Here is a 57,671-nt window from a genome sequence, read left to right on the forward strand (position 1 = left end):
ATTCCCTCTTTATATAGATGGATATAGTTAGCCAATTCTGCTGGTGAATGTTTTCTATTTGAACGCATAAAAACTCCCCCTAAAGTAGTTTACTTTTTTTAGTGTCTACTTTAGGGGGAGCATACCACATTTCGGCTCGTTCTTTTTACTTTTTATTTAAGCTAAAGTTCTCAGAACTTTAAGTCTTGGCCGCATCACGGAAGAGCTTCTTAGTCGCCGCCAAGTGATCTTTAGAGGTCACTATGAGCAGCCTATCCTTGGCCTGGATCGTGGTTGCCCCCTTAGGCACCAATGTCGCATGGCCACGGACGATCGAAGCAATAAGGACTTCTTGAGGCAAATTAAGAGCGGCTAATTGTTTCCCGGCGAGTGAAGAAGTTAGAGGCACATCGAATTCTAAAATCGCCGCTTCTTGGTCACTATGCTCTTGGGGCATGGGCCGCATCCGGTCATAGAGGCTGTCATAAATAGGAGCTACCTTGAGGGCTTCCGCAAGTAGGTAAGCGCTGATCGCGACAATCGCTACCGGCAAGAAATTTTGCAAGCTCCCCACCATTTCGAGGACAAGGACCATAGAGGTTAGGGGCGAACGGACAACTGCGGTCAGAACACCTGCCATCCCTAGGACCACAAAGTTAGCTAATAAGTCTGGGTCGAGATCAATAAAGAGGCTAAAGACTTGAAAAGACACTGCCCCCGTTAGGCAGCCCATAACCAGGGTTGGCAAAAAGATGCCGCCAGGTGTAGAGGTCCCGTAACAAAAGCAAGTGAAGATTAATTTACCGATTAGAACAGCAATTAATGTCTTAAGGGGCCAAGGCATGTCCAAGTATTGGTAGACCAAGTCGTGCCCACTTCCCGCTAAGGCTGGAAAAGCCCAAACAACCAAGCCAGTTATCAGAAAGCCCAGAGCAATCCGAACGACAACATTGGGGAAGTGTTTCTGTAAGAAGTTCTGGCTAGCAAGGAGGAACTGGTTGAAACTTGTTCCCACGATAGCAGTAATCAGGCCCAATATAATAATTAAATAATAGGTGGACTGGGGAAGGAGTTGGTCCATCTGAATCGCAAAAGATGGCGTTAAGCCAAAAACACGCTTAGAAACAAGGTCCGCACTGATACTGGCTAGGAGTGCAGGGATCAGGATAAAGGGGGAAATATTCTTATGCACTTCTTCAACAACAAAGAGGGTAGAGGCAATGGGCGCATTGAAAGCCGCCGACAAACCCGCACTCGCCCCTGAAGTGAGAAGAATCCGCTGGCTCAAATCCCCATGCTTGCGCCAGGGGGTATAGGCCTTACTGATTGCTGCTCCAATTTGGATTGAAGGCCCTTCCCGGCCCAGAGACATCCCCGCTAGCATCGACATAAAGCCACCCAGGTACTTAGAAACAAGGGTTGGAAAAGGTCGCATAGACATTTCCCCCAGGAGTTCCCCTGATACCTGGGGAATCCCTGACCCGCTAGACAAGGGAGCCAGTTGGACTAAGATCCCGGCCAAAGCTCCCATAAAGCCTAAAAATAAAAAAAGCACTAAAAACCAAGGAAAACTTGTCATCTGGTAGAGACTTTCCTGCCAGGTCGTGGCATAGGTCAAGATATAGCGGTAGGCGACTGCTCCTAAGCCGGCCAGAACACCCACTAGGATCCCCTCCGCTGCTAGCGCTAACTTCGAACTTGATTGTTTAAAGGCAGCGCTCAATTGTTTCTGATTGGATTCCAACACAATTCCTCCTTGAAATGAACTACTTCTAGTATAGCACAGGCGGAAAGTTTTGTTCTCATGAAAAAAAGCGGGGTCAAAAGCCCCACTTCTCATGCTATACCGACATCAAATTATTTCTCAGCTGACAAGGATCTCCGACTCAAACGGCGGTTGTAGAGGAAGGTCAACAAGCCCCCGGTAAAGATAATGAGATAGCCTAAGATACTCCAGCCATCTGGCACCTGACCGAGGAAGATAAAACCGAGCAAACCACTAAAGACAATGCTGGAATAGTCAAAAATGGAAATTTCATTGGCTGGGGCAAACTTATAAGCCAGAGTAATCCCAAACTGGCCAAAGCTGGCTGCCAAACCGGCACCTAGGAGGGCAAAGAAAGCACTTTGGTCAAGCGGCACATAATTAAAGATTAAATAAGGCACACAGACTAGGCAGGAGAAGCCAGAGAAGAAGGCTACGGTGAAAGCACTAGGAACTCCCAACTTATTGAGCTGGCGCACCGCCGTATAAGCGCCGCCCGCACTGAGCCCGCCAAGGATAGCGACCATATAAGGGAGGAGGTCAGCTGTTGCCCCAGTCGGTTTGCTGACCAGGAGAACCCCAACGAAGGCAAAGCCCAGAGCAATGAGGTGCTGCTTGTCCATCCGCTCTTTAAGAAAGATCGCTGAAAAAACGAGGGTGGCAAAGGGGGCTAGCTTATTGAGCACCGAAGCATCAGAGAGGAGGAGGTGGTCGAGGGCATAGTAATTACAGAAGACCCCAATCGTTCCTAAAACTGACCGTAAGACCAGGGTCTTCCACGGCAGTTGGGCCATTTGGACTTGGCCTTTCACTTGAGGCCAAGTCCGCAAAAGAAGAACTAGAGCTACCGCAAAGGCAACAATATTTCTAAAAAAACTTTTTTCAATAGTTGGCAGGTCGCCAGCCAGGGGAATGCAGAGGTTCATCACGGCAAAACCAAAAGCAGAGATCAGGATGGCAATAATGCCCTTATTACGATTTGTCACAGCAGCATATCCTTTCTATTTTTCGCATGTAATACCTCTACCCTACATGCTTTCCTGGCTGATTTCAAGCGATTGATCAGCTTCTTTCATTAGTCTTAACCTAACTCAACTAATCACTTCATAGGGTTTGACTATTTTTGAATAAAAATTTTGTATGGTTATCGACTTAACCATAGCCACGATTTATGCTATTATCTCTTCAATAAGTTTTTTCTAATCTTTTTGTAAGGAGTTGTTCATTATGATCATCGAATTCGAAGCTGTCGATAAATTTTACGGCGACTACCATGCCCTTAAGTCCATTAACCTAGGTATCCAAGAAGGCGAAGTTGTCAGCATCATTGGCCCTTCTGGATCTGGCAAGTCGACGCTCATCCGCTGCATCAATGCCTTGGAAAAGATATCCAGTGGCCACCTCTACTGCGATGGCCGGGATGTCTCGGACCCCAAAGAAAATATCCGCCAAGTCAGACGCGACTTTGGCATGGTCTTCCAACACTTTGAACTCTACCCCCATAAGACCGTACTAGAAAATATTACTTTAGCCCCGCTCAAAGTCCTTAAAAAGAGCCCAGAAGAAGCCTACGACCGAGCTGAAAGCTTATTAAAACGGGTCAATCTCTGGGACAAACGCGACCACTACCCTAGCCAACTTTCTGGCGGACAAAAACAACGGGTCGCCATTGCCCGTGGCCTCGCCATGCGGCCCAAGGTCCTCCTCTTCGATGAACCCACCTCGGCCCTTGACCCCGAAATGGTCGGCGAAGTCCTCAGTGTCATGAAGGACATCGCTGAGACCGACCACATGACCATGGTTGTCGTTACGCATGAAATGCGCTTTGCCAAAGAGGTCAGCACCCGGACTCTCTTCATGGAAGATGGCCAAATTATTGAAGACCGGCCGAGCCAAGACTTCTTCGCCCAGCCCCACAGCCAACGAGCCAAAGACTTCCTCCAAGTCGTTAAGGCTTACTAGTGAGGTGACTTCCCATGAAAAAAATAATCGCTCTCTTAAGCCTCGTCACTTGCCTAGCCAGTCTAGCCGCCTGTGGTAAAAGCAATCAGCCCACAAGTATCAAGGCAAGTCTCCAAAGCAGCCAGACCCCGCATATCCGCTGGGGCATCAAGAACGACACCCGGCTCTTCGGCTACTACAATATTGCCAAGCAAGAAGTCGAAGGTTTCGATATTGATATTGCCACGGCCCTGACCAAGGAAATCGCTGGGCCCAAAGCCCAGGCCGACTTCATTGAAGTGACTTCAAAGACACGGATCCCCCTGCTCAAAAACGGTAACATTGATGCCATCATCGCCACCATGACCATATCCGATGAGCGTAAGAAGCAGGTAGATTTTACAGACGTTTATTTTGCAGCCGGTCAATCCTTGCTCGGCCCTGAAGATTCACCCCTGCAATCAGTCAAAGACCTTGGCCCAGAGCATACGGTCCTAGCCGTTAAGGGATCTAGCTCAGCAGAGTCTATCCGTAAATTTGCCCCTCAGGCTAAAGTCCTCGAACTCGAAAACTATGCCGAGGCCTTTACCGCTCTCCAATCTGGCCAAGGCGATGTGATGACGACGGATAATGCTATTTTGTTAGGAATCAGCGACCAGAACCCTGGCTACCGCTTGATTGGCGAACCCTTTACCAAGGAGCCCTACGGTATTGCTATCGATAAGAGTCAAAAAGACTTCCGTGATGAAGTGAACCGAGCCTTGGTAAAGATTAAAGCCGATGGGACTTACGACCAGATCTTCCATAAATGGTTCCCAGATGCTGGTGAAAGTTCCAATGCCAAAAATTTAAAGGAGGCCTAGTATGCTGCAGCTCTTACATAATTATCTCCCCCTTTTATTAGAAGGCTTTGCCCACACCCTCTTGGCATCTGCCATTGCCCTATGCGCGAGCTTCCTTATCGGGAGTTTGCTAGGGATTTGGCAGACCCGGTCTAAGGGCCTAGTGAAGCGCTTAGCTAATATTTATGTGGAGATTTTTCGTAATATTCCGCTCTTGGTTATCGTGATGTTCTTCTATGTCGTCCTCCCCCTCTTCTCAGTTAAACTCTCAGGCTTCAGCTCGGGAGTCATCGCCTTAAGTCTCTATACCTCATCCTTTATCGCAGATATTATCGCTACTGGGATCAAAGCCATCCCTAGTGGCCAATGGGAAGCGGGCCTCTCCCAAGGCTTTACCGCCCGTGAATGTATGCTCTACCTGATCTTCCCCCAAGCTTTCCGCCAGTCTCTGCCTGCTTTAGGCAACCAGGTTATTAACCTAGTCAAGAATTCCTCGATCCTGGCCATGGTCGCTGGACTCGACCTCATGTACTATGGCGACCTAGTAGCCTTAGAAAGCTTCGACACCTTTGCGACCTATAGTCTAGTGGCTGCTTTCTACCTCCTGCTCACCGTTCCTCTAACCCTCATCATGCAACAATTCGAAAAGAAATATAGCTTATAAAAACGAAAGGAGATTCACCATGGATTTCTCTGGCGCTTTCCAATGGATTAATATCAACTTCCTCCTCCAAGGACTCTGGGTTACCATTAAGCTCACCTTACTCACCATCAGCCTCAGCCTATTGTGCGGAAGCCTCCTTGGTATCCTCCGCTATCTCAACTTTCCGATTTTCTCAAAGGTCCTGGCCTTTCTTATCGATACCATCCGCAACCTCCCACTCCTGTTAATCATCTTTTTCACTTATTTTGCCCTCCCCCAGATTGGACTCAAGATGGATATCTTCTGGGCAGCTGTCGCGGCCATGACCCTCTTTGAATCGGCCATGATCTCAGAAATTATCCGGGGCGGTATCCTAGCCCTGCCCAAGGGACAGTTCGAAGCGGGCCTAGCTACCGGACTCAGCCGCAGTCAGACCATGGTCTATATCATCATGCCCCAAGTCTACCGCACCATGGCCCCCTCCATCGTCAGCCAACTGATCGCCCTTATCAAGGACACCAGCCTGGCTACTATCATCTCCCTCCCCGAACTCATGCATAACGCTCGCATCATCTACGGCCAAAACGCCAACTATATCCTCGGCACCTTCACCCTCGTCACCCTCATGTACTGGCTAATCTGCTACAGCCTCTCCCAAACCGCCCAATATCTTAACAAGGGTGTGAGCAAAGGCGCCTAGAAAGGGATGACTGGAGGCAAAGAGGAAAAGAGAGGCTACAAGCCGATCGTTCCACTTTGCTGAAGTCACTCCCTTTCTGCCTTTGCGAACCCGACTAAAGGGTGTGAGGGCTAGCGGGAGAAATAGACCTCTGGAGCAAAAAGCTTGAGAAGACTGGAAGTCTTCAAAAGATTTTTGTGAAGAGGAGCTATTTCTGCTAGCCTGAACCCGACTGAAGGGTGTGAGGGCGCGCGGGTAGAAGTGGACCTCTGGAGCAAAAGATCAGAGAAGGCTAGAAGCCTTCGACGAGCTTTTGGGAAGAGGAGCCACTTCTGCCAGACTGAACCCAACTAAAGGATGTGAACAAAAGCACCTAAGCAACAAGCCAGCCTCCAAGCGTTTCATTCGTTTTTTAGGGTAAAGTTCGTTATAATAAAAATATATCGAAACTGAAATAAGAGAAAAGGAGTGTTGGTATGGGACTACTTGTTAATGGCGAATGGCGCGACCAATGGTATGATACAGAAAGCACAGGAGGACACTTCGAACGGGATGCGGCCAAGTTCCGTAATTGGATCACTAAGGATGGCCAAGCTGGACCTAGTGGCGAAGCCGGCTTCAAAGCTGAAGCCGACCGCTACCATCTCTATGTTTCCCTAGCTTGCCCTTGGGCGAGCCGGGTATTGATGATGCGGAAGTTGAAGGGACTTGAAGATATGATCAGTCTCTCTGTCGTGAACCCCTTGATGGCCGAACACGGTTGGACCTTTGATGAGGCCGATGGTGTGATCAAGGACCCGGTAATCGATGCTGACTACCTCTATCAAATCTACACCCATGTGGCCCCTGACTTCAGTGGCCGGGTAACTGTGCCGGTCCTCTACGATCTCAAGCAAGATACCATCGTCAGCACCGAATCCTCTGAAATCATCCGGATGTTAAATTCTGCTTTCGATGAAATCGGAGCAAAGGAAGGCGACTACTACCCTGAAGACTTGCGCGAAGAAATCGACCAGTGGAATGACAAGGTCTACGATAACCTAAACAATGGGGTCTATAAGGCTGGTTTTGCGACAGACCAAGCTGTCTATGAAGAAGAAGTAGCTAATGTCTTCAAGATGCTCGATGAACTCGAAGCCCACTTAGAAGACCATCCTTACCTAGCCGGAGACCGGTTCACCGAAGCAGATATCCGTGTGTTCACAACCCTCGTCCGCTTCGACAGCGTCTACCACGGACATTTCAAGTGTAACTACCATCAATTAGTGGACTATCCTAATCTTTGGTACTACACCCGCAAAATCTACAACATGCCAGGGATTTCTGATACGGTAAACTTCCAGCATATTAAAGAACACTATTACCGCTCACATGATACCATCAACCCCAATGGCATCGTTCCAGCCGGTCCTATCCTGGATTGGAGCTTGGATGAAGAAGCCTAATCCAAGCCGATAAAGAAAGAAGAACTTCTAGAGTCAGACTGAGTCCGCACTCTAGAAGTTCTTTTTTTTTAGCCTGCCAACCAGTCCTCGATACACTCAATGAAAATATCAGCATACTTGCTTGCCTTGACCTGACCTACCCCACTGATCTCGAGGAAGTCCTCATAGGTCTGGGGTTTCTCTTCAGCCATCTCGAGGAGCGATTGGTTATTAAAGATAATATAAGCAGGGACCCCTTCGTCACCTGCCAGTTCATAGCGGAGCTCACGCAAGACTTCGAAGAGTTCCTCATCCGCCTCGGACAAGTGGCTGGTTACCGCCGTCTTCTGACTTGGGCGTGCTTGGCTGTGGGATTTGTAGGGTCGGGCCTTAATGGTCAATTGCTGATCTCCCTTAAGCAAGGCCTTAGAGTCTGGTGTCAGTTCCAAGCCCTTGTATTGGTTGAGGCTGAGATAACCCTGGGCCAGCATCTGAGAAATAATATCCTTGACTTCCTTCTCCGAATAGGTCGCTAAGAGGCCATAAGTCGATAAGCTATCAAAGCCTTTTTCGCGAACTTTTTGGGACTTACTGCCGCGGAGGACATCGCAGACCATGGTCATACCATAAGCCCAACGCATCCGAACCAAGCAGGAGAGAACCATCTGACCTTCCCGGCTAGCATCACGGACTTCAATATCCTCCAAGCAACCCGAGCAGTTCTGGCAAGGCCCCGGAAAATCTTCCCCGAAATAGCCCAAAAGATAGTGACGCAGACAGCCCGCATAATCGGCATAGTTAATCATGGCCTGTAAGCGTCCCTCTGAAGTCGGGTCTTGGCTTTGCCCAATCAAAAATTTAGCAGCTAGAATATCTTTGGCATGGTAGAGTAGAACCGCCTCAGCCGGCAAACCATCACGCCCCGCCCGACCAGCTTCTTGGTAATAACTCTCGAGGTCCGTTGGCATATTGTAGTGGATCACCTTGCGAACGTCTGGCTTATCGATCCCCATCCCAAAGGCATTCGTCGCTACAATCAAATTAACTTCTTCATAAATAAAATCATTCTGGGCTGTCTCACGTTCATCGGCCGATAAGCCGGCATGGTAGCGGACCACCCTAAACTTAGCCTTCTCTAGGTGGTCATAGAGTTGATCCACTTGCTTACGCGTATTGGCATAAATAATCATGGCTTCCTCCCCATTCAGCTCTTGGCGGAGGGCCTCCAACTTGCTTTGGGGTTCCAAGACCCGGAGCTTCAAATTCGGCCGGTCAAAGGAATTCACCACCACTTGAGGATCGCGAAGACCGAGCTGCTGGATAATATCCTGACGCACATAGGCTGTGGCAGTTGCCGTGAAGGCCGAAACTACTGGACGTTCAGGTAAAGTCTCAATAAAACTGCCAATTTCCCGGTAAGAAGCCCGGAAGTCATGCCCCCACTGCGACACACAGTGGGCCTCATCGACTGCCAGCTGGCTGAGCTTGACCTCTTGCATCCAGTCAAGGAAAGCAGGCTGCTTTAAGCGTTCGGGGGCCACATAGAGCAAGTCCAGTTCTCCCTCGGCCAGGGCGCGCCGCAGCGACTGGACCTCTTCCCAGGAAGAGGCTGAATTGAGATAGGCCGCACGAATACCGTGCTCGCGTAGGCTATCGACCTGGTCTTTCATCAGGGAAATCAAAGGAGAGATCACCAGGGTCAAGCCATCCATGGCTAGGGCTGGTAGCTGGTAGCACAGAGACTTGCCCCCACCCGTTGGTAGGACACCGAGCACATCCTTGCCTGCTAGGATGCCCTCAACAATTTCTTCCTGTCCCGGCCGGAACTGGCTATAACCATAGTGGTAGGCTAAGAGATCTTGAATGGCCATGTCATCGCTCCTTTTCCATAATCTGTCCTTATTCTACTAGAATCTTCTCAGAGAATAAAGAAGAAGCTGCTTACCTCCTTCCCTCCTTAGTAGCCCCCTTCAAATAGCACATATAAGCCAAACAAAGACCATTAATTCATATTTTCTATGTTTGAAGGCCCTTTTTCTTGTCCATTCAATGCTATAATAATACTATTAGCTTTTTTTCTGAGGAAAAATATTTCATCTTTCTTCTAACCATTAATCCAGGCTAATTGAGAAAGTAGGTTTTATTATGTATTCTGTGTTATCATCTGCTGAACAGCGCCAACTGCGCTTACTTCACATCCTCTATCGTTCAAGCGACTGGATTACGATGATTGAATTAGCTGAAGCGATTAATTGCTCAGACCGCATCCTGAGCAAGGACTTGTCTTATATTGAGAATAACTTCTCCTCATATTTGACCATTGAACGTTCTAAGTTCGGTATCCGCGGTATCTACGCCCCCTCCGTAGACTACTATACTTTTGTTCGCCTTTATATGAGGGATTCCGTTGCCTTCAATATCCTGGAACAGATCTTCTTCCATCCCGATATCTCGACCCAAGAAATTTCTGATAAAATTTTTGTCAGCCCATCAACTGTTTACCGAAATATTAACCTCTTAAACCAAGCCTTACGAGAAGAATTTAATTTTGAGATTTCGAATAGCCCCTACCGCTTTATCGGTCCAGAGGCTAACATCCGTCTCTTCTTCCTCTTCTTCTTCCGCGAAAAATATAGTCCCTTAGAATGGCCATTTGAAGAAGTGAACCTCCAGTATTGTGAGCTCTTCCTTAGCTCAGCTTGGAAGGTGACCTGCCACCAATACACCAATGCCTGGTTCCAATCGGGCAAGCTCCTGCTGGCTGTTGGCATCATCCGCACCCAGAAAGGCCACCTCATCCAATCCAAGGATATTCCACTCTTTAAGGGGATCTACCAAGATTTAATTGACCTGCTTGAGAAAAATAAGGACCTCTCAAACATGGAGCAGAGCTTTAACTTCAAGCTGAATTTGACCAATGCTGTCCAGCTCTTCATGCCCATTCTTAATCAAAATATCTATGTCGACTTACGCAATTTCCAAGCCGAAATTAACGAACGTCCGCTTATCCAACGCTCGGTAGAATATTTGAACCAATTTCTTGACACCATCTGCCAAGAAGCCCATGTCCATATTGAGCACCGCGACCGCTTGATCCTTAGCCTCCATAACTACGCCTTCTTGACCACGGTGACCAATATCCAACAAGATAGCCTCTTAATTAACCGGAAGGCGGACTATATTGAAACCATGTCCCACTTCTATCCCGATCTCTACCAGCTCATCGTTAAAGAAAGCCAACATTATTTCCGTTCGATCGGTCTTAAAGCCATCCCTTATGGCTTGACCAACTTCATCTATGCCCTCTACACTGGCTGGGAGAAGCTCCATACCCAGATGCATTTGGCCCATCAGAAACTACAAGCTTATATCGTCAGCAATTATTCGATCGACCACGCCCACCGCATCCAGGATGCCTTGAATAATCGCTTTGGCTTGGTCATCGATTTCCATATCTATAAGCAGTTCCCTCTTAAGCGCAAACTGATTGAAAATCTCAAGTGTGACTTAATTATTTCCACCTTTGATATGCCCTACGATTTCAAGCTCCCCAGTCTCTATGTCCAAACCCTACCCACAGAACAGGATTACAACTGGTTAGCTTCCTTCCTCAAACAAAAGCGCCAGCAAGATAAGTGATAGTTAAAAAGAGAGTGTGACAAAAGTCGGTTAGCCCTGAATCACTGGAGCGAACTATGAAAGAACCTTGTCAAAGGTTCTTCCATAGTTCGTGAAGTGGATGTCAGGGCTGACTTTTGGAGCACGTTTTTAAAGAATAGTTCGTATTTTATATAGAGGCCGGGAGTTTTGTCCCGGCCTCTTTTTTAGTTTTTATTCTCTAGGTACTTATCCAAAACTTGCCGGACTTCTCTAATATCTTGGGCCGTCGTTCCACAACAGCCACCAATAAAGCGGGCGCCCTTATCATACCAATCCGTCACCCAATCCCCAATACAAATGGCTTCCTGGCCTTCAAATTGCTTGCTCTCCGGATTATAGGTCCCGCCTAGATTCGGATAAACAATGAAGGGCTTAAGGGCAGAAGGCTTCATCAGATCAAGTGCTGGGCTGACCCATTCGACCCGACAACAATTCACCCCATAGGCAATAATTTGCGGGTGCCAATCAGCTAGGGTTTGCAGGTCTTCCAAGGGGGTACCATCGCTCATATGTCCTGGATCCTTTAGACTCACACTTAGGCAAGCTTTCTGATCAGGGAATTGCTCTAATAATTTAAGCAACGTTTTGACTTCTAGAATATTAGGCATGGTTTCAAAGAAAACTAAATCTACCCCAGCTTCCACTAAGAGGGCTAGACGCTCAGCATGGAAGGCGTAAAGTTCCAAGTCCGATAAGTCATAGTCCCCGCGATATTCCGATCCATCAGCCAAGAAAGCCCCGTAAGGCCCAATGGAGGCTGCTAGCCACTTGGCCTGGTCCCCAGCACTCGCATCACGTGCTTGTTTTGCCAGGCGTACGGCTTGACGCATCAAGGTTCGCGCTTCAATATTCTTATGTCCTGCCTTAACAAAGCCTTCCACACTGGCCTGGTAAGTCGCTGTTGTCGCAATGTTTGCTCCGGCTTCAAAGAAAGCCTGGTGGGCTTGCTTAATCGCTTCAGGTGCTCGTTCAACCAGCCGCGCTGTCCAAAGGGGATGGTTGAGCTCTTCTTGATAAGCTTGAAGTTCGCTAGACAAGCCCCCATCGACCACAACCACTGCTTCCTTCTCTAAGGCATTGACAATATCCGTCATCCGCTCTCATTCCCTTCTTCTATCAGTCTCTTAAGCTTAGCATAGCTCATTAACGAACAAAAGAAAAAAGAAGTGCTCAGAAAGAACACTTCTTCTTCGCCCTAAACATGAAGGCCGGCACCTGGACCAAGGGGCAGGTTTAGGAAATACCATGCCACTAGCATGAGCGTCCAGAAAACCAAGAAGGCAATTGAATAGGGAAGCATAACGGAAATGAGTGTTCCCAGTCCAGCCTTCTTGTCATAACGCTGCATGAAAACTAGGATCATAGCAAAGTAAGACATTAAGGGTGAAATGATATTGGTCGATGAATCAGCCACCCGGTAAGCCATCTGAGTCAGTTCGGGGGAGAGGCCGAGTTGGAAGAACATGGGCACAAAGATCGGCGCCATAATCGCCCATTTAGCTGAAGCTGAGCCAATGAAGAGGTTAACGAAGGCGGTTAAAAGAATGAAAGCTAGGATCAATGGAATCCCAGTCAAGCCCACCGTCTTGAGAAACTCTGCTCCTGAATTAGCGAGTAAGAGTCCTAAATTGGTATAGGAGAAATAGGCAATCAATTGGGCAGCAAAGAAAGCTAAGACGATATAAGAAGCCATAGACTTCATCGATGCCGTCATTGCAGCAACGAAATCATCCGACGATTGAATTTTTTGCGTTTGCCAGCCGTAAGCCAAGCCTGGTATCGCAAAGAGCAAGAAAATATAAAAAATTAAGCCATTATTCAAGAATTCCTGCAAGTCATATTGACCTGTTGCTTCATTTAGAGACCGAAGTGGCGCCCATTCAGGGACCATGGCAAAGAAAGATAAAACAAGAAAAGCAGCTAAAGCCAACCCCGCATGTTTCAGGCCCCGATTTTCTTCTGCTGTCAAGTCTTGGTCATCATGGATTGCTTGGCCTTCATAATGACCGAGATGGGGCTCTACAATCCGAGTCGATATCCAGGTCCCAACTAGGGTCAACACAAGGGTTGAAGCCATGATGAAATACCAGTTGCCCGTAATCGAAACGGTATGTTCGATGCCCACACTATCTAGGGCGGCATTGGTAATCCCGGTTAGAAGCGCATCAGTCGGTCCAAACATCAGGTTGGCGGAGAAACCTCCGGATACCCCCGCAAAAGCAGCTGCCAAACCTGCTATCGGGTGACGCCCTGCCCCAGCAAAGACAATCGCACCGAGCGGAATAACCACCACATAGCCCGCATCCGAGGCAATATTTGAAATCACACCAGCAAAGACGACAACGGCTGTGAGCAAGCTATCCGGCACCTGGGTCACTAATTTCTTAAGCGCTGACCCAATCAGGCCTGTCCATTCCGCGACGCCAACACCGAGCATAGTAACAAGCACTGTTCCCAATGGCGCAAAGCCTGTAAAATTGCTTGTGGCATGGTTGAAAATATAACGAAGCCCTTCTGCACTCAAGAGCGAGACAGCTTCCACCGTGACCTGCTCATTCGCCTTGGCGTCGAAATACTCTGCAGTAGTGCCCAAGCCTGCAAAAACGGCAGATAAGACCATGATAATTAGGGATAAAATAATAAAGATAATCACGGGATGCGGCAAACGGTTGCCGACCCGCTCCACCCAATCTAAAAAAGATTGGAGAGGCGTCTTCTTCTCTACTTCCATCATTCTTCCTCCTCAATTAAGATAATTTTGTCCTATTGTAGCATTTCGACGTCAAAATAGCGACTATTGTCTAAGCTTTTCTTAATATTTTTTTAAGGGAATTGATATCTTTTCAGAATCTGCTGAATTTGATTAGAAAACAGTGGCCTAGTCCTAAATTCTTTAACACTTATCAAAATCATAGGGGGAATTGACTGACAACGCTTTCAGTTTGTATTATAATAAGTCTGAGTTTGTATTATTATTTCACCGAAGGAGGCTCATTAATGTCTTTTACTAATTTAAAAGAATTAATTGAAACAGCAACAGAAGAAAATAAAAAAATCTACCAACTGATGCTTGAAACTGAATCTGAATACCAAAAGAAAAGCATTGAAGACCTGCGTCAAGCCATGGCCGACCAGTTTGATGTCATGGTAGAATCGGTGCGCAAGGGGACTAAAGAAGCCGCTATGTCTCAAACCGGCATCACTGGCGGTGACGGTCACCGTCTCTATGAATATGTCCACGATGCTGGCATGGATTCCTTAGTTAATCCAGATACCCTTGAAGTCGCTGCCAATGCCATGGCCGTTAACGAAGTCAATGCAGCCATGGGACGCATTGTTGCTACCCCAACAGCTGGTTCTGCCGGTATCCTACCTGCTGTAATTACTCACATGTACGACACAGGTAAGTATGATAAAGAAGAACTAGTGAGCGCCATGTTCACTTCCTCTGCCCTAGGCCTAACGATTGCTAACCAAGCATGTATCGCTGGGGCTGAAGGGGGCTGCCAGGCAGAAATTGGTTCTGCCACTGCTATGGCCGCTGGTGCCCTCGTCGAGCTCAAAGGTGGGACACCTGACCAAGTGGGCCATGCCCTAGGTTTAGCTCTAAAGAACTCTTTAGGTTTGGTTTGCGACCCAGTAGCTGGGCTAGTGGAAGTCCCTTGCATCATCCGTAACGGCCTCCATGCTATCACTGCCTTGGCTGCTGCCGATATGGCCCTAGCAGGGGTGAAGAGTGTTATCCCAGCCGACGAAGTAATTGGTGCCATGTACGACATTGGTAAGGAAATGCCAGCTTCCCTCCGTGAAACAGGGATTGGTGGCTTAGCAGGAACACCAACTGGTAAGTCCATCAAGGAAGAAGTCTTTGGCTCTCGCGGTGAACTTGAAATGAACACCAAGACCGCTAATTACAAGTCAGCCTATGACATCATTGGTCCAGTGATGGTTGGTCCATCGTCCTCCCACACAGCCGGTGCCGCCCGGATTGGGAACCTGGCCCGTCAACTTCTGGGAGAAGAACCAGAAGAAGTTGTCTTCAGCCTAATGGACTCCTTCGCCAAAACCTACCAAGGTCATGGTACAGACCGGGCCTTAATCGGTGGTGTACTCGGTTACGAGACCTTTGATCCAAATATTGCGGATGCTGAAGAAATGGCCGAAAAAGCTGGCCTCAAATACCATTTCCTTGAAGCTGATTTCGGTAACTACCACCCCAACACTGTCCTCGTTGACCTCTGGGGAGCTAATAACTATATCAGCGTGATTGCCAGCTCCATCGGCGGGGGTAAGATTGAAGCCCAAAAAATTGGCGAATACGACATTAAATTCTCCGGCGAACGGCCTACTCTCTTTGTTTACCACAAAGATAAAGTGGGAGTCATTGCCCAATTAACCGATTACCTGGCAGACCATGGTTTCAACATTTCCTTTATGATGAACCAACGTCAAAAGATTAACGGACCAGCGATTTCTGTCTTTGAAGTCGACACTGAAGTTTCCGATGAAGTTCTTGCTGACCTACGTGAAGAATTCTCTTATATTGAAAAACTTCAATACGTTAACGTTAATTAGATAAGAGACTAAGCTGAGTCGAAAGGCTCAGCTTTTTTTATGTCTAAATTAAATTTATCAAAAGAAAAAGCCACGGCAGAACCGTAGCTTCATATCTATTAGGAGGAGGGGTTAATACAATCCCTCCTCAACTCTTGCGGGGGCTTTATCCCTCAAGCTTTATAGTGGAGGAAGTGTTTTGAGGATTTATTTACTATATCCAGCCCAACAATAATAAAAGAGCCTCAACTGAGGCTCTCCTATCTCTTATTTGGGAGCTAAGCGTTCTAAGCGCTCTTGCTCTCACCCTATAGTCGGGTTCACAAGAGCAGGCTTGAAGTGATTTCAGCTCATCGAAACACCTGACTGCCGTCAGCCTTATTCGATGAGCCTCCAATCATTCAAGCCTAACCGCTCTTGCTCTCACCCTGTTTAGTCGGGTTCGGTCTGGCAGCTTTCCTGTCACTTCACAAGTCTCCGCCGCAGTCCTGTAGACTGCTCTGGTGGCTTGCTCCAGTGAAGGAAAGCTAAGCGCCAACCCTCTTACCCTATTTTATGCAGAAGATGGGAGTCGAACCCACACGTCGTTAGACACTGCCGCCTGAAGACAGCGCGTCTGCCATTCCGCCACTTCTGCTGAATATGCGCTAGCTGGCCTTGCCATCTAGCAACTCTTTTATTGTACGCCTTTTTTGCCAAGCCTGCAAGGGGTTGGCGTAATTTTCTTAGAAAAAAAGAGGCTGGAACAAAAGTCCCGGCCTCTATATAGAATACGAACTTTTCTTTAAAAACGTGCTCCAAAAGTCAGCACTGACATCCACTTCGTACAGGGTGTGAGCAAAGGCGTCCAAAAAGGGATGACTGGAGGCAAAGAGGATAAGAGCGGCTTTAGCCGATCGTTCCACTTTGCTGAAGTCATTCCCTTTTTGCCTTTGTGAACCCAACTACGAATTATGGAAGATCCTTTGACAAGGTTCTTCCATAATTCGCGGACAGTTGCTATAGCTGTTCGAAGCGTAGCGAGTTACAGATATAGTATGCGCTAGCTGATTCAGGGCTAACCGACTTTTGTCACACTCTCATTCTTTCCTTGAATTCTATTTTTCAAAATCGAGATAGGTATTGAAGGTGTCCCCATGGTCGAGGTCCCCATATTTGTAGCCACGCTCAAACCAGGCTTGGCGCTGTTGGGCTGACCCGTGGGTGAAACTATCTGGAACCACTTGTCCGTAGGCCGCTTCCTGGAGGGTATCGTCCCCAACGGCATTGGCTGCTTGGAGAGCTTCTTGGATATCCCCTGCTTCTAGTAGGCCTTGGTTCTCAGCATAATGGGCCCAAACCCCCGCTAAGTAATCGGCCTGGAGTTCCAAGCGGACAGAAAGCTGCTTGCTTTCTTTTTCCCCGGCGGACTGGACAGCTCTTTGGTATTGGTCCATAATCCCTAGTTCATTCTGGATATGGTGGCCCACCTCATGGGCGAGGACATAGGCCATAGCGAAGTCGCCAGGTGCCTGGTAGCGGTCCTTCAATTCGCGGTAGAAGGAGAGGTCAATATAAACCGACTGGTCGCCGGGGCAGTAGAAGGGCCCAGCCTGTGCTGAACCGAAGCCACAGCCGCCCGTTTGGACCTGGTCGGTATAGAGGACGAGGGTAGCTGGATCGTAAGACTGGCCTTGCTCTTCGAAGAGACCAGACCAGAAGTCTTCTGTCGATCCCAAGACAGCGGATAGGAAGTCCTTCTCTTCACTCGAAGCCTTCGTTTGGCTTGTCTCTACCTGCTGGCTAGTCTGGGCTTCTTGGCTAGCCCCCTCTTGGCCTCCTAACCCGCCACCTAAGAAGCTTCCGCCGCCGAATAACATCATCAAAATGATAATAATCAGCAGCCACTTGCCCCCACCTCGTCTGGAGAGGAGGAGCATGCCTAGTAAACCGCCTAAGCCACTACCACCCGACCTCGATGGCCGGCCCATCCTCTGCCCTCTTCGGTCGTCCACATTCTTACTGCGTCGTAAATCATCCCATTTCATCAGCAATCCCCCATCTCTTTTAGCTTAAGTTATCAGCCTGTATTTTACCCTTATTATAGCACGAATGAAGTCTAAAAAAGACTCTGAACTATGCTTGGTCGCGGCTATACTTCCTGGCAGCCTCCATATAGGCGTAGATATTCTCTTCAGGTGTATGGTAAGGGACACTGCAGCCTGGGCCTAGGAGATAACCCCCTGGATGGTCCCCAGCTTGACGATAGGCCTGGGCGACCTGGTCTTCCATGTCCTCGGGTTGGCCTTGCAAGAAATAAGTGACGGGATCAATATTACCAATTAAGCCACAATCTGGGCCTAGACCTTGCTTAGCTGCTGAGAGGTCAACCGTTTGGTCAGCGCTGAAATAGTCAATTCCCGTTGCTGCAATATAAGGCAAGCTCTTCGTACAATCCCCACAGATATGGAGGGTCACTGTCTTTCCGTAGTGATGAATCCGGTCTACCAATTCCTGAGTATAAGGTTGGCAAAATTTTTGGTATTGCTTGGGGCTGAGGAGAGAGCCTGATGCTACTGGGTCTGTTAAAGAAAAGCCAGTGAGAGGATTCGCCGCAAAGTCGTCAATGATCTGCAAGAGCGCATCGGTCGCAAAGCGTAACAGTTGGTGGACCTGGTCAGCTTGCTTGCGGGTGGCACGCAGGAGCTGTTCGGGGGGGTAGAGGCTAGCCGCACTGGTGATGGGGCCTGTGAGTTCATAGTCAATCCGATAGCCTGGGCCTAATTGCTTCTGGATCATTTCGATGGCCTGGTAGTGTTTTTGTTGGTTGGGATCATTGTGAAGGCGGAGGCGCTGGGCGTCTAACTGGTCAATTCTAGCCAGATCTTCCAAAGCATAGGACACGATGGCATCTGAACTATCTTCAGAGGCCTTAAACTGACTCCCCAAAGCGCGACCCATGCCATAGAGGCCGAAGTTCACCGAATAATTGTCTGGCGCAAATTTCTCTGCTACCGTAATTTCTTTGTGGGCAATATTCTCTGCTGTCAATTCGGATTCCCGGTAGGTCATCCCAGCTAGCTTGGCCCCTACCGTCCCGTGGAAGAGCATAATGGGGCGGCGGTCTACTGCCTGCCCCGCATGGTAGGCTTGTAAGCGGTCAGCAGATGTCATACTTTCTATCATTCAAATCACCTTTCTTTCAGTCCTGTTGATGTGTACGGGATAAATACCTTGCTGGCGATTCCCAGTTAACAGACGCAGATCAGATCCCCCCTGGGTAAAAAGCAGCTGGGGAAAGTCATGCCCCGGAGCTAGCGGCTTGCCAATGGCCAACCAGCCCAAAGTTTGCAGAGCTCGGGCTAAGGCTAGCGATATATAGAGGCTGGCCCCCTCAGCTTCAAGTAAAGGGTAGAGGCCCTGGATCAAGTCTAGCTGGAAACAAGCTGCCACTTGGTCATAATGGCGGGGGCCCAGGAGTTGGCGGTCCCCGGTCGGATCAGCTAAGGCTAAGACCCTTGCCCCTTGGCTTAGCGCGGCCTGCCCTAAATTCACTAAGTTGCTGACGATCGTCTGCATCAAGTCCTGGTAGGCCGCCTGCTGCCGCCGCGACAAGGTCAAGAGCGCCCTAAAATCATAGAGTAAATCAGCTAGAGTAAAAGGTCCCGTTAGGTTAAAACAAACCGCTTCCCCTTCCTGGCTGAGTCGCTTGCAGGCTGCTAAACTAGCCGCTAGAGCATTGTCGGTTAGAGGCATTTGTCCCAGGGGAATTTGCTTTAAATCACGCTTGCTGGTCGCATCAATGCGGTCCCCCAGATAACGGTCATGGTAGACGCGCAGGCCGTAAGCTTCGGCTTCCAAGGAATGGTTGAGCGGGAGCAGGCAGTAATTTTGGTGGTAATGTTGGCGGTAGGCTCGGACCAAAGCCGCTAGACAGGAGGGCCAATGGTTGATCGTATCTAAATTTGTAATCTTAGCCCCTAAGACAGCCACCGGGAGAGGGCGGGCACAATCCAAGCTGTGGGCTGGATCATAAACTTGGTCTTTAAAGAAGGCCATAGCTAAGCCCAAGTCTGAGCTGCTTTTTGGGCGCAGCTTCGCGCCGTTTCCATAAAGGCTTCCACATTAGCAACTGGCGTATCCACGGGCAACTGACAGCCCGAGCGAATAATGAAGCCTCTGGGATTATCTCCTGCCTTCGCATAAGAGTCTACCACTGCCTGGCTCACTTCTTCAGGACTGCCTTGTAGAAAGATACGCACAGGGTCCACATTCCCCATCAAGGCAAGGTCCTGGCCAATTTTTTCTTTAGCCAAACTTAGGTCAACGGTCTGGTCCAGGCTAATCATATCTACCCCTGTTTCCGCAATGGCTTCGAGGTGGTGGCTGATATCGCCACAGATATGCATGCCCACACACCGGTCATAGCTTTTGATACAATCGACCATTTCCTTGGTATAGGGCAGGACGAATTCACGATATTGCTTGGGGCTAATCAAGGCCCCCGATGCCACGGGATCATAGATAAAGAAATTGATTTCAGGCATCTGAGCGGCCCGTTGGATAATCGCCTGAACCTGGTCTGTCACAAAACGCAAGAGCCGGTGGAGGCCCTCCTTGTCCTTGCGCGTCGCCCGCAACATCTTCTCCGCAGGGTAAATCCCAGAAGCCAGCGTAAAAGGGGCTGAAATGCAATAAGTCGGATGGAGTGCAGAGCCCACCGCCGTCTCAATCTTTTCTAAGGCCTCGAGATTGATGCGTTGGGCAATGTCCCGGTCGAAGCTGGTCGCTTCTGCACTCAGTTGGTCCACTTGGTCGAGTTTCTTTAGGGCATGGTCCGCAATCGATGGGGCGGATTCCCGTGGGCTTTTGATTTTGCTCCGGTGACGGATGGCAAAGTTAACCGAGGTATAGCTCACGGAGAGGGCATCCAAAGCCAATTCGCGGTAGATGGTAAGCTCACGTTGGGCTAATTTGTCAGCCGTATTAAAGCTTTCCCGGTAATTCATGCCAGCCAATTTAGCGGCAAAGCCTGCATGGCAGAGGGTGATAGGCAGACGGTCGAGGCTTTGTCTCTGTTTGAGCGCCTGCCAACGTTGGTTTGCTGTCATTTCTTTCATAAAAAATCTCCTCTACTTTCTTTTTATTCTTGGAAAAAGTGATGCTCGCGCAAATACCCGGTCATAGTTATCGAGGCGAGATAATTCGATATAATCAATTGCATGGGCGAGGTCTTCTAAGCCTTGAGCGGCCTGACGATCCATTAGGTGGAGGTAGGCGCCACTATGGGAACTGTTCCCGATATAGGACAAGCGCCCGGCAAAGGCTTGAGGCAGGAGGCCTGTCGCCAATAAACTCGCTTCCGCAAGGTGGCGGCCAAATTGCCCTGCCACAAGGACTTGGTCAACCTCTTGGGGCTCTAGCTGACTGGCTTCTAGGAGGACTTCAATCCCTGAGCGAATAGCCCCCTTAGCCAGCTGGACCTGGCGGATATCATGCTGGGTCAAGCGAATTTGGTCCGTGATGGCCAGGTAACGCTTGCCTTGGGTATCCACTTTAAGATAAGGGCGCCGGCAGTCATCAGGGGCTAGAGCGTCAGGGTCCACGATACGACCGCGGTAGTTAATGAGTTCAGCCCGCAGTGCCTCGCGAATAATTGCCAAGACACCACTCCCGCATATCCCTTGAGCTGGTCCCTCACCAATCACTTGGAGCTCGAACTGGCCTTCCTTCCACTGGCATTCTTCAATAGCACCGTTCGCTGCCTTCATCCCTGAGGAAATCATCATTCCTTCCAGGGCTGGGCCTGCCGCACAGGAACAAGACACATAGGCCTCTCCATCCTGGAGAACCATTTCTCCATTCGTTCCGATATCAATTAAGAGTCGGCGACCTCCTTTTTGGCTGAGACCGGCGGCATAAGCCCCTGCCACCACGTCCGAGCCAATATAGGCAGACACAGCGGGTAGGGTCATGACTTGGGCTGAAGGCGGTAATTTGCGCAGGCCAAATGCCTGGGCCGAAAGCTTCTGCCCTGAGCGAAAGATGGGCAAATAAGGGGACTGGCCGAGTAAGCTGGGATCAATTCCCAGGGCGAGGTGGGTCATCACCGTATTGCCGGCTAGGCTCAGGCCATAAATTGATTTAGCTTGGCAAGCCGCCGCTTGGCTGAGGTCCTCAATTAAGTCCTGGATGGCTCGTCGGATAGCTTGTTGGAGCCGTTTAAGCCCTCTTTCGCCTTCCTTCATCACGTAAGAAATCCGACTCAGTACGTCAGCACCCTGCTGGATCTGGGGATTGAGGGCCGTTGCTTGGCTAACTTCTTCGCCTGTCTCCAGATTAACTAGACTAGCGGCCAGGGTAGTCGTCCCAATATCTACGGCCAGGCCATAAATGCTCGGGTCTTCCGGCTGGACCTCTAAAGCCAAGAGCTGCTTATCACAAATAACAGCCCGATAGCTTTGTTGGCGCTGAATGGGCAAGCCTCGCCAAACTTGGGCAGGGAAGGGATCCACTCCCAATTCTTCAGCCAGTGAACTGTCGAGGTCCCTTGCTTCCTCTAGTCGCTTACGCTCTAAGCTAACAGTCGCTTGGCGCCAACGTTTGGGACCATGGAGCGCTGGACGGTCACCGCTTACTAAGATACGGTGGCCCTTCTCTAAATTGAGGAAGGCTAAGCTCAAGTCCGTTTGGGGACGAGCCTGGCAGGCCAATGGAAAGCTTGCATCCTGACTCCCCTGGTAGCTATCTAGCGAAACTTCTCCTGCTAGGCACTTAAAGCGGCACTTGCCACAAGTTCCTTGGCCCCCACAATCCCCCGGCACAGGTAGACCGGCATCGACCAAACAATCGTAGAGGGTTTGTCCTGATGAAGGGTCGTAATCGATCACTTGGTCAAAGCCTTGAACTTGAATCTTCATTCTAGCTTTCCCCCTCGTCCTCACTTTCACCCACTAAACGTTTGGCCAAGGCGACGGCTTCAATGGCATCTTCAGAATAGCCGTCAGCCCCAATCTCATCACAATAATATTGAGAAACGGCCCCTCCACCAATCATTACCTTGAAGCGGTCACGAATTCCACGTTCTTCTAAACGTTCAATTAGGGTCTTCATTCCCGTCATCGTTGTCGTCATCAGAGCAGAGAGCCCAATCAATTCCGCTTCTTCCTCTAAAGCGCGGTCAATAAAATCATCTAGGGGCACATCGCGTCCCAAGTCGATCACCTCAAAGCCACCGACCTCGAGCATCACCTTGACGAGATTCTTCCCAATGTCATGGGTATCTCCTTCGACCGTTCCCAGAACAATCTTATGGCGCTGGTCCGCTTCTTCCTTACGTTCGAGCAAGAGGGGCTTAAAGACCGCCATGGCTTCATTCAAAGCATCCGAACAGATCAAGACATCCGTCACATAATACTCTTCCTCAGCAAAAAGCACCCCCGCCCGGCTCATCCCATCGACTAAGCCCTCCATAATGGCATCTTGAACGTCATAACCGGCTTGGACATATTCCTCAGCTGTCTCCACAATCTCTTCATCTTCCATCTCAAAGACCATATCGGACAGTTCTTGGATTAATTCTTCCTTAGACCGCATACGAATTCCCCCTTCATTTCATCTTCTCTACTATAACACGTTATCGCTTTCACTTGTATGCTTTTTCAATATTATATAAACCATTTCTCTCCCTAAAAATAAAAAAGACCAGCCTTCTGTGACTGATCTTCTCAACTAAAGGATGGCGCTAATCTTCCATCGCTTCGGGAACATAGAACTGGATATGTTGGGGGAGCACCTTCAGCTGTGCCGGCAATTTAGGCCCCATATCCCCATCCAGGTCCAGCTGGATTTCATCCTCGTCCGGACAAGTAATTGATAACTCTTGGCAGGTAAAGGCTGTGATATTCTCATTCTCATTCAACTGCCCAAAGACCATATCCTTGAGCGCTGAGAGCTTAGCCCCCAAGCCTTCGTCCGTCACAACCACCACATCGAACTTGCCATCTTGCAGGCTGATCTTCTTATTTGAGAAGCGTAAATTTCCGACTTGGTTGGTCAAGAGGACAAAGACGTGGCTAGCTTTGCCGTGGAAAGATTCGCTATCGGATTCAATATGGAGTTCTTGGACTTGGTCATTGGGGAGGGCTTTCACGATATTCTTTGCATAGGCCAGAGTCCCCAAGCGTTCCTTCTCTTCCGAACTGGTAGAAGTGGTGGCATCAATCATCTCACCAAAGCAAGCATAATAGCTAAAATAATTATCATTGCACTTGCCAATATCAACCGCTCGCACTTCTTCTAAGTTAATCTGCTCGATACTCTCTTCGATATCATTGGACATATTGAAGAGCTGGGCATAGGTATTATTGGTGCCTCCGGGCAAAAAGCCCATCTTGGGGCGGTGGTCTTGTTCCGCAATTCCATTGACTACTTCATTGATGGTTCCATCGCCACCGATCACATAGACACTATCATAGCCTTCCTCACAGGCCTGGCGAGCAAAGGCGGTGGCATCCCCATCTCCTTCAGTTTCTTTAAGGTCGACTTGATCAAAGTGAGGGGCCAACTTCTCTTCTAATTGTTGGGCATAAGTAGTCCCTTGGTTATCCCCTGATGTTGGATTCACAATAATCATCAAGTTCTTCATTTCTGTCTTCCTTCCTTATTATTCATTATTATTAGCCTTATTATCGCCTGTTTCAATCAAAAAAGCCAGGGCAAAGCCCTAACTAAGCCTTAAGATTTAGCAAAGAAAAAGGACAAGTTTTAACTCGTCCTTAGTCGGCTTAATCTTTATTGCTATAGGCACCAAAATTGACATCTTCCATCTGGTCAGCCAAACGAACGGCATCACCAATCCGGCAGGCTATCCGATGGTGGACCATGGTGTGGACGCGGACGACCTCGATCCCCTGGCGGGCCGCAATAGTAGACAGAGCAGCTGATGCTTCATCCCGATTTTCGAAGCCTTCCTCGGTTGTTACGTCCACATTATAACCCGCTTCTTCTACCATGTTCTGGATGAAACGCTTGCGGGATACCCCAAGGAAGACCCAGTAGCCCTTGTCATGGAGACAGGACATTTTTTGAATCAAGCTGAGATTTTCCCGTTTGGTCAAACCAAAGCCAATACCTGGATCTAACATGATGCGGTCATCTTCAATGCCTGCTGCATGCGCGCGTTCCAGACTCTTGTCCAAGTAAGCCAGCATCAGTTCTTCAATTGGCATCTCCTTAAAGGCCGCCTTCTCTTCTGCTGTAAAGACAGTCTGATCACCGAACTCTGGAAATTTCTGTGAGCCCGGATGGTCTGGGCGGGCGGTCACTGGATTAAACATCAGAATTGCCCCGGCCTTAGACTGGCCCACCACTTCAGCCATGCGCGGATCACCTAGGAAGCCGGTGATATCATTAATGATATCAATTCCCGCTTCAATCGCAGCTTCTGCCACGTCTGCCTTCCAAGTATCCAAGGAAAGCGGAACATCCGTCACTTCTTTGAGAGCTCGAATAACAGGCACCACCCGGTTGATCTCTTCTTCAACTGGGACATAGCTAGAACCCGGTCGGGTCGATTCTCCACCGATATCAATCATACCAGCCCCAGCTTGGATTAATTTTTGGGCTTGGGCGAGTGCCTTATCGACACTGTTGTATTGGCCCCCATCTGAGAAAGAGTCCGGCGTGACATTGACAATGCCACATAAGATGGTCGGTTCATGGTCATTACTTAGGGTCTTATCATGGTAGCGAAAATATGATGGTCGCATGGGTGATCCTCCTCTTTTATGAAATTAATGGGCTTTGAGATATTTAATGAGACGTCCCTTACCTTCATTATCGATGGCAATTAGTGCCGCGTCTCCCTTATCAAAAGCCCGGTATTGCCCCGCAAAATGGCGGAGCCAAGTCCCGGCATAGGGCTCATGCCCCACCACTACGAGAACCTGTCCCTTTTGCAGGCGTTCCTGGATGGCTTCTTCACCCCCCAGGTCCGAGGCCTCGGCAATCTCTAAATGAGCATTTGGGGAGAGGGCAGCTTGGAAGGCTTCAGCCGTTTCCCGGGCCCGGCTAAGCGGAGAGGATAAGATCTGAAGGTCTAGCTGGTCCAACTTGTCTTCAAATTCTTGGTAGCGGTCCTGTAAGTAAGCCGCTTCCCCTGCCAACAAGCGTGGATTGCCAGGATTCTCCCCATAATCAGGGCGACCATGGCGAATAATGAGCAGGTAACTAGCAGGCTCCCGGCTTGCCTTGTGAGAAGACTCAGCTACCGTCTCTTGCTTAGCTTCAGGATTTAATAAAGATTTCATCGAATCAAAAAATGACATGGCTTAGCTCCTTTAGTTGGGTTCGAGGATGCAGAAAGGGCTCCTCTTAGCAAAAGTCCGTTGAAGGCTTGCAGCCTTCTCTGGCCTTTTACTCCAGGGGTCCCTTTCTCCCGCTAGCCCTCTCACACCCTTTTATAGTCGGGTTCAGGCTAGCAGAAATAGCTCCTCTTCACAAAGATCCGCCGAAGACTTTTAGTCTTCTCTGGTTCTTTGCTCCAGAGGTCTATTTCTCCCGCTAGCCCTCACACCCTTTAGTCTGAGTAGTTGTCGAAGTATCCTTGGATGTAGATGAAGGGGGTGCCTTTGTCGCCGCTGCCGCTGGTGAGGTCGGCGAGGGAGCCGACGAGGTCAGTGATTTGGCGTGGGGTGGTTCCGACCGAGCTATGGTGGGTGTCCCCTTCGTTTTCTTCGTGTTTCTTAATGTGTTCACGCATTGCGTCTTCGAGGTCTTGGCCACTGAGCTCGCTAAATTGGTTGTCGGCCAAGTATTTCAATTTCATTTCATGAGGCGTTCCCGCTAAGCCATCGGTATAGCCAGGAGATACAACAGGGTCAGCTAATTCCCAGATGTGCCCTACTGGATCCTTGAAGGCGCCATCGCCGTAAACCATCACTTCAATCGTGTGACCAGTTTCTTCAGCAATCATTGCTTGGAGGTCGCGAACGAAGGTCATGGCATCACGGGGGAAGAGTTTGAGAGTATTTTCACCTGAGAGGTTCGCGCCCAGTAGGCCAAACTCTTCATTATACCTTTCTCCCTCATTCGGTGCTTGGGTCAGAATATTATCAAGGCTCAGGACCACCCCTTGGCTATCGGCCTTCTTCAACTCGCGTTTGAGACGGTCGCGACTGTGCGTCGTGCAGACCAAGACATCCTGGCTATAATCAAGGATGGTTTCCACCCGGTTGGAGAAGATAATCTCACATTCTGCTCCTTCACTCTCCACACAGTCCTTATAGAGGGCCACATAATTTTGCCCTGTGAAAGGATGCTTGGGTTGGCCAAAAGTTTGGATGAATTCTTCCTCAGTCAATTTGGTCGACCAAGGATTAATGTCAGCTTCTTCTAAGGCCTGATCAGAAATCAATGCATTGCCCACTTCATCGCGGGGATAGGCGAATTGGATGACAACTTTAGACTTAGCCCGAGCGATGGCTTGAAGAATAGGATAGAAACGGTTGCGGCTGGTTATGGGGAAAACAATCCCAATCGTATCGGAAGCAAATTTCTCGTTAAGATCTTGGGCGACCGCATCCAGGCTCACAAAGTTCCCTTGGGCCCGAGCCAAGATCGATTCTGTTACCGCAATAATATCCTTGTCTTGAATGTTAAATCCTTCTTGGTCTGCTGCATGGACCAGGGTTGATTTCACAATTTGGGCAAGGTCATCGCCTTCCTTAATAATCGGTGCACGTAAACCCCGAACGACAGTACCTAGCAGTCTTGACATCTTCATCATCCTTTTATCAGTCTATTTTATCAAAAATCATACGTCTTCATAATAGCATGTTTTGCCCTTGAGGTGGAGGCCTATTTCAAAAAAAGTTCTAGGGTTCGAGAGCTTTCAAAGTCTCCAGGCTAAGATCTTCTTGATCCTCAGCACCGTCCACATCGAAGCCGTTCAAATTCAGAAATTCATGCCATAAGAGGTCATAGGCCGTCAAGTCCGTCTTGAAATTATCTGGCCGAATCTGCTTAATCAGTGCTTCGGTTTGGGCTTGGACCTCGGGATCCAATTCCCAGCGGTCCGGCCGCAAGCGGCCTTGGTCATCATATTCCGGTTGGTCCCCATAAAGCATATCACGGTAAATCCGATCTTGGTGCATAATTGGCGTCTCATGGCTGCCACGCTCAGCCATCACCTTGTAGAGGGCAATGCAATAAATAGGGAAGAAGGGGATAACGGCACTGGCCTTGGTGGTGACAGCCGTTGCCACAACAACCTGGGCCTTGCCTCCTAAGTCTTCTAATTCTTGATCAATCCACTGAGCCTTCTCGTCACAGTCTGCCTTGGCCCGGCCCAGGGTCCCATCCCGGTAATAGGACCGGTTGAGTTCGCTCCCTAAATAGGAATAGATAACCGTTTGGACCCCTTGGGCTAAGACGCCCGCTTCTTTAAGCAGCTTGATCCAAGCATACCAATCCTCGCCTCCCATGACTTTGACCGTTGCTTCAATTTCTTCTTCACTAGCAGGCTCGAGCACTTCTTGGTAGAGTTCTTCCTTCTGTAGATTAATGGTCGGACCAACCACTTCTTGCCCGATGGATTTAATGGCCGAATGATAAGTTTCGCCTGTTTCAGGATCCGTCCGACGTCCAGTCGCTAAGCTATAGACCACTAAATCAACGGCCCCGCCAAATTCTTCCTTGATGTAACGAATGACCTCATCCTTTAATTCCTGGCTAAAAGCGTCACCCACGAAATTCTTCGCTACTAGGCCTTCTTTTTCTGCTGCTTGGCGGAAGAAGATATTATTGTACCAGCCTGGCGTGCCCAAGTTCTTCTCTGAACGAGGTCCCTTGTCATAAGACACCCCAATAGTATCTGCCCCTGCCCCAAAAGCAGTGCTGATCCGTGTGGCCAAGCCATAGCTAGAAGAAGCCCCTAGGACGAGCACTTTCTTAGGCCCTTCATAGTGCCCCTGGCGCTTAACATAGTCGATTTGGTTCTGGATTTCCTGCTTGAGTCCCATGGGGTTTAGGGTCATCAAGACATTGCCTCGTAGGATGGGTTTACTTTCAATGGTCATCTCATCACTCCTGATATTATTTTTCTATTAATTATACACAAATAAAGAGGCCCTGGATAGTCTAGGGCCAACTGGTTACTTCGAGCCTATCGCGGAAGAAGAAGAAATAACCCGCCAGAAGGAGGTCCAAGACTCCCGCCACAAACATTTCATGGAAGGGGGTGTACTGGTCCACCAGAGCGGCGAGGATCCCTCCCGCTAAGAAGCTCCACAGATTATTCAAATGAAAGCTCAGCCGCCAGACTTCAATTGGATGGCGGTTTAACCAACGGCCAAGCATAACGCCTATATCTGTGATTAGGCCTGTCATAATGGTCGTTCGAACGGTAATCCCCCGATAAGAGAGCCGCATACCATTCTGAAAGCCCAGGGAAAAAGCAGTCAGAACTAACAAAATCCCCGCCGGAAGGTCCAGCCAAGGCGTAGCCAACCAGACCAGGCCAAAACCGGTCAGAATAGCGGTATAGCGCAAGCGAACCGCCGAATCATCATGGGGATAACAGAAACCACTAAAGATCGTCCCCATCAAAAAAGCAATAACAACAGACAAGGTCTCCACCAGGGCAAAATTATTCTGTTGGACAATCAAGATGGGAATATTGGTCAGAGACCCGGTATGGCCGGCCAAGGTGGTCGCAAAATGAATAATCATCGTGACATTGATATAGCCTGCTAGAAAGCGCAGAAAAAGAACCGACCAGTAATTAGCTTGTCTACTTTCTTGTGCCACTTCTGACCTCCTAAGCTAAGAGCTGGCGGGCTAAGTCTAAGAGGGCCAGGCCCAGCCGGTGCTTATCGACCAGAGCATCATAAACGCCATCTTCTGAGAGCACCTGGTAAGTCAAGTCCTTAGGCAGCTGTCCCTTATCATAGGCCGCTAGGTCATCAAACCATTCCGGACTGCCATAATAAGCTTCCAGTGCTTCTAAGCCAGGGGCAAGCCCTTCAAAGTCAGCGAGGTCTTTATCAAGAGCGTCAAAAAAGGACTGGCTATCCCTTAAATGGGCCTCCATTTTCTGAATGTGTTCCACGCGATCCATTGCTTCATAACATCCTTTCTTCAAGCTTTAAGCGCGCAAGAGAGGCCACTAAGCCTGGTCAGCTTGCACTTGCTCCCGTTGGCGGCGTTGGCGACGCTTGCGTTCATACTGGCTGCGCAGCTGACCACAGGCGGCTTCAATCTCTGTCCCAAATTCTTTACGGACGACACAGTTAATATTGTTCTGCATCAAGACATCAAAGAACTTGGTAATAGCTTCCGGCTTGGACCGGCGATAAGGATTCTCCGGCACCGGATTATAAGGAATCAAGTTCACATAGGCTAATTTGCGCATAGGTTTCAGCAGATCTGCTAATTCTTGAGCATGCTCTGGCCGGTCATTAACCCCATCAATCATAATATGTTCAAAGGTCACCCGACGATTGGTTAGGTCGGTATATTCATAGATGGCATCGAAAAGCTCTTCCATGGGATACTTGCGGTTAATCCGCATCATAGAAGACCGGACCTCATTATTGGAAGCATGGAGGGAAACCGCCAAGTTAACCTGGATCCCTTCATGGGCGAATTCACGAATCTTAGGCGCTAAGCCAGAGGTTGACACCGTAATATGGCGGGCACCGATAGCCAGTCCTTTGTCATCATTGACAATACGGAGGAAGCGCATGACATTGTCATAATTATCGAAAGGCTCACCAATCCCCATAACGACAATATGGGAAACCTTCTCCCCTTCCCCGCGGGCATCCAGATAGCGTTGGATATACATAATCTGAGCGACAATCTCACCTGTTGTTAGGTCACGTTGCTTAGGTAAGAGCCCCGAAGCACAGAAACGGCAGCCAATATTGCAGCCAATCTGAGTCGTCACGCAGACTGACAAGCCATAGTGGTGGTACATTAGAACCGTTTCAATCATAGACTGATCCGCTAATTGGAAGAGGAACTTGGTCGTCTTATCCTCTGCCCGTTGCACAATTTCTTCTTTTAAGGGACTGAAATTAAACTGGTCTTCTAAAGCTTGGCGCAGGTCTTCGGAAAGATTGGTCATTTCCGCAAAACTCCCTACCCGTTGGCGGTAGAGCCATTGCCAGATTTGTTCCGCGCGAAAGGCCTTCTCGCCCATTTCTACGAGACGTTCTTCCATTTCCTTCCGTGTCAGACCATAGATTGATTCTTTTGTCATGAACTGTCTTACTCCTTTTTTTAAATCCTTCTAAATTTCCCTCCCATTATAACATGAACTTTGGCGATAGCTAGGCTGTCTTAATAAGATTAGGCCAAGTTCCTAACAAAAAAAGACTGGTCACAAGGACACAGTCTTAGAGTTTAAGCCAAATAAGTCTTGGAAGCTAGGCTGATCCCTAAAGCGATAAGGAGGAGCAAGAGTGCCATGATCACAATCGCTGCTGAAGACGATGAGGCAAGGAGCCAGCCACCGACCGTTGACCCAATCATAATCGAGAAGTTAAAGGCCGCGGATTGTAGGGAAGTTGCGACAGCCGTTCCCTCGCTGACTTGGCGGGTAACAGCGGTTTGAAAGAGCGTCACTAAGGCCCCAAAGCCAATCCCCCAGAGAATAAAAGCTAGGTGGTGTACGCCCGTATTCGCTAAGAAGTAGAAGCAAGCCATGGCTAAGGCAGCACTCCCTAACATGCCAGCACATACCCAGCGGAGGTAGTGATCAATAAAGATCCCCGCTAGCAGGACGGAAAGGATCGAGCCAATCCCAAAGAGGATTTGGGCCAGGCCAATGCCGGGATAGTCAATGGTCTTCACCAAGTTCGTAATATAAGTATAGACTCCGTAATTGGCGACGACAGCGAGCACCGTTAAGAGGACCACTAGGAGCACCCCTTTATTCTTCAACATGGTAAGGGGAGAATTCGACCGGGACCGCTTCTCACCCGGTACATGGGGCAAGAAAGTCTGGCAGAGGAAGGCAACTAGGGCAATAAAAATGGCCATCACAATGAATTCTAAGCGGAAGGAAAAACGAGTCCCAATCCAGGTCATCAGGGGCAAGCCCAAGCTCATACCGACTGTCGTCCCTGCCATGATAACAGCGACTGCCTTGCCCTGGTCTTTTGGCTTCACTAGGCTCATTCCGTAGGCTGAAATCATAGGCCACAGTGCCCCAGCACAGACTCCGCCCAAAATCCGGGCTAAAACAGCCAACCAATAAATAGGCAGCAAGCCAATCACCAAATTAGCGAGACCAAAGCCGATCAATAAGAGCATGAGGAGCTTCTTGCGGTCCCATTCAACGGTAGCTGAAATAATAGGAATGCCGCAGACTGCCGAGGCAATGGCATATTGACCCACAAAACCTCCCGCCTGAGCTTCCGTAATGCCAAAAGCCTCTGCCATCTGGGGCAGGACACCCGAAGGCATTAATTCTGACAAGATGGCCATAAAGGTAATACTAGCCATCAAAATAAAAAGTGGCCAAGAAAAGCCTGATCTTTGTTGATGCATAATTTTTGTCCTTTCATCTATTTGCTTATGGCTCATTATAGTTTATGCGAATACTTTGACAAGACCCAAAATAGCTTTTGCTGTGCGAATCTGAGCAAGTATTCAAACTCTCATGTGAATAGGGGCGCTGGGTAGTTAAAGTCAATCCTAAGACTTGATTTAAATGATAGGAAACCTTAAGCTAGGTTATAGATATCATTACAGGAGGTAATCATAAGATGTCAAAAAAATTTATCAATGCGTCTATCTATAAGCACGAGGATGCATCTGAAATCTTAGTTGAAGATGGAAAAATCAAAGCGATTGGGACAGACCTAGGCCCAGCTGATGAAAGTATTGACTTAGGGGGCCGCCTGGTTCTCCCCCCTTATGTCGATTCCCACTTACACTTGGACTACTACTTCACCGGTCAAGATCCTAAGGTGAAGAATGAATCTGGGACCCTCTTCGAAGCGATTGACTTATGGAATGACTATAAGAAAGGGACCAGCAAGGAAGAAATGAAAGAACGGATCCGCCAAGCCGTTAAAGATGTGGCTTCATACGGCACTCAATTCATCCGCGCCCAAACTGACTGTACCGACCCTAAATTAACCGGCATCAAAGCTGCCTTAGAAGTTCGGGATGAATTAAAAGATAATATTACCATCCAAGTTGTCGCCTTCCCACAAAACGGTATGTTCTCCTATGAAGAAGAAGGTAAGACAGGCCGTGACCTGGTGGAAGAAGCCCTCCAATTAGGGGCTGACTGTGTGGGCGGAATTCCTCACAATGAATGGAGCCGCGAAGATGGTATGGCTTCTATCAAGGAAATTGTCCGCCTCGCCATCAAGTATGATAAATTGATCGATGTCCACTGTGACGAAACCGATGACGACGAAGCCCGCTTCTTGGAAATGTTAAATGCTGAAGCAATGAAACAAGGCTACGGCCAAGAAACAACGGCTTCTCACACCTGCTCATTTGGCTCCGTTAACGATGCCTATGCCTTCCGTATGATGGGCCTCTTCCGTCAATCCGGCTTGAACTTTGTTTCCTGCCCAACGGAAAACCTCTTCCTCCAAGGCCGCCAAGATAGCTATCCTAAACGCCGTGGTCTAACCCGGGTCAAAGAATTTGTCGACAACGACATCAACGTTGCTTTCGGCCAAGACTCCATTGTGGACTTGTGGTACCCTGCTGGTTCCGGTAATATGATGAACATCCTAGACAACGGGATCCACGCTACCCAGCTCATGCGCGAAGAGGACTTCCCACGCAACTTTGACCTGATTACCTATAATGGGGCTAAGTTAATGCAAGTGGAAGACCAATACGGCCTCGAAGAAGGCAAGCCAGCCAACTTCATCGTCCTCGATGCCCCAAGCGCCTTCGAAGCCCAACGCTGCCGGGTTGAATGCCTCGCTTCTATCCGCAACGGCGAATACCTCTTTGAAAAAGCGCCTCGCCAATACCAAACAGCCTTAGATATTGACCGGAAAACCAAATAAGTTTCCATCATGAATGGATAAGCCAAGTCCAGACCTGGGCTTGGCTTTTATTTTAAATACACCGGTCTACATCTAGACTTTAGCTCACATTCAAAACCCTGGGACGGAAAGAAAAAAAGCCCTTAAACTAGGACCAATAAATTTTTTTGAAAAAATAGCAAAAAAGACTTGAAATTTTCCTCAGATAGGCGTAAGATATATTTATCGTCATTAAGCGATAACGACACGGACCGTTAACTCAGTTGGTAGAGTAGCGGACTCTTAATCCGTCTGTCGAGAGTTCGAGCCTCTCACGGTCCATCGTCTACAAACAGCGTGATAACAAGCATTTGTAAGCCTTGTTGTCACGCTGTTTTTTTGTCTTATAGTAGAAAGTCATGATAAAAGTCATGAAGAAATTCCATCTAAGACTGGAGGGATATCTAGAGGGATAGAATACATTAATGATTATTGGGCAAGGATTCTGGGATTGGCACGCATGCAAGTATGGGAGCTTAAACGGATGCAATTACACGGAAGAAATATCGGAAGAAGTTCTCTCCCCTCACTGCTAAATTAATTAATCAGCTCCTATTCTATTAAATATTTTATTGTCTGTATCCAAAGTTAACAGATTTCTTAACAGAGGTTAGCTCAAAGAATCATAGGCTTTGCTAGTTAGAGTCCGCTCAAACCTCTTTCACTTCAAATCTTTCGCTAGCCTCCAACAATTTGAAGAAATATTAGCGCTTTGAAATAAAATCCTCTCTTGTTTTCAGAAACTTTTTTCTATATACTTTAGGGACTAATTCAGAGTATTCTGAAAATTTAGCGATAGGAGAAATGATTATGTCACAAGTTGTTACTGCCAATCAATCCACCTGGGCTAGCAAAGTCAAAGCCATGGGACCTGGAATCCTCATGGCCTCAGCTGCAGTGGGTGGGTCTCATATTGTATCCTCTACCCAAGCCGGCGCCTCTTATGGTTGGTCGCTCTTAGTTCTGGTTATCTTAGCCAATATTTTTAAGTATCCTTTCTTCCGCTTCGGCGCGGAATATACAGCTGAAACGGGGAAAACCTTAGTGGAAGACTATGCTGAGAAAGGGAAGTTCCATCTCTGGGTCTTCTTCATCTTGAATGTCTTCTCCGCCTTAGTTAATACAGCAGGGGTAGCTATCCTTTGTTCAGCCATTATTGCGAGCGCCTTCCCTATGATTAGCCTATCCATTACTCAATGGTCGATCATCTTAATCAGCCTTATCTGGGCTATGCTCCTCTTCGGCGGCTACAAGCTTCTAGACGGCATGGCCAAGTGGATTATGTCTGCTCTGACCATCGCGACCGTTCTAGCCGTAATCATCGCTGCCATTGAACATCCTGAATACAGTGCGGACTTTGTGGAACGGAGCCCCTGGCAATTAGCTGCCCTTCCCTTTATCGTTTCCTTGGTCGGTTGGATGCCAGCTCCGATTGAAATCTCAGCCATCAACTCCCTCTGGTCAGCAGAGAAACGGAAGACGGTTGACTTCAACACGGAAGACGCCCTCTTCGACTTTAACGTAGGCTATATCGGCACCGCCATCCTCGCGGTCTTCTTCGTCGCTCTCGGTGCGCTGATTCAATACCCCACCGGGCAAGAAGTAGAGGCAGCCTCCGCTAAGTATATTTCGCAGTTTGTGGGTATGTATGCCTCCGTCCTCGGTGACTGGTCCCGCTACTTGATCACCTTCATCGCCTTCCTCTGCATCTTCGGCACAGTAATCACCGTCATCGATGGCTACTCCCGGGTGAACGAAATCTCCCTGCGCCTACTCCTGAATAAGAAAGAAGCCGGTCAAAATTCCCTCAAGATCTGGATGACACTAACCGCTATCGTCGGTCTGATCATCATCCAATTCTTTGCGGGTCAAGTCGCCACCATGCTCCGCTTTGCTATGATTGGCTCCTTCCTCACCACCCCCTTCTTCGCCCTCTTAAACTATGTCCTCGTTACCCGTGAAAACAAAAATCTCCCTAGCTGGCTAAAACTCCTAGCCATCCTCGGTTTAATCTTCCTCTTTGGCTTCGCCCTCTTCTTTGTCTATGCCTTAACGATTGGTAAGGCGGGCTAAGACTTCTAAATAAAAAATAAGTACGATCAAAAGCCGCAGCTAAGTGAAAAGCTTAACTGCGGCTTTATTGTACTTCATGACTAGTCTCCTATAGGAAAACCACTCGTCATTTCTCCTAGTTTTCTTTATAAGTCAGGCCGTAACCATATTTATAAACATTACCCTGGTTATCCTTGTAGGCATAAGGAATTTCCATATGTTTCTCCTTATCGTAACCTGGAACATCATTAGGCGACACAGAAACGCCCTTATCATCAACTTCAACTGCTGAATTATTAGCTGGCAGGGTCAGTGGTAATTTCCCTTTGGCTTCTGCTCGACCTGTCTGAACATCGAGTATAGCTTCCAGGTAGGTATCGAAGCTAGCAGTTAAAGCATCCGCCAATGGTTCGACTTGGTCCACGATGAAAGGCATATCAAAGTTCACATTAACCACTAATTGGTCGACTTGATCGCGAATATCTTTCAAGTGGTCGGTATCCACTTCCGTTTCCTTGTGGACTTGTAAGTCTAAGTAGTCATCCGTCGCTTCAAAATAAGATCCAGAAACAGGCTCAGCAAAGATGAGAGCAATATCTGCCTCATGATAGTCATCCACCAGATCGAGACCAGGGAAGCTTTCACCAATCTTTTGACGGAGGTCGGCATTGTAATCAGCTAAGGACTTGGCTTCTCCTTCTTTCGCCTTTTCAGGATCAATTTCCTTGGTCAAGAGTTCTACATAGACTTTCTTTCCTTTGACTTGATCTTCTTTAAGCGGCAGGGTCTGGTCCTTATTTTTGAGAAGGACAACTGAGTCATGATGGGCTTCTTGGGCTGTTTCTAAGCTTTCTGCTGTCCGAACTTGGTCATTAGCCCCTTCTGTTTCTACATAAGGATCTTCGAAGAGTCCTAATTGGAAGAGTTCGGTCAAACTTTCAACCAAGCGCTGGTTAACCGTGCTCTCATCTACTTTGCCTGACTCAATGGCTTCTTGGAAAACTTCTACTTCATTAGTTCCTGAAACGACACTCGAACCCGCTTGGAGCATTTTGGCTGCCCGGTCCACTTTGTCTAAATCTTCAGCTCCCCAAGCCATACCATCAAGAACCCCGGTGTCGGTATTGATATAGCCTTCAAAGCCCATCTGGTCGCGCAAAAGATCTTGGATAAACTGATGGTTGTAGGCAAAAGCAATCTCTTCCTCAAAGTCGCCCTTAAACGGCGCTTGAGGCGTATAGGACTTGTCATTAGAAGGAATAGCATAATAAGGCATAATAGAGCTAGTTCCCGCATCAACTGCTGCTTGGAAAGGCGGCAGATGGTAAGTCTCTAAGCTCCCTTCCGTCGCATAAACGTTAAACTTACCTTCTTCGTAGTGGGGGTCAAAGCCATTCTCACGAGCGCCCCCACCTGGGAAGTGCTTAGTTGTTAGGGCTATACTGTTCTCATTCAAGGATTCCCCTTGGTAGGCTGGAATAATTCTTTGGATATAATCACTGATCTGATCCGGATTCTCACCAAAGGTCCCATACGTCCGGTACCAGCGCGGGTCGGTCGCCGTATCCACCATGTACATATAACCTTTACGGATATTGGAAGCTAAGAATTCTTGGTGGCCAATTTGAGCAAATTCCTCCACTCGCTCGAGATTATCTCCGGCCGCTAGCCCCAATGTGCCAGGAAAGCGCGTAAAATGGTGGGAATCGCTCTCCGCATTAAACTTGGCCTTGTCATTCTCATTACGTGAATTGGAAGCCACAATTACAGGTATCCCCAGAGGACTCTCTTCAGCTACTTCTTGCAGGGTGTTGACCCAAGTAGCAATATCTTCTGCTGACTCATCTTCACGCACGATAAAATGACGGATATGCTTATCATTAATCATGACTGAAGTTGGGTACTGGGTCTGACCCTTAAATGGTCCTTCTTCATGAACCTTCTCAACTTCTAGTAAAACGCCATCGTGACTAGTTTCTTCTCCTTCTTTAGCAGAGAGGCCCATAGGCAAGTCATAGATGACCATCTGCCCCGCCTTCTCAGCAGGCGACATAAGAGACACCAAGTTCTCTGCCCGCTCTTCTGGCTTCAGACGCCAATCTTCATAAGGAGTCAACTCCCCATCCTTATTCAGATCCTTGAATTCTAGCCCATCCACCTTAATGGTCTCCACCGAACGCGCTTCCAAATGACGTTGGTCAGTATCTGACTGATAGGCAGTCTCAACCTTAGGCGCCTCACCTGACTGTGAAGTCTGCTTGTCATCAGCTTTCAGTGGGGAAGCTTGGCAAGCTGCCAGAAGCATGGCACAGGCTGAAAACCATAAAAATGATTTTTTCATAATAATTCCTCCGTTCAAAATAATAATACTATTATAATATAGCGCTTACATCATTTGCAAATATAAGCTTAAAAGAGCTGTGCCGCTCAATTAGCGACACAGCTCTTTTTATAGCTTACAAATTACTATTTCTTTTTCTTTTGATTAAGGACTAGACCTCCCACACCCAATAACAAGCTAGCAGCGATTGCGGCACTGGAGACATTGGCCACAGCACCTGTTTGCGGTAACTGTGCCTGAGCCTTACGGGTCTTTGTTTGTGCTTTATCTTTGGCTCGGCGAGTTGGTTGGCTAGTTACTAAAGTCGTTCTTACATTTGATTTTTTATTCTTCTCCTCCTCTAATTCTCTATTCGTTGAATCCGGAATCTTTGTTTTCGGATCTTCTGGCTTTGGATCCTCTGGCTTCGGATCTTCTGGTTTCGGATCTTCCGGCTTCGGATCTTCCGGCTTCGGATCTTCCGGTTTTGGATCCTCTGGCTTCGGATCTTCCGGTTTTGGTTCTTCCGGTTTTGGATCCTCTGGCTTCGGATCTTCCGGTTTTGGTTCTTCTGGCTTCGGATCTTCTGGTTTTGGATCTTCTGGCTTCGGATCTTCCGGTTTTGGATCTTCTGGCTTCGGATCTTTCGGTTTTGGTTCTTCCGGTTTTGGTTCTTCTGGCTTCGGATCTTCCGGTTTTGGATCTTCTGGTTTCGGATCTTCCGGTTTTGGATCTTCTGGTTTCGGATCTTCCGGTTTTGGATCTTCTGGTTTCGGATCTTCCGGTTTTGGTTCTTCCGGTTTTGGTTCTTCTGGCTTCGGATCTTCCGGTTTTGGTTCTTCTGGCTTAGGTTGGCAACATGGGATTTCAAGAATTTCTTTTGTATTATCTGTAAAGACAATGGTTAAACGACCATCTTTACTGTAGATTTTCTTAATTCCTCTGCCATCTTTACCGTCTCTGATAAAGTGACGGCTCGATTCCTTGCCTTGTGGATCTCTAACAATGACCCATAAGCCACTGTCACCATCTGCATTTTTACCAGGGACTGTTTCAAGACTTGGTGAGCGACCATCTTGGCCATCCTTGCCATCACGAACAAATTCGCGTGAAACTTCCTTCCCATCTCCGTCGAAGATAATGATCCATTGGCCACTGTCGCCCTGTTCATTTTTACCGGGTTCCACTTTAGCAGAAGGCGTCTTACCATCTTGACCATCACGGATGAATTCACGGACGATTTCATTACCCTGGCCGTCTACGATAATCAACCATCTTCCCACATTTCCTTGGCTATCTTTGCCTTTTTCAGTATGGATTTGTGGTGTTTGACCATCTTTACCGTCGCGACCATGGTAGATCGTATGCGTTTCTGTAGAGCCATCTGGATGGGTTATCTTGATGCTTAAGCCAATTTCTCTGCCATCTGAATCAAGAGTCTTCTCAGTACTTAGAAGAGCTGATTTACCATTTTTTCCGTCTTGGCCATCGCGTACAAATTGACGGTCTAATTCTTGACCACTTGCACGGTCACGGATAATCAACCACATGCCTGACTGTCCGTTGAAGCTTCCAGGCTCGGTTGATGCGGTTATCGACTTGCCGTCTTTACCATCGCGGATAATATGTGTGTGACTGGTTCCGTTGGCATGGTGGATGGTAATTTCTAGACCTTCTGCAGTTTCTCGTGATGAGATATCAGCTGATTTGCCATCTTGACCATCAGCAATAAATTCACGGTCAATTTCTTGCAGGGTGTCTCTATCACGGATAATCACCCAAGCGCCTGACTGTCCCTTATGGTCGCCGCGTTCAGTCGTCGCAATGATCGACTGACCATCGCGCCCGTCTTTTCCATCCTTACCATCTTTACCATGTTTAATCAGGCGGACATCTTCTGAACCATCCGGATGGGTAATCGTAATCTTATAGCCAATCTCTTGACCATTCGGATCAACTAATACTTCTGACTTAATATCTGCAGACTTGCCATCCTTACCATCTTGACCATTAGCAACAAAGTCTCGATCGAGTTCTTTACCTGTTTCACTATCTCGAACGATGATCCAAACACCATCTTGACCTTGGAAATGACCTGGTTCTGTAGAAACAGTCACTGACTTGCCGTCCTTACCATCTTGGCCATCTTTACCTGGATCACCCTTTTCACCATTGCGAACCACAGTGGTTGTTTGGCTGCCATCTGGATTGGTGATGGTAATGGTGTGAGTGCCATCATTGTTGTCTTTAACTTCGGCTGTGGCAGACTTGCCGTCCTTACCGTCTTCAATCACTGTTTCAGATTTCGTACCGTCTGGGTTGGTGATGGTTACGGTGTGGGTTCCGTTGCCGTTGTCTTTAACTTCGGCCTTAGGTGATTTCCCATCGGCAACGAATTCCGTTGAGACAATTTCATCTTCGGTGAATTTACCGTCACCGTTCTTGTCGAAGTAAGTGATGATCCATTGACCTTGGTCGCCTGCTTCGTTTTCTCCCTTAACGAGATGAACATAAGAGGACTTCCCATCTTTACCTGGATCACCCTTATCACCCTTGTCACCATTGTGAACCACAGTGGTTGTTTTCGTGCCATCTGGATTGGTAATGGTAATCGTGTGCGTTCCGTCATTGTTGTCTTTGACTTCAGCTGTAGCAGACTTGCCGTCTTTACCGTCAGCAATGACTGTTTCAGTCTTCGTACCATCTGGGTTAGTGATGGTTACCGTATGGGTCCCATTGCCGTTGTCTTTGACTTCAGCCTTAGTTGATTTACCGTCCGCAACAAATTCAGTTGACACAATTTCATCTTCGGTGAATTTACCGTCACCGTTCTTGTCGAAGTAGGTGATGATCCATTGACCTTGGTCGCCTGCTTCGTTTTCTCCTTTAACCAGATGAACGTAAGAAGACTTACCGTCTTTACCTGGATCGCCCTTGTCACCTTTTTCGCCATCTTTGACGAAGGTTTCCTTGATGACTTCATTGCTTTCAGGATCTCTCACAATGATCTTCACGCCGGATTCAGAGTTTGGATCATTTGGATTTTTCTCAACACGTTCCGTCTCAACAAGTGGCGTTTTACCGTCGGTTCCGTTCTTACCGTCAAAGATGAACTCACAGCTAATTTCGCGTTCACCTGGGTCTACTTGGCCATTATTGTTGGTATCTTCGTGAACAATCACCCAAGTTCCTGGACGGGCTTTGCCGGTTTCATCAGCTTTCGTGCCACGTTCGGTAGTTGCGAGGACTGATTTGCCGTCTTGACCATCCTGACCTGGAGTCCCTGGAAGGCCTTGTTCTCCGCGCTCACCTTTCTCACCTTGGTCACCCTTTTCACCATCTTTAACGAAGGTTTCTTTGATGACTTCATTGCTTTCAGGATCTCTCACGATGATCTTCACGCCGGATTCAGAGTTTGGATCATTTGGATTTTTCTCAACACGTTCCGTCTCAACAAGTGGCGTTTTACCATCTTTACCGTCGGTACCATCCGTTCCGTTCTTACCATCAAAGATGAATTCACGGCTAATTTCGCGTTCACCAGCGTCTACTTGGCCGTTATTGTTGGCGTCTTCGTGAACAATTACCCAAGTTCCTGGACGCTCTTTGCCGGTTTCATCGGCGTGGGTACCGCGTTCGGTAGTTGCGAGGACTGATTTGCCGTCTTGACCATCCTGACCTGGAGTCCCTGGAAGGCCTTGTTCTCCGCGCTCACCTTTCTCACCTTGATCACCCTTTTCACCATCTTTAACGAAGGTTTCTTTGATGACTTGATTGTTTTCAGGATCTCTGACGATGATCTTCACACCAGATTCAGAGTTTGGATCATTTGGATCTTTTTCAACACGTTCCGTCTCAACAAGTGGCGTTTTACCATCTTTACCGTCGGTACCATCCGTTCCGTCCTTACCATCGAAGATGAACTCACGGCTAATTTCACGTTCACCTGGGTCTACTTGGCCATTATTGTTACTATCTTCATGAACAATTACCCAAGTACCTGGACGGGCTTTGCCGGTTTCATCGGCGTTGGTGCCGCGTTCCGTAGTTGCGAGGACTGATTTGCCGTCTTGACCGTCTTGACCATCTTGACCTGGAACACCTTGGTCACCCTTGTCACCTTTTTCGCCGTCTTTGACGAAAGTTTCCTTGATGACTTCATTGTTTTCAGGATCTCTAAAGATGATCTTCACGCCGGATTCAGAGTTGGGATCATTTGGATCTTTTTCAACACGTTCCGTCTCAACAAGTGGGGTTTTTCCGTCTTTACCGTCGGTACCATCTGTTCCGTTCTTACCGTCGAAGATGAATTCTCGGCTAATTTCACGTTCACCTGGGTCAACTTTCCCGTTGTTGTTGGCGTCTTCGTGAACAATCACCCAAGTTCCTGGACGCTCTTTGCCGGTTTCATCGGCTTTGGTGCCGCGCTCTGTAGTGGCGAGAACGGACTTACCGTCTTGGCCATCTTGACCTGAGGTACCTTGGTCACCCTTTTCACCTTTTTCACCATCTTTGACGAAGGTTTCCTTGATAACTTCATTGTTTTCAGGATCTCTCACGATGATCTTCACGCCAGATTCGGAGTTTGGATCATTTGGATCTTTTTCAACACGTTCACTTTCAACGATTGGTGTCTTGCCATCTTTACCGTCGGTACCGTCGAAGATGAATTCACGGCTAATTTCACGTTCACCTGGGTCTACTTGACCGTTATTGTTGGTATCTTCATGAACAATTACCCAAGTTCCTGGACGGGCTTTGCCAGTTTCATCAGCTTTGGTGCCACGTTCAGTAATTGCGAGGATTGATTTGCCGTCTTGGCCATCTTGACCTGGGGTACCTGGCGTACCTTGGTCACCCTTCTCACCTTGTGGGCCTTGTTCGCCACGCTCACCTTGATCACCCTTTTCACCATCTTTGACGAAGGTTTCTTTGATGACATCATTGCTTTCAGGGTCTCTCACGATGATCTTCACACCAGATTCAGAGTTTGGATCATTTGGATCTTTCTCAACGCGTTCCGTCTCAACAACTGGCGTTTTACCATCTTTACCGTCGGTACCGTTTGTGCCGTCGAAGACGAATTCACGGCTAATTTCACGTTCACCTGGGTCTACTTTCCCGTTGTTGTTGGCGTCTTCGTGAACAATCACCCAAGTTCCTGGACGCTCTTTGCCGGTTTCATCGGCTTTGGTGCCACGTTCAGTAGTTGCGAGGATTGATTTGCCGTCTTGACCATCTTGACCTGGGGTACCTGGCGTACCTTGATCACCCTTTTCACCTTTTTCGCCGTCTTTGACGAAGGTTTCTTTGATGACTTCATTGCTTTCAGGATCTCTGACGATGATCTTCACGCCGGATTCGGAGTTTGAATCATTTGGATCTTTTTCAACACGTTCATTTTCAACGATTAGTGTCTTGCCATCTTTACCGTCGGTACCGTCGAAGACGAATTCACGGCTAATTTCACGTTCACCTGGGTCTACTTTCCCGTTGTTGTTGGCGTCTTCGTGAACAATCACCCAAGTTCCTGGACGCTCTTTGCCGGTTTCATCGGCTTTGGTGCCGCGTTCTGTAGTGGCGAGAACGGACTTACCGTCTTGGCCATCTTGACCTGGGGTACCTGGCGTACCTTGTTCACCCTTCTCACCTTGATCACCCTTTTCACCATCTTTAACGAAGGTTTCTTTGATGACATCATTGCTTTCAGGGTCTCTGACGATGATCTTCACACCAGATTCAGAGTTTGGATCATTTGGATCTTTTTCAACACGTTCACTTTCAACGATTGGTGTCTTGCCATCTTTACCGTCGGTACCGTCGAAGATGAATTCACGGCTAATTTCACGTTCACCTGGGTCTACTTGACCGTTATTGTTGGTATCTTCATGAACAATTACCCAAGCGCCTAGACGCTCTTTGCCGGTTTCATCAGCTTTTGTGCCGCGCTCTGTAGTGGCGAGAACGGACTTACCGTCTTGACCGTCGGTGCCATCTTGACCTGGGGTACCTGGCGTACCTTGTTCACCCTTTTCACCTTGTGGGCCTTGAGGACCTTGTTCGCCACGCTCACCTTGATCACCCTTTTCACCTTTTTCGCCGTCTTTGACGAAGGTTTCTTTGATGACTTCATTGCTTTCAGGATCTCTCACGATGATCTTCACACCGGATTCGGAGTTTGGATCATTTGGATCTTTTTCAACACGTTCGGTCTCAACAAGTGGCGTTTTACCATCAGTTCCGTTCTTACCGTCGAAGATGAACTCACGGCTGATTTCACGTTCGCCTGGGTCTACTTGGCCATTATTGTTGGTATCTTCGTGAATAATCACCCAAGTACCTGGACGGTTTTGACCACTTTCATCGGCTTTGGTGCCAGGTTCCATCTTAGCTAGAACAGACTTGCCATCCTGACCTGGGCTTCCTGGAAGACCTTGTTCACCGCGTTCTCCCTTGTCACCTGGCGCCCCTTTCTCACCTCGGTCGCCCTTCTCGCCGCGTTCTCCTTTTTCGCCTGGAGCACCTTGTTCACCATCAGGGATGAAAATAGTTTTCTCGTCTTCAAATTGGTCAATGTTAGGGTTATAAATTTTTACAGTAACGTAACTTCCGTTAACCTGTTTGCTAGTTTCTGGATGACTGCCTTGACCACGCTTGACTTCAACAATTGGTTTATTAGGTAGCAGAGGCTTCTCAGGTTTTTTGGGCCCTGGAATAATAATTTCCCGCCCGGTGTTATAAATAATCTTTACGCCGCCATCGTCTTGTGGTTCAGTTCTGGAAATGGTTTCAAAGTTATAAGCAAAGATCTGACTTTGGGCTTCTTGGACCACTTCCCGAGATACTTCGCGCCAGTATTGGCCGCGCATGTATCTAAAATCATTGGGGTTAAAGTTAGGAGTCCGCTCTGGGTCAACATGTTCATATAGGACACGAACGCGTCCATCACGTCCGGGACGAATTTCTCTGATTTGACCAGCTGGCAGCGAGGGACTGTACTGGAATTCCGTCTTATAAGAGCTATCTTCCACTGTCATTTCATAGGTCGATTGACTTTCAACCACACGTTGGTAAACATAAGTGATTTCCTGGGTAACATCAGCTTTGAATTGGCCAGCCTTGTAACGGCCATCCGGATTGTATGCTGGGCCATTAATAGGATTTTCAGTTTTGACGAAACGATAGCCCTCAATCGGTTTGGCAGAGGTCAGGTAGGTATGCTTACCCACAATCCCAGTTAGGGTCTGGCCATCAATATTTTGGTCAACACTCAGTACCTTGCCGTTCTGGTCGACCGTCTCATAACGATGGTGTTCAACGAAGGCTCCGTATTTCCGGTTCATTTCTGCTGAAGCGTCACCGGAATTATAAGTTTTGGACATGGTTAGAGGCTTCCAGCCACTTGGAGAGGTTACATCTTGATTGTTACGAACAGATAAGTGGATTTCTCCTGACTTAGTGGCTGCTTCTGCCGACTTCGGAACGTAATGGGCTTTAATAATATAACGTTTGCCTTGTCTCAGGCCCGCCTTGAACTGGTTAGACTGACCTCGCCAACCTGGCTTGTTATCCTTATCTCGTGTTTCACTAATCCGTAAGTCTGTCACTTCCCGAACATCTGCAGGGCTAAAATTAGGATTATAAGAATCGGTGAATGCACGGTCATTTACGACTTCATAAAGTTTAAAATCGCGAATCTTATGTTGGTCAGCTTCCATAAAGAGAGTGTGGGGCCCATCCTGTACCGGCAGCCCATCACGGTTAATATGGTAAACCACTTCTGTTACGACTTCAGGGCGGCGCCGGTCCGTCTGGGTATGCGTCCCATTGGTTAGTAAATATTTTCCTCGCTTATCTGCCTGGTTAGTAGCATCAAAATTATAAGCAAAGCCTTGTGTTTTTGCTTGATTGCCTACCTGGACCCTAGCTTGGTAGGTCTTATTATCGGTTGTAACCTTATCGTAGAAGGGCTGGAGGCCTTGGTGAATAAAGCCTTGGATATTCGCCAAGTGCTCAACCCCATTCTCGAAGACGTAAACTACCTTGTTAGTCTGGGCATCATAGTTTCCTCGGGCAAGAACTTGTCCGTTTAAAGACATGATATGCTGCACCGATGGCGGAATATTCAAGCCACCAGGACGGAAATACTCGCCGTAATCAATGGTGAAGTAGTCCCCACCCCTGACGCCCTGGGGTACGCGGAATCTCGTATGTAGGTATAAAGCTTCCCCACGGTTATCATTGACCGTTTTGAGTTCTGTGGGATTGTTGAAATCTTTTGAACTTGTTAGCGTCAATTGATCCACCTGAATCAGAGGATTCACATTCCGACCACTCTGGGCCGCCCGAGCTGACCGGGGCATGGCCATGTAGACACTGGCATACTTTCTCTGTTTCTCAAGGTATTGAAGACCTGCCTTGGTTAATTCCTCCTGCAGGCTAGTCGCATTGTGAATATGCTTCAAATTAATATGAGCTAATAAGCCCTCAACGTCTTCTGGCGCATAGACTTCCGCTAAGTGGGTCCGTAAAACTTGCTTGGGATTTCCTGCATTTTGAACTTGCTGCGCTAATTGTTCAAGGTTTGGGCCTTGAGGAGAAGTCGTTTGACGACTAGGAGCATCTAGTTCACGTCTCCCCTCGGCTTGTTTTTCTTCGCTATGGAAGCTCACCTCAGTCAAACCAGTCTTTTCTTTCTGTTGACCGGCTTGAACAACTTGGTCTGTCGCCTGCTTTTCCGCTTGGCTTTCGGACTGGTTACTTTCGTCAGAACCGATAACTTTGTCTTCCCCTTTGGCTTCAGCCGAAATTTCTTGCCCTGGCTGACTTGTGGCTGGCCCCACTTCTACCGGGGCTACTTGGTCTGGTGCTGCCTCCAGCTGATTTTGGTCAGCTTGCCTGTCTTCTTCCCCTTCTTTTATAGGAGCCGGCTCACTTGTTTGAACATCCGTCAGACTAGCGGCATGGGCAACCGCCATATCCCCAGCAAAAAGTAGTCCCGCAACGACTGCAACGGAAGCCACTCCTACACTCAAGCGTTTAATCGAATAACGATAAAATTTATGGCCTTGTTTTTCTCTTTGGACTTGTCTATTGTTCTTACCTACCATATCAAACTTTCCTTTCTTAAGCTTATCGACTGAGGCTTGTAGCCCTTAACTTGTCTTTATTTTGCTTGGTCAAGCAAAGGATGCTTAGCTCCCTCGACTATTATTTCCAAGTAAAAAAAGCGATAAAGTCAGTAATTTATCGCTAATCCCACTGACAAATGACTAAAACCGGTCGATTGAAACTCTAGCAAACGGCTAACTCTTCTCCTGTCTATTCCCTTCGAACAGGAAACTGCTCCTTTCACTAAAATTTATTTTGATTATAGTCACCTTTTTTGTTTTCTTCTGTTCTTAATAAGCTTAATTCGTAAAAATGTGAAATCTCTTATAAAAAAACTGACCCTTGCGAGTCAGTTGATAGTTTCTATTGGGTGAAGATCATGTCAGACATATTGGACGTATCCGAGTCATTAATGGTTCGAACCGTTTCATAGATCCATAAAAAGGTATTCACATTAGGCATGGAATTGATATTAAAGATATAGCGGCCAGGCGTAGCCGGGATGTCGAAGGTTGTCATGATAATTTGATAGGGACTTTCTTCGAGAATCTCCTGCCAATTAATAGCCTGGTTGCGGACATGGACTGTCACATAGTTATGGACAATAGGGTCTAGTATGGCCTTGTATTCCAGGTCATACTGGTAGTTGCCGGTATAAAGCAAGAGGTCAATTTTAACAATTTTATTTAATTCGAAGATGGTATTGGGCCAGGCTACAATAAAGTAGAAAGTAAAACCAATCAAAATCTTGTCAGAGATTTCTGTCATCATATTGAGCGATTGGATAAATTTCTTAATCATACTTTGGACATCCACCACAAATTCCGGATTAATGCAGGCAACCTCATAAACTAAGTTACTCTGATAGGTAATGGGATTATTCAAGACAACGTTCACCTTCTCATCCATAGCAATACACAAATTGTACAAGCTCAAGGAAATCAGCTGGATATCTTTCTCTTGAGCCGTCTGGAGTTTGTAATCTTCCTTGAGTTTATACATATCCGCTTCAAAATCAGCGATACTCTGTTTAACCGTGGCGGGGACCCTCGTACTCTCTTCCAAATAAGACCGATTGAGCAGGGTGCCTGATGAAATCAAACCGGGAACAACTTGCGGGATGACCTCAAAGAGTGGATACCTGCCAGCCTGGGCTTGGAAATCAGTGAAAATATCCAAGTTAACCATTAAGAGCGACAGTTCCCGTGTTGTTATCGGCCAATCTGCCTTCTCAACCACAAAATGATTGACGAAGCGCTCAAAATTTAAACCAATCTGCAAGTAAACTAAGGGATTGGAGGAAAAACTCTTGAGGTAAGGAGAGGTTGAGGATAGAATCTCATATAAATCAAAGGCCTGCTGTTGGCTAATGCTCCTAAAGGGCCACAGGGTATCTGGCAGGTAGTGGATTAAGATAAAAGGATAGAACAAACGAATGCTCATTTCCTTACCTTCTAAAGCAAGGGGTGAGGTAGTCACTTCCAGCTCTAAATTGGCCTCCTCAAAAAATTGATTAATTTGTTTAATGGCACGATAGACCGAGCTGCGACTCACATAAATCTTCTGGCTAAGGTCTTCAACTGAGGCGTAGGACTGACTCATCAATTCAAAAAGCAAACGATAAGTCACGGCTTCTTGGCTAAACTTTTTGAAGTAATAATTCGTTGAAACCATTTTCTTAAAGGCTAGGTTGACCCAAATACCGGACTGGTCGACTTGGATTTCGTCTGGAAACAAGCCTTGTATTTCTATTAAATCACTTTTGATGGTTGCATTGGTACACGATAGACGATTGGCTAAATCCCCATGGGTGAGGTATAAGTCGTCTTCATTCTGGTAGATATCGATCAATGCCAGTTGACGCCGGTCCTTACTTCCAAGCAATCGAATCATGTCATCATCTCCTTACTCATCATTTCACTGCTGCCTCTCAGCCATCATTTAATCATCATAGCATATAATCAAGCAACGATTTGTTTATTAAATCGAAGCCGGTAAAATTTCTGGTACAGCCGATAAAGGCCACAAAAAATCCCTAGCCTGCACAGGCTAAGGAAGTATAAACCTAACCCCCTACCAGCCCAGGTCCACATGGTCTGGTAGCTGGATCTCCCCAGCTTCTAGGGCAGCAAAGGCCTGGTCTAGGACCTCAAAGGCTTGCTTTAGGAGCTCTCGGCTGATCACTAGGGGCGGCTGGAAGCGAAGGACGTTCCCCATCAAGGTGACCATCAGAACCCCGTGGTCAAAGAGATAGGTCATAATCTTGCTGGCAGCTTGGCTGTCCCTCTCCTTGCTTACAGGGTCTTTAACCAATTCAATGCCCGCATTGAGTCCTAAGCACCGGACATCGCCGATGATCTGGGGATACTTGGCCTGAAGCTTGTGGAAGGCGGCTTGGACAAAGCGCCCATCTGCTTCAGATTTTTGGACTAGGCCTTCTTCTTCAATCACATCGAGGCTGGCATGTGCTGCCGCGACACAGATGGGATTTCCAGCCGAGGTGAAGGCGTGGCCAGGTGAACCTAAACTCTCTAAGATCTCTCCTCGCCCCACCAAGGCCGAGAGCGGGAGGCCTGATGCTAGGGACTTGCCGATCGCCATCAGGTCCGGTGTGAGGCCAAAGTGATCAATGCTCCACAATTTTCCCGACCGTCCGAGCCCCTGGTTAATTTCATCCACCGCAAAGAGGATGCCATGTTCCTGGCAGAGCTCATAGAGGCCCTGCATAAAGGCTTGGGGTGGGATAATAATGCCTGCATCACCCTGGATGGGCTCAATTAAGACACAGGCGACCTCTTCAGGGGCCAGGTAGGTCTCGAAGGCTAGGCGGATAGCGTCCAGGTAACGTTCGGCTAGCTGGTCATCGCTCTCCCCTGGTCGCCGGCGGTAGGGGTCTGGATAAGGCATGTGATAAATCCCAGGTAAGAGGGGTCCCATTTGACGCCGTATATTGAGGCTACAAGCTGATAGGGTCATCGCCCCATAGCTCGATCCATGGTAGGCCCCAGTAAAACTGATCAAATAGGGACGGCCCGTATAGGCGCGAGCAAATTTAATAATAGCTTCATTGGCTTCCGAACCCGAAGTGGAGAAGGAAACTTTCTTCTCGAAATGACCAGGCGTCATCCCTGCCAAACGTTCAGCCAAGGCTTCGAGCGGGGCTTGGTAGGAATAGGAAGGGATATAATGAAGCAAGCCTTCAGCCTGCTCTTGGATAGCAGCGACCACTCGCGGATGGCAATGGCCCACATTGGCGGTTGAAGCACTGGCTAAGAGGTCAATATAAGCCTTACCATCTGCGTCATAAACCATCGCTCCCTGAGCATGGTCTACCAATAAATCAACATAATTAATTCGAGCGGCCGAACTGATCTGTTCCCCCGCATTGATAAAGGCTTGGGCCCGACTTTCTTCTTCCATTATATGATCTCCCTTCAGACAGCTTAATTCTTACCACTGATTGTAGCATGTTTCCAGCTCTGAAAGCATGAAAAAAGCTAAGCTCGATCAAGCGCTTAGCTTTCTTCCCTAATATGCTTTCAATTATTCACGTTCGGCGAGTTCTTGCTTGGTAATGACTGGGTAGTTCTTGAAGACCTTGGACCCGAGGAAACCAACGATCAAGTTGATCACAATGAGCGCTAGGCCAACGAGGAGCACTTGCATAGCTGGGTTGTAAGCGAACATCACCGCAAAACCAGCAATTGGTGTCGCTGTACCTGGGGTTTCGTTGACCATCTGCAAGAGGGCCACTAGGATCCCACTACAAGCCCCACCGACAAAGTTAATGCCATAGATTGGAATAGGGTTAGCTGACGTCACATCTGCCTGGGTTAGGGGTTCAATGGCGAAGGCAATTGTGTCTTTGCGTTCACCCAGTTTAAGATGGTGGAAGATCATATAGTTCATGAAGGAAGAGCCAAAGACTGCTAAAGCTCCGATAGCCATCGGAGTCCCTGTCAAGCCAAGCATGGCAGTTAGGGCCATAGAGCTCAATGGCGCTGTTGCAACTACGGTGATAACCCCACCGAGGATGATCCCCATAATGACTGGGCTTGATTCGGAGGATGCAATTAAGATTTCACCGATTTGTAGGAGTGAATTATCTACGAGTGGCGCAATGAAAAGGGCAATGGCCCGAGTAAGTGGCGCACTGACAATAATAATAAGAATTAAGTCTAGACCACCGGGAATATTTTTTTGCATCCACTTAACCAGGAAGGCCACTAAGTAACCCGCCAAGAAGCCAGGTAAGATCCCTGTTCCCGAAGCTGCCAGCCCCATCAGGACCGCATAGCCTGGTTGGACACCAATCGCAATCGCAACTAAGATAGCAGCAGCGACACCGCTCAAGGCACCGTTGGCCATCCCAACTTCTTTAAGGAATTCAAGGCCAAGTACCGATCCAAAGAAGGAATCATGGAAGGCCTCTACGAGGAAGCTGGCGCAGGCAGCTGCAGCCAAGGCCCCCATTGCCTTAGCACCGTGGGGGGCTTTATAGTTAAATAATGTAAAGATCGCTAGAACAACTAGCAACCAAATCGTACCAACAACAATATCCATAGTTTTATCCTACTTTCTTAATCTTTCAGGCGCTGAACACCGTCCCTCCACCCTAATATAAGAGCCAATCAATAAACTGGGCGCATTAGGACAGTGATTTCAGACAAAACAATAAACCGCTTACATTACTGAATATATGCTTTTTCCTGGGCCTCCTTCCCATCACAACTTGATAAAAGCTTAACATGAAAGCGCCACCATTACAAATAATTTATTATTACAATAATAATATTTTATTAGAATTTGCGCCTGAAAAATGAGAAAAATCCTGTGTAAAAACTATTTTATTAGCCAGTTGATGCCAATACATACTATAATGAACGACGCGATATCCCCTTCATTTCGCCAAGTTAGTTCTAATGAGCGGACCCTTATTTTTATGACTATACAATAGTAGAAAAATGATAAATATGATGAGAAGTGTTTTTTATAAGATCGTCTAGTCCCCCTTTTTTGTTTTAAGATTGTATAAAATAAAGCGCCAAGCAGGTGCTCAGAGCTTATATTTGGCGATTCAAATCAATCCTTGTTCAAAAAAGAGAGTGTGACAAAAGTCGGTTAGCCCTGAATCACTGGAGCGAACTATGAAAGAACCTTGTCAAAGGTTCTTCCATAGTTCGTGAAGTGGATGTCAGGGCTGACTTTTGGAGCACGTTTTTAAAGAATAGTTCGTATTTTATAAAGAGGCCGGGAGTTTTGTCCCGGCCTCTCTTCCTTCAATTCCACAACTAGCTTGCTTGGTGCGCATAGTAGGCTTCGGATGACATGTTTTCGGCTTCTTCTGCTTCAGTTTCTGCTTGCAGATCGTCCAAACGGTTGATGGGGTAATTCTTGAAGCATTTGGCTGAAACAAAGGCAGTCACTAGGCCAATCAGGGCACAGGCCACAGCCATAATAACAACCTTCATAGCAGGGTTATAGGCAAACATCACGGCTAGTCCTGCGAATGGTGTCGCGGTACTTGAGGCTTCGTTCACCATGCCGGCTAGAGCCACCACGAGGCCACACAAGCCCCCTCCGATGAAGTCAGCCAGATAAACTGGCAGTGGATTGGCTGAGGTCAAGTCGACCTGGGTCTTAGCTTCTAAGAAGACAGCCAGGCTCTCGCGTGGTCCCCCAAGTTTCAATTCACGGTAGGTCATCCAGTTCACGAAGGCTGAGCCGAAGACCGCCATAGTGGTTACCCCCATAGGCAGGCCAGTCAATCCAAGCATGGCAGATAGAGCCATTGAAGAGATTGGTGAGCTGGAAACCACAGCCATAATCCCACCAACAATGATGCCCATAATGGCGGGAGCCGCATTGGAGCTGGCTTCGATACTCTTACCAATATTGAGAAGAGCAGCCTCTACGACTGGTTCACTGGCGATCGCAATGAAACGAGCGAGAGGGGCGACCACAATGATCATCACCAATAAGTCCAAGCCTGCTGGTAATTTCTTCTCAATATACTGGAGGATCCAATAGCAGGTATAGCCAGCCACTAGGCCCGGAAGAATCCCCAAGCCAAAGACCGCTGCCCCACAGAGCATGGCTGCCACAGGGGAGGCTCCTAAAGCTAGCGGAATCATACAGGCTGCTGCGGCCCCTCCCATAGAGCCAGCTGCCATCCCTACTTCACTGAAGAAATCCGCATCGAAGATATTCCCCACAAAAGAATTAAGAAAAGCTTCGACTAATAAAGTTGCACAGGAGGCGTCAGCAAAGGCCCCCATAGTTTCACGGCCTTTAGGCGCCTTAAAGGTAAAAAGTGTAAACAAGGCTAAAACGAGGATTAACAGGCCAATCCCAATGATTAAATCCATTTATGACTTCCTTCTTTCTCTATTATTTTTCATAGCGCTTACATTTTTCTTTCTGCAAGTCCTTTCACTTCACAGTTATCAACTTTAACAATGATCATGATCAGTGTCAACGCTTGCAGAGAAGATAATAAAGATTTATTCCCTCTCCCATCTGTCTCTCATCTTTTGTTTGTTTTCCTCTTAATTTAAAATGGCAGTTTGTTATTTTTTTAATTTGCGCTATAATGAATTTGCCTTTATCCCCTATGACTCACTTGCACTTATGAACGGAGGCAAGCCAATGGATAAAAAACAACTCAAACACTATATCGCTCTCGTCCATTTTCTAGGAGAGCTTCTCGGCGACCAATTCGAAGTCGTCCTCCATATCTACGACGGTAAGCGGATGTATATCGCTGAGATCGTTAACGGTCAGCTCAGTGGACGGACTAAAGACTCCCCCATTACAAAATTCGCCCTCGAATTAATGGAAGAGGAAGACTATCGCCAACGGGACTATCTCGTCAACTACAAGACACGCACCAAAGCGGGAAAAATCCTCCAAGGCTCAACCTTCTTTATCAAAGATGAGCTTGACCAACTCCAGGGGATGATTTGTGTGAATATGGACTACTCCAAGCAATTTGATTTAGCCGATCATATTATCAAGACCCTTAAACTCCCGATATCGATCAAAACCGCCCAATTAGCTGAGCAGGAGGAAGGCTTTGCAGGGAACTTCACTGAAATTTTATCCGAAAATGTAAACGATATCATTACTGAGATTATCGGCCCTGACCAAATCCAATCTAATCTCAGTCTCACCCAAGAGGCCAGATTGGATATCATGCGCCAGCTAGAAGCTAAGGGCGTCTTCAAAATTAAAGGCGCGGTCCCCCAAGTTGCTCGTGCTTTAGGCGTTTCCGAACCTTCTGTCTACCGCTACCGGCGGATGATCCAGAAGAAAAGCTAAGTAATTAAAGTAATTATAGTTTAGCCATTCTAAATCACTTTAACCTAGTTTAAATTGGAGTCATTCCCATTTGTTGATTTTTATAGTTTTTAGACAAAAACTCTGCTACAATAAGGCTGTCAATTGAAAACCTTTCTCAATTACGAGAGTTTTCTAAATATATATACAGAAGAGGTTATTGCTATGAAAGAAAAAGCATTGAAAGTCGCCCTTATCTCCCTATCCATGTTAGCACTCGGCGCTTGTAGCCAGGGTCAAAGCGGAAAAGCTGACCAAGCGGGCCAAGCAGAGACGAGCCAGAGCGCTAGCAGCACAAGCGAAGAAAGTTCAGCAGCTAAAAGCGAAGCTAAGACAGAAACCGTTGAAATCCAAGATGCCACAGGTAAGGTCGAAGTGCCAAAGAACCCTCAGAAAGTGGTTGCTTTGGACAACCGGACCTTCCAAAGTCTTGAAAACTGGGGAATTAAGCCTGTAGCTGTCCCTAAAGATGTTATTCCAGCAAGCAGCAGCTATGTTAAGGATGATTCCATTCAAAATATTGGTAACCACCGGGAACCAAATTTAGAAATTATCGCTGCTGAGCAACCGGATCTTGTCATCGTCGGCCAACGTTTTGCTGACCACTATGACGATATTAAAAAGCTTGTGCCTGAAGCTACTGTCATTAACTTGGATATTAATGTGAGCGAGGACAGCGAACATCCTGGCCAAGACTTAGTCGACGGCTTGAAGAATTCAAGCTTGGCCTTGGGTAAAATTTTCGATAAAGAAGACGAAGCTAAGAAGGATGTCGAAGCCTTCGATGCCGCCATCAAACGTGCCCAAGATGCTTATAATGGAGAAGACAAAGTGATGTCTCTCGTTGTATCAGGTGGCGAAATTGGTTTCTCAGCCCCTCATTTTGGCCGGGTATGGGGACCGCTCTACGACATCTTTAAATGGAAACCTGCACTAGAAGTTGCCAATGAATCTTCCGACCACAAGGGAGACGATGTTTCTGTTGAAGCTATTGCAGAAAGCAACCCCGACTGGCTCATGGTACTCGACCGTGATGCAGCTATCTCTAAGCCTGGTGAGAAGTCTCAACCCGCTAAAGATGTCTTAGAAAATGCCAAAGCCTTGACCAATACCACAGCAGTTAAAGACGAAAATATCGTCTACGCCCCAGAAGACACTTATACCAATGAATCGATTCAAACCTTCACTGAAATCTTTAACCGTATTGCAGACGCTATGAGTAAATAGTAGGTCCTGGTATTTTTCATTCGCTCCATTCTTTGTTAAGATGAATGTGAATGACTGGGCAATGACAAACCGACGATCATTCCACTGAATTGGTCGCCGGTTTCTTTGCTTATCGCCCTAGTTCGTACTTAAAGGAGGCAAGCCCATGCCAAAAACACAAAATATATTGAAATTACAAAAAGCTTTAAGGGGACGCTGGGGCTTGGTGGGACTCGGGCTCTTAGTTGTCTTTCTGGCCTATCTTTCCCTTAAAACCGGGGCTTATGATATCCAGGCCCATGAGGACGGCTGGCAGATGCTCTGGATTACCCGCTTTCCCCGGACCCTATCCCTCATGTTGTCAGGAATGGCTATGTCCATGTCGGGCTTAGTCATGCAGCTCCTGAGTCAGAACCGTTTCGTTGAACCCACAACGACGGGGACCATTGAATGGGCAGGGCTAGGTCTCATTCTTTGCTATCTCTTTTTTCCCTCGCCGAGTCTCTTCTTGCGGATGGGCTTTGCAATTATAGCAGCCTTTATCGGCACCTTAGTCTTCTTCTACTTTATGCGGAATATCCGTTTAAAATCTGGCCTCTTGGTGCCACTCATCGGTATCATGCTGGGGGCAGTCATTTCAGCCATTTCAACCTTTATCGGACTCAGCTTCAATATGAGCCAGTCTTTAGAAATTTGGTTTACTGGCTCTTTTGCCTCGATCCAGCAAGGCCGTTATGAATACCTCTGGCTGATTATCTTGATTAGCCTAGCAATTTATCTTCTGGCCGACCGGCTGACGATTGCGGGACTGGGCCGGGATGTGGCCACCAATCTAGGGGTTGACTACCAGCGGGTCAGCTTAGTCGGCACGGCGCTAGTTGCCTTAGCTGTCGGCATTGTTGCCAGTGTAGTCGGCTACCTGCCCTTCCTCGGACTAATCGTTCCCAATACCATTTCCTTATTTCGTGGGGATGATGTCCGCTCCAACCTCGTTTGGGTCAGTCTGCTCGGTATGGCTTTAATTATGGCCTGTGATATTCTCTCCCGTTGGCTGATCGCCCCCTTCGAGCTCCCTGTTTCGGTTATCCTAGGCAGTTTGGGCTCCCTCGTCTTCATCAGCCTGTTACTCTATCAAAGGAGGCAACAATCATGATATCCAAGCCTCACTACTTTCCCGCCTTCACCAAGGCAGCTGACCGGCGCCGCTACTGGCTCCTCCTCTTGGTCATCTTCGCTTTGGGAATCGCCTTCAGTTTGGGCTTAATCTTCTACAATAATCCTGTCCCAGTCGACTCCCCTTCTTTCTATCCCGTGGTTCAACGACGGTTAACCGCCCTCATTGCCATGATTATCGTGGCCCTCTGCCAGGGAACAGCAACCGTGGCCTTCCAGTCACTTACCCAGAACCGAATCATCACGCCTTCTCTGCTTGGCTTTGAGGCCCTCTATGTAGCCCTCCAAACCTCTATTATCTTCTTCCTAGGTGTCCAATCCCTGGTCCAATTCTCTGGTTTGACAGCCTTCTGCATCCAGATGGTCCTGATGGTGACGGCCAGCCTCCTCCTCTATCGTTGGCTCCTCACTGGCAAGTATGCCGATATGCAGATCATGCTCTTAGTGGGCATGATGCTTGGGACCGGACTCAATTCCCTGGCCAGCTTTATGCGCCGGATGTTGGCCCCATCGGAATTCGATATCCTCCAGGCCCGACTCTTCGCCTCCGTTAACCATGCGGAAGCTGAACAGTTTATCCTGGCAATTCCCCTCTGCCTCCTCGCTATGATCGGCCTATTTAGCCTCAGCTCCAAATTAGACATTATGGCGCTCGGAACAGACGTGGCTAAGAACCTCGGCCTCAAGCCCAAGCAGATTTCCATCCTTGTCCTGAGCCTAGTTGCTATCTTAATGGCCATTTCCACTGCTCTCATTGGCCCCCTGTCCTTCTTTGGCTTCCTCGTCGCCAATATCTGCTACCAGCTAGTGCCGACCTACGACCACCGCTATCTCTTCCTCATGACCATTGCTGTGGCCTTTGCGGTCTTAACTGGGGCCTACTTCTTCATGTACCATATCTTCAATGCCCAAGGGGTTGTTGGGGTCATCATTGAAGTCT

The 57,671-nt window shown here is 47.9% G+C and carries 39 protein-coding genes, 2 tRNA genes and 1 pseudogene (1 of these 42 running past the window's edge); 15 read left to right on the plus strand and 27 right to left on the minus strand.

The genetic code is table 11. The features are described 5' to 3' along the window. Positions 1-178 precede the first annotated feature (178 nt). Entirely contained in the window at positions 179-1,723 is a 1,545-nt protein-coding gene (locus F6I03_RS07495) for a ClC family H(+)/Cl(-) exchange transporter (protein ID WP_070430373.1), read from the minus strand. 113 nt (positions 1,724-1,836) lie between these two features. Beyond that, positions 1,837-2,730 carry a DMT family transporter gene (locus F6I03_RS07500; protein WP_070430372.1) on the minus strand — a complete coding sequence of 298 codons (894 nt, stop codon included), beginning with the start codon at positions 2,728-2,730 and terminating at the stop codon, positions 1,837-1,839. Positions 2,731-2,968: 238 nt separating this feature from the next. On the opposite strand from F6I03_RS07500, the gene F6I03_RS07505 reads away from it, so the two are divergent. From F6I03_RS07505 to F6I03_RS07525, 5 genes are all read left to right on the plus strand, one after another. Beyond that, positions 2,969-3,706: an amino acid ABC transporter ATP-binding protein gene (locus tag F6I03_RS07505; RefSeq protein WP_284884782.1), complete on the plus strand. Its 738-nt coding sequence runs from the start codon at positions 2,969-2,971 to the stop codon at positions 3,704-3,706. A gap of 14 nt (positions 3,707-3,720) precedes the next feature. Further along, complete coding sequence (locus F6I03_RS07510) at positions 3,721-4,548, plus strand: transporter substrate-binding domain-containing protein (protein WP_070430371.1); 828 nt, start codon at positions 3,721-3,723, stop codon at positions 4,546-4,548. Position 4,549: 1 nt separating this feature from the next. After that, positions 4,550-5,191, plus strand: coding sequence for an amino acid ABC transporter permease (locus tag F6I03_RS07515; RefSeq protein ID WP_070430370.1), 642 nt, complete (start codon positions 4,550-4,552; stop codon positions 5,189-5,191). A 19-nt stretch (positions 5,192-5,210) separates the two neighbouring features. Continuing rightward, positions 5,211-5,870, plus strand: coding sequence for an amino acid ABC transporter permease (locus tag F6I03_RS07520; protein ID WP_070430369.1), 660 nt, complete (start codon positions 5,211-5,213; stop codon positions 5,868-5,870). A gap of 455 nt (positions 5,871-6,325) precedes the next feature. Further along, positions 6,326-7,294 (plus strand): glutathione S-transferase family protein, encoded by a 969-nt coding sequence (locus F6I03_RS07525; protein WP_070430368.1) that lies wholly within the window; start codon positions 6,326-6,328, stop codon positions 7,292-7,294. Positions 7,295-7,362: 68 nt separating this feature from the next. Here F6I03_RS07525 and recQ read toward each other — a convergent pair whose 3' ends face one another. Next, a complete protein-coding gene (gene recQ / locus F6I03_RS07530) occupies positions 7,363-9,144 on the minus strand; it encodes a DNA helicase RecQ (protein ID WP_070430367.1) in 1,782 nt (593 codons plus the stop codon). 274 nt (positions 9,145-9,418) lie between these two features. On the opposite strand from recQ, the gene F6I03_RS07535 reads away from it, so the two are divergent. Continuing rightward, positions 9,419-10,912 (plus strand): helix-turn-helix domain-containing protein, encoded by a 1,494-nt coding sequence (locus F6I03_RS07535; RefSeq protein WP_070430366.1) that lies wholly within the window; start codon positions 9,419-9,421, stop codon positions 10,910-10,912. A 185-nt stretch (positions 10,913-11,097) separates the two neighbouring features. On the opposite strand, the gene mmuM is transcribed toward F6I03_RS07535, so the two are convergent. Then, positions 11,098-12,027 carry a homocysteine S-methyltransferase gene (mmuM, locus tag F6I03_RS07540; protein WP_070430365.1) on the minus strand — a complete coding sequence of 310 codons (930 nt, stop codon included), beginning with the start codon at positions 12,025-12,027 and terminating at the stop codon, positions 11,098-11,100. A gap of 101 nt (positions 12,028-12,128) precedes the next feature. Beyond that, positions 12,129-13,664: an AbgT family transporter gene (locus tag F6I03_RS07545; RefSeq protein ID WP_070430364.1), complete on the minus strand. Its 1,536-nt coding sequence runs from the start codon at positions 13,662-13,664 to the stop codon at positions 12,129-12,131. Positions 13,665-13,930: 266 nt separating this feature from the next. Between F6I03_RS07545 and sdaAA the strand changes: the two are divergent. After that, positions 13,931-14,824: pseudogene (gene sdaAA, locus F6I03_RS09860) on the plus strand (L-serine ammonia-lyase, iron-sulfur-dependent, subunit alpha); the annotation flags it as partial. Beyond that, positions 14,825-15,508, plus strand: a complete 684-nt coding sequence (gene sdaAB / locus F6I03_RS09865) for an L-serine ammonia-lyase, iron-sulfur-dependent subunit beta (protein ID WP_224788509.1) — start codon at positions 14,825-14,827, stop codon at positions 15,506-15,508. Between the two features lie 535 nt (positions 15,509-16,043). Here sdaAB and F6I03_RS07555 read toward each other — a convergent pair. From F6I03_RS07555 to F6I03_RS07630, 16 genes are all read right to left on the minus strand, one after another. Then, positions 16,044-16,124: transfer RNA gene (locus F6I03_RS07555), tRNA-Leu, on the minus strand. A gap of 460 nt (positions 16,125-16,584) precedes the next feature. Continuing rightward, positions 16,585-17,514, minus strand: coding sequence for a neutral zinc metallopeptidase (locus F6I03_RS07560; protein ID WP_070430023.1), 930 nt, complete (start codon positions 17,512-17,514; stop codon positions 16,585-16,587). A gap of 88 nt (positions 17,515-17,602) precedes the next feature. Beyond that, positions 17,603-18,652: a uroporphyrinogen decarboxylase family protein gene (locus F6I03_RS07565; RefSeq protein WP_083290462.1), complete on the minus strand. Its 1,050-nt coding sequence runs from the start codon at positions 18,650-18,652 to the stop codon at positions 17,603-17,605. After that, complete coding sequence (locus F6I03_RS07570) at positions 18,653-19,537, minus strand: uroporphyrinogen decarboxylase family protein (protein WP_070430022.1); 885 nt, start codon at positions 19,535-19,537, stop codon at positions 18,653-18,655. Then, positions 19,528-20,586, minus strand: a complete 1,059-nt coding sequence (locus F6I03_RS07575) for a uroporphyrinogen decarboxylase family protein (RefSeq protein WP_070430021.1) — start codon at positions 20,584-20,586, stop codon at positions 19,528-19,530. Before F6I03_RS07575 ends, F6I03_RS07570 begins: the two co-directional genes overlap by 10 nt. Before the next feature lie 12 nt (positions 20,587-20,598). After that, positions 20,599-22,386, minus strand: coding sequence for an ASKHA domain-containing protein (locus F6I03_RS07580; protein ID WP_070430020.1), 1,788 nt, complete (start codon positions 22,384-22,386; stop codon positions 20,599-20,601). Between the two features lies 1 nt (position 22,387). Further along, the gene (locus tag F6I03_RS07585) at positions 22,388-23,062 is read right to left on the minus strand and encodes a B12-binding domain-containing protein (RefSeq protein ID WP_070430019.1); all 675 of its coding nucleotides are present in this window, start codon (positions 23,060-23,062) and stop codon (positions 22,388-22,390) included. A 148-nt stretch (positions 23,063-23,210) separates the two neighbouring features. Next, on the minus strand, positions 23,211-24,113 hold the full coding sequence (locus F6I03_RS07590; RefSeq protein ID WP_070430018.1) for a diacylglycerol/lipid kinase family protein: 903 nt from the start codon (positions 24,111-24,113) through the stop codon (positions 23,211-23,213). A gap of 139 nt (positions 24,114-24,252) precedes the next feature. After that, a complete protein-coding gene (folP, locus tag F6I03_RS07595; RefSeq protein ID WP_070430017.1) occupies positions 24,253-25,236 on the minus strand; it encodes a dihydropteroate synthase in 984 nt (327 codons plus the stop codon). 24 nt (positions 25,237-25,260) lie between these two features. Continuing rightward, positions 25,261-25,794, minus strand: coding sequence for a SixA phosphatase family protein (locus tag F6I03_RS07600; protein WP_070430016.1), 534 nt, complete (start codon positions 25,792-25,794; stop codon positions 25,261-25,263). 251 nt (positions 25,795-26,045) lie between these two features. Continuing rightward, on the minus strand, positions 26,046-27,245 hold the full coding sequence (locus tag F6I03_RS07605; RefSeq protein ID WP_070430015.1) for a coenzyme F420-0:L-glutamate ligase: 1,200 nt from the start codon (positions 27,243-27,245) through the stop codon (positions 26,046-26,048). Between the two features lie 97 nt (positions 27,246-27,342). After that, positions 27,343-28,545 (minus strand): enoyl-ACP reductase FabV, encoded by a 1,203-nt coding sequence (gene fabV / locus F6I03_RS07610; RefSeq protein ID WP_191622031.1) that lies wholly within the window; start codon positions 28,543-28,545, stop codon positions 27,343-27,345. 61 nt (positions 28,546-28,606) lie between these two features. Continuing rightward, positions 28,607-29,275, minus strand: a complete 669-nt coding sequence (locus F6I03_RS07615) for a YoaK family protein (RefSeq protein WP_070430014.1) — start codon at positions 29,273-29,275, stop codon at positions 28,607-28,609. A gap of 10 nt (positions 29,276-29,285) precedes the next feature. Next, the gene (locus tag F6I03_RS07620) at positions 29,286-29,585 is read right to left on the minus strand and encodes a DUF4298 domain-containing protein (RefSeq protein ID WP_070430013.1); all 300 of its coding nucleotides are present in this window, start codon (positions 29,583-29,585) and stop codon (positions 29,286-29,288) included. A gap of 48 nt (positions 29,586-29,633) precedes the next feature. Continuing rightward, entirely contained in the window at positions 29,634-30,731 is a 1,098-nt protein-coding gene (gene rlmN, locus F6I03_RS07625) for a 23S rRNA (adenine(2503)-C(2))-methyltransferase RlmN (protein WP_070430012.1), read from the minus strand. Positions 30,732-30,874: 143 nt separating this feature from the next. Then, positions 30,875-32,023, minus strand: coding sequence for an MFS transporter (locus F6I03_RS07630; protein WP_070430011.1), 1,149 nt, complete (start codon positions 32,021-32,023; stop codon positions 30,875-30,877). A 218-nt stretch (positions 32,024-32,241) separates the two neighbouring features. Here F6I03_RS07630 and F6I03_RS07635 point away from each other — a divergent pair, with 218 nt between their 5' ends. From F6I03_RS07635 to F6I03_RS07645, 3 genes are all read left to right on the plus strand, one after another. Further along, entirely contained in the window at positions 32,242-33,513 is a 1,272-nt protein-coding gene (locus tag F6I03_RS07635) for an amidohydrolase family protein (RefSeq protein WP_070430010.1), read from the plus strand. 227 nt (positions 33,514-33,740) lie between these two features. Then, positions 33,741-33,813: transfer RNA gene (locus tag F6I03_RS07640), tRNA-Lys, on the plus strand. Positions 33,814-34,341: 528 nt separating this feature from the next. Beyond that, positions 34,342-35,604, plus strand: a complete 1,263-nt coding sequence (locus F6I03_RS07645; RefSeq protein ID WP_070430009.1) for an NRAMP family divalent metal transporter — start codon at positions 34,342-34,344, stop codon at positions 35,602-35,604. Between the two features lie 115 nt (positions 35,605-35,719). Here the strand turns inward: F6I03_RS07645 and F6I03_RS07650 are convergent, their stop codons facing one another. From F6I03_RS07650 to F6I03_RS07675, 6 genes are all read right to left on the minus strand, one after another. Beyond that, positions 35,720-37,924, minus strand: a complete 2,205-nt coding sequence (locus F6I03_RS07650) for a glycoside hydrolase family 3 protein (RefSeq protein ID WP_210383775.1) — start codon at positions 37,922-37,924, stop codon at positions 35,720-35,722. Positions 37,925-38,049: 125 nt separating this feature from the next. Continuing rightward, positions 38,050-47,013 (minus strand): Ig-like domain-containing protein, encoded by an 8,964-nt coding sequence (locus F6I03_RS07655; RefSeq protein WP_150983099.1) that lies wholly within the window; start codon positions 47,011-47,013, stop codon positions 38,050-38,052. A gap of 364 nt (positions 47,014-47,377) precedes the next feature. After that, positions 47,378-48,907 carry a helix-turn-helix domain-containing protein gene (locus F6I03_RS07660; protein WP_150983100.1) on the minus strand — a complete coding sequence of 510 codons (1,530 nt, stop codon included), beginning with the start codon at positions 48,905-48,907 and terminating at the stop codon, positions 47,378-47,380. Between the two features lie 180 nt (positions 48,908-49,087). After that, complete coding sequence (locus F6I03_RS07665) at positions 49,088-50,434, minus strand: aspartate aminotransferase family protein (protein WP_070431289.1); 1,347 nt, start codon at positions 50,432-50,434, stop codon at positions 49,088-49,090. Positions 50,435-50,557: 123 nt separating this feature from the next. Beyond that, complete coding sequence (locus tag F6I03_RS07670) at positions 50,558-51,577, minus strand: PTS sugar transporter subunit IIC (RefSeq protein WP_070431288.1); 1,020 nt, start codon at positions 51,575-51,577, stop codon at positions 50,558-50,560. A gap of 728 nt (positions 51,578-52,305) precedes the next feature. Then, positions 52,306-53,382: a PTS sugar transporter subunit IIC gene (locus tag F6I03_RS07675; RefSeq protein WP_070431287.1), complete on the minus strand. Its 1,077-nt coding sequence runs from the start codon at positions 53,380-53,382 to the stop codon at positions 52,306-52,308. A 280-nt stretch (positions 53,383-53,662) separates the two neighbouring features. On the opposite strand from F6I03_RS07675, the gene F6I03_RS07680 reads away from it, so the two are divergent. From F6I03_RS07680 to F6I03_RS07695, 4 genes are all read left to right on the plus strand, one after another. Further along, positions 53,663-54,334: a transcriptional regulator gene (locus tag F6I03_RS07680; RefSeq protein ID WP_070431286.1), complete on the plus strand. Its 672-nt coding sequence runs from the start codon at positions 53,663-53,665 to the stop codon at positions 54,332-54,334. A 183-nt stretch (positions 54,335-54,517) separates the two neighbouring features. Beyond that, a complete protein-coding gene (locus F6I03_RS07685) occupies positions 54,518-55,579 on the plus strand; it encodes a siderophore ABC transporter substrate-binding protein (RefSeq protein ID WP_070431285.1) in 1,062 nt (353 codons plus the stop codon). 145 nt (positions 55,580-55,724) lie between these two features. Then, complete coding sequence (locus tag F6I03_RS07690) at positions 55,725-56,711, plus strand: ABC transporter permease (RefSeq protein WP_070431284.1); 987 nt, start codon at positions 55,725-55,727, stop codon at positions 56,709-56,711. Continuing rightward, positions 56,708-57,671, plus strand: the 5' portion of a protein-coding gene (locus F6I03_RS07695) for an iron chelate uptake ABC transporter family permease subunit (RefSeq protein ID WP_070431283.1). 59 nt of this gene lie beyond the right edge of the window; 964 of the gene's 1,023 nt are visible here — the first part of the coding sequence; it begins with the start codon at positions 56,708-56,710; its stop codon lies off the right edge, out of view. Before F6I03_RS07690 ends, F6I03_RS07695 begins: the two co-directional genes overlap by 4 nt.

The sequence above is a fragment of the Aerococcus sanguinicola genome (assembly GCF_008726925.1).
Classification (GTDB): domain Bacteria; phylum Bacillota; class Bacilli; order Lactobacillales; family Aerococcaceae; genus Aerococcus.

Bases quoted from the DNA above. Each gene is read 5' to 3' on its own strand.
- F6I03_RS07510 (WP_070430371.1), top strand. From the start codon at position 3,721: ATGAAAAAAATAATCGCTCTCTTAAGCCTCGTCACTTGCCTAGCCAGT.
- F6I03_RS07515 (WP_070430370.1), top strand. From the start codon at position 4,550: ATGCTGCAGCTCTTACATAATTATCTCCCCCTTTTATTAGAAGGCTTT.
- F6I03_RS07520 (WP_070430369.1), top strand. From the start codon at position 5,211: ATGGATTTCTCTGGCGCTTTCCAATGGATTAATATCAACTTCCTCCTC.
- F6I03_RS07525 (WP_070430368.1), top strand. From the start codon at position 6,326: ATGGGACTACTTGTTAATGGCGAATGGCGCGACCAATGGTATGATACA.
- recQ (WP_070430367.1), bottom strand. From the start codon at position 9,144: ATGGCCATTCAAGATCTCTTAGCCTACCACTATGGTTATAGCCAGTTC.
- F6I03_RS07535 (WP_070430366.1), top strand. From the start codon at position 9,419: ATGTATTCTGTGTTATCATCTGCTGAACAGCGCCAACTGCGCTTACTT.
- mmuM (WP_070430365.1), bottom strand. From the start codon at position 12,027: ATGACGGATATTGTCAATGCCTTAGAGAAGGAAGCAGTGGTTGTGGTC.
- F6I03_RS07545 (WP_070430364.1), bottom strand. From the start codon at position 13,664: ATGGAAGTAGAGAAGAAGACGCCTCTCCAATCTTTTTTAGATTGGGTG.
- sdaAB (WP_224788509.1), top strand. From the start codon at position 14,825: ATGAACACCAAGACCGCTAATTACAAGTCAGCCTATGACATCATTGGT.
- F6I03_RS07560 (WP_070430023.1), bottom strand. From the start codon at position 17,514: ATGAAATGGGATGATTTACGACGCAGTAAGAATGTGGACGACCGAAGA.
- F6I03_RS07565 (WP_083290462.1), bottom strand. From the start codon at position 18,652: ATGATAGAAAGTATGACATCTGCTGACCGCTTACAAGCCTACCATGCG.
- F6I03_RS07575 (WP_070430021.1), bottom strand. From the start codon at position 20,586: ATGAAAGAAATGACAGCAAACCAACGTTGGCAGGCGCTCAAACAGAGA.
- F6I03_RS07580 (WP_070430020.1), bottom strand. From the start codon at position 22,386: ATGAAGATTCAAGTTCAAGGCTTTGACCAAGTGATCGATTACGACCCT.
- F6I03_RS07585 (WP_070430019.1), bottom strand. From the start codon at position 23,062: ATGCGGTCTAAGGAAGAATTAATCCAAGAACTGTCCGATATGGTCTTT.
- F6I03_RS07590 (WP_070430018.1), bottom strand. From the start codon at position 24,113: ATGAAGAACTTGATGATTATTGTGAATCCAACATCAGGGGATAACCAA.
- folP (WP_070430017.1), bottom strand. From the start codon at position 25,236: ATGCGACCATCATATTTTCGCTACCATGATAAGACCCTAAGTAATGAC.
- F6I03_RS07600 (WP_070430016.1), bottom strand. From the start codon at position 25,794: ATGTCATTTTTTGATTCGATGAAATCTTTATTAAATCCTGAAGCTAAG.
- F6I03_RS07605 (WP_070430015.1), bottom strand. From the start codon at position 27,245: ATGTCAAGACTGCTAGGTACTGTCGTTCGGGGTTTACGTGCACCGATT.
- fabV (WP_191622031.1), bottom strand. From the start codon at position 28,545: ATGACCATTGAAAGTAAACCCATCCTACGAGGCAATGTCTTGATGACC.
- F6I03_RS07620 (WP_070430013.1), bottom strand. From the start codon at position 29,585: ATGGATCGCGTGGAACACATTCAGAAAATGGAGGCCCATTTAAGGGAT.
- rlmN (WP_070430012.1), bottom strand. From the start codon at position 30,731: ATGACAAAAGAATCAATCTATGGTCTGACACGGAAGGAAATGGAAGAA.
- F6I03_RS07630 (WP_070430011.1), bottom strand. From the start codon at position 32,023: ATGCATCAACAAAGATCAGGCTTTTCTTGGCCACTTTTTATTTTGATG.
- F6I03_RS07635 (WP_070430010.1), top strand. From the start codon at position 32,242: ATGTCAAAAAAATTTATCAATGCGTCTATCTATAAGCACGAGGATGCA.
- F6I03_RS07645 (WP_070430009.1), top strand. From the start codon at position 34,342: ATGTCACAAGTTGTTACTGCCAATCAATCCACCTGGGCTAGCAAAGTC.
- F6I03_RS07650 (WP_210383775.1), bottom strand. From the start codon at position 37,924: ATGAAAAAATCATTTTTATGGTTTTCAGCCTGTGCCATGCTTCTGGCA.
- F6I03_RS07655 (WP_150983099.1), bottom strand. From the start codon at position 47,013: ATGGTAGGTAAGAACAATAGACAAGTCCAAAGAGAAAAACAAGGCCAT.
- F6I03_RS07660 (WP_150983100.1), bottom strand. From the start codon at position 48,907: ATGATTCGATTGCTTGGAAGTAAGGACCGGCGTCAACTGGCATTGATC.
- F6I03_RS07665 (WP_070431289.1), bottom strand. From the start codon at position 50,434: ATGGAAGAAGAAAGTCGGGCCCAAGCCTTTATCAATGCGGGGGAACAG.
- F6I03_RS07670 (WP_070431288.1), bottom strand. From the start codon at position 51,577: ATGGATATTGTTGTTGGTACGATTTGGTTGCTAGTTGTTCTAGCGATC.
- F6I03_RS07675 (WP_070431287.1), bottom strand. From the start codon at position 53,382: ATGGATTTAATCATTGGGATTGGCCTGTTAATCCTCGTTTTAGCCTTG.
- F6I03_RS07680 (WP_070431286.1), top strand. From the start codon at position 53,663: ATGGATAAAAAACAACTCAAACACTATATCGCTCTCGTCCATTTTCTA.
- F6I03_RS07685 (WP_070431285.1), top strand. From the start codon at position 54,518: ATGAAAGAAAAAGCATTGAAAGTCGCCCTTATCTCCCTATCCATGTTA.
- F6I03_RS07690 (WP_070431284.1), top strand. From the start codon at position 55,725: ATGCCAAAAACACAAAATATATTGAAATTACAAAAAGCTTTAAGGGGA.